At 65.2% G+C, this 57671-nt stretch carries 45 protein-coding genes, 4 tRNA genes and 1 pseudogene (1 of these 50 running past the window's edge); 33 read left to right on the forward strand and 17 right to left on the reverse strand.

The genetic code is table 11. The annotated features are described in order from the left end of the window. Positions 1 to 220 precede the first annotated feature (220 nt). Together hutH and AC1DJW_RS12290 are read left to right on the forward strand one after the other, a co-directional pair. Positions 221 to 1813 carry a histidine ammonia-lyase gene (gene hutH / locus AC1DJW_RS12285; protein ID WP_476901535.1) on the forward strand — a complete coding sequence of 531 codons (1593 nt, stop codon included), beginning with the start codon at positions 221 to 223 and terminating at the stop codon, positions 1811 to 1813. Between the two features lie 193 nt (positions 1814 to 2006). Next, positions 2007 to 2255, forward strand: coding sequence for a hypothetical protein (locus AC1DJW_RS12290; RefSeq protein ID WP_059388455.1), 249 nt, complete (start codon positions 2007 to 2009; stop codon positions 2253 to 2255). Between the two features lie 117 nt (positions 2256 to 2372). On the opposite strand, the gene AC1DJW_RS12295 is transcribed toward AC1DJW_RS12290, so the two are convergent. The 8 genes from AC1DJW_RS12295 to AC1DJW_RS12330 form a co-directional block, all read right to left on the reverse strand. Next, entirely contained in the window at positions 2373 to 2594 is a 222-nt protein-coding gene (locus AC1DJW_RS12295) for a hypothetical protein (protein WP_284754729.1), read from the reverse strand. Between the two features lie 99 nt (positions 2595 to 2693). Continuing rightward, on the reverse strand, positions 2694 to 7580 hold the full coding sequence (locus AC1DJW_RS12300) for an NAD-glutamate dehydrogenase (RefSeq protein ID WP_476901536.1): 4887 nt from the start codon (positions 7578 to 7580) through the stop codon (positions 2694 to 2696). A 176-nt stretch (positions 7581 to 7756) separates the two neighbouring features. Next, entirely contained in the window at positions 7757 to 8617 is an 861-nt protein-coding gene (locus AC1DJW_RS12305; RefSeq protein ID WP_284754727.1) for a phosphogluconate dehydrogenase C-terminal domain-containing protein, read from the reverse strand. 1 nt (position 8618) lies between these two features. Then, positions 8619 to 9419, reverse strand: coding sequence for a sugar phosphate isomerase/epimerase family protein (locus AC1DJW_RS12310; protein WP_476901537.1), 801 nt, complete (start codon positions 9417 to 9419; stop codon positions 8619 to 8621). Then, positions 9416 to 10258 carry a triose-phosphate isomerase family protein gene (locus tag AC1DJW_RS12315; protein ID WP_476901538.1) on the reverse strand — a complete coding sequence of 281 codons (843 nt, stop codon included), beginning with the start codon at positions 10256 to 10258 and terminating at the stop codon, positions 9416 to 9418. The genes AC1DJW_RS12310 and AC1DJW_RS12315 overlap by 4 nt, the downstream gene beginning before the upstream one ends. After that, the gene (locus tag AC1DJW_RS12320; protein ID WP_284754724.1) at positions 10242 to 10712 is read right to left on the reverse strand and encodes a ribose-5-phosphate isomerase; all 471 of its coding nucleotides are present in this window, start codon (positions 10710 to 10712) and stop codon (positions 10242 to 10244) included. Before AC1DJW_RS12320 ends, AC1DJW_RS12315 begins: the two co-directional genes overlap by 17 nt. Continuing rightward, positions 10709 to 12475, reverse strand: a complete 1767-nt coding sequence (locus tag AC1DJW_RS12325) for a dihydroxyacetone kinase family protein (RefSeq protein WP_390283392.1) — start codon at positions 12473 to 12475, stop codon at positions 10709 to 10711. Before AC1DJW_RS12325 ends, AC1DJW_RS12320 begins: the two co-directional genes overlap by 4 nt. Positions 12476 to 12615: 140 nt before the next feature. Continuing rightward, entirely contained in the window at positions 12616 to 13983 is a 1368-nt protein-coding gene (locus AC1DJW_RS12330; protein ID WP_476901539.1) for an MFS transporter, read from the reverse strand. Between the two features lie 247 nt (positions 13984 to 14230). Here AC1DJW_RS12330 and AC1DJW_RS12335 point away from each other — a divergent pair, with 247 nt between their 5' ends. Continuing rightward, positions 14231 to 14974, forward strand: coding sequence for a FadR/GntR family transcriptional regulator (locus AC1DJW_RS12335; protein ID WP_390283386.1), 744 nt, complete (start codon positions 14231 to 14233; stop codon positions 14972 to 14974). A 38-nt stretch (positions 14975 to 15012) separates the two neighbouring features. Here the strand turns inward: AC1DJW_RS12335 and AC1DJW_RS12340 are convergent. Further along, positions 15013 to 15083: transfer RNA gene (locus AC1DJW_RS12340), tRNA-Cys, on the reverse strand. A gap of 212 nt (positions 15084 to 15295) precedes the next feature. Here AC1DJW_RS12340 and AC1DJW_RS12345 point away from each other — a divergent pair. Both AC1DJW_RS12345 and AC1DJW_RS12350 read left to right on the forward strand, forming a co-directional pair. After that, positions 15296 to 17020 (forward strand): D-apionate lactonase family protein, encoded by a 1725-nt coding sequence (locus AC1DJW_RS12345; RefSeq protein ID WP_476901540.1) that lies wholly within the window; start codon positions 15296 to 15298, stop codon positions 17018 to 17020. 18 nt (positions 17021 to 17038) lie between these two features. Further along, the gene (locus AC1DJW_RS12350) at positions 17039 to 17794 is read left to right on the forward strand and encodes an SDR family NAD(P)-dependent oxidoreductase (RefSeq protein ID WP_390283380.1); all 756 of its coding nucleotides are present in this window, start codon (positions 17039 to 17041) and stop codon (positions 17792 to 17794) included. 113 nt (positions 17795 to 17907) lie between these two features. Here the strand turns inward: AC1DJW_RS12350 and AC1DJW_RS12355 are convergent, their stop codons facing one another. Then, positions 17908 to 18543 (reverse strand): TetR/AcrR family transcriptional regulator, encoded by a 636-nt coding sequence (locus AC1DJW_RS12355; RefSeq protein ID WP_476901541.1) that lies wholly within the window; start codon positions 18541 to 18543, stop codon positions 17908 to 17910. 185 nt (positions 18544 to 18728) lie between these two features. On the opposite strand from AC1DJW_RS12355, the gene AC1DJW_RS12360 reads away from it, so the two are divergent. The 9 genes from AC1DJW_RS12360 to AC1DJW_RS12400 all read left to right on the forward strand — a co-directional run bounded on the left by AC1DJW_RS12360 (position 18729) and on the right by AC1DJW_RS12400 (position 34303). Continuing rightward, positions 18729 to 20252, forward strand: a complete 1524-nt coding sequence (locus tag AC1DJW_RS12360; RefSeq protein WP_059388462.1) for an ABC transporter substrate-binding protein — start codon at positions 18729 to 18731, stop codon at positions 20250 to 20252. 84 nt (positions 20253 to 20336) lie between these two features. Beyond that, positions 20337 to 21278 carry an ABC transporter permease gene (locus AC1DJW_RS12365; RefSeq protein WP_459342161.1) on the forward strand — a complete coding sequence of 314 codons (942 nt, stop codon included), beginning with the start codon at positions 20337 to 20339 and terminating at the stop codon, positions 21276 to 21278. Next, a complete protein-coding gene (locus AC1DJW_RS12370; RefSeq protein WP_476901542.1) occupies positions 21275 to 23125 on the forward strand; it encodes a dipeptide/oligopeptide/nickel ABC transporter permease/ATP-binding protein in 1851 nt (616 codons plus the stop codon). The genes AC1DJW_RS12365 and AC1DJW_RS12370 overlap by 4 nt, the downstream gene beginning before the upstream one ends. Then, positions 23122 to 23982 (forward strand): ATP-binding cassette domain-containing protein, encoded by an 861-nt coding sequence (locus tag AC1DJW_RS12375; RefSeq protein ID WP_269994194.1) that lies wholly within the window; start codon positions 23122 to 23124, stop codon positions 23980 to 23982. The genes AC1DJW_RS12370 and AC1DJW_RS12375 overlap by 4 nt, the downstream gene beginning before the upstream one ends. A gap of 52 nt (positions 23983 to 24034) precedes the next feature. Then, positions 24035 to 25471: a GH1 family beta-glucosidase gene (locus AC1DJW_RS12380; RefSeq protein WP_476901543.1), complete on the forward strand. Its 1437-nt coding sequence runs from the start codon at positions 24035 to 24037 to the stop codon at positions 25469 to 25471. 41 nt (positions 25472 to 25512) lie between these two features. Next, positions 25513 to 28029, forward strand: a complete 2517-nt coding sequence (locus tag AC1DJW_RS12385; RefSeq protein WP_476901570.1) for a beta-glucosidase — start codon at positions 25513 to 25515, stop codon at positions 28027 to 28029. Then, positions 28026 to 29537 carry a glycoside hydrolase family 43 protein gene (locus AC1DJW_RS12390; protein ID WP_476901544.1) on the forward strand — a complete coding sequence of 504 codons (1512 nt, stop codon included), beginning with the start codon at positions 28026 to 28028 and terminating at the stop codon, positions 29535 to 29537. The genes AC1DJW_RS12385 and AC1DJW_RS12390 overlap by 4 nt, the downstream gene beginning before the upstream one ends. A 45-nt stretch (positions 29538 to 29582) precedes the next feature. Beyond that, on the forward strand, positions 29583 to 32501 hold the full coding sequence (locus AC1DJW_RS12395) for a family 78 glycoside hydrolase catalytic domain (RefSeq protein WP_476901545.1): 2919 nt from the start codon (positions 29583 to 29585) through the stop codon (positions 32499 to 32501). Between the two features lie 29 nt (positions 32502 to 32530). After that, entirely contained in the window at positions 32531 to 34303 is a 1773-nt protein-coding gene (locus tag AC1DJW_RS12400; RefSeq protein ID WP_476901546.1) for a DUF5605 domain-containing protein, read from the forward strand. Between the two features lie 129 nt (positions 34304 to 34432). Here AC1DJW_RS12400 and hutG read toward each other — a convergent pair whose 3' ends face one another. Together hutG and AC1DJW_RS12410 are read right to left on the reverse strand one after the other, a co-directional pair. Continuing rightward, a complete protein-coding gene (gene hutG / locus AC1DJW_RS12405) occupies positions 34433 to 35398 on the reverse strand; it encodes a formimidoylglutamase (protein WP_476901547.1) in 966 nt (321 codons plus the stop codon). Between the two features lie 74 nt (positions 35399 to 35472). Beyond that, on the reverse strand, positions 35473 to 36915 hold the full coding sequence (locus AC1DJW_RS12410; protein WP_284754700.1) for an NCS2 family permease: 1443 nt from the start codon (positions 36913 to 36915) through the stop codon (positions 35473 to 35475). 114 nt (positions 36916 to 37029) lie between these two features. On the opposite strand from AC1DJW_RS12410, the gene AC1DJW_RS12415 reads away from it, so the two are divergent. Next, positions 37030 to 37710, forward strand: a complete 681-nt coding sequence (locus AC1DJW_RS12415; protein ID WP_476901548.1) for a copper resistance CopC family protein — start codon at positions 37030 to 37032, stop codon at positions 37708 to 37710. 38 nt (positions 37711 to 37748) lie between these two features. On the opposite strand, the gene AC1DJW_RS12420 is transcribed toward AC1DJW_RS12415, so the two are convergent. Continuing rightward, positions 37749 to 38417, reverse strand: a complete 669-nt coding sequence (locus AC1DJW_RS12420) for an FAD-binding protein (protein ID WP_476901571.1) — start codon at positions 38415 to 38417, stop codon at positions 37749 to 37751. A gap of 396 nt (positions 38418 to 38813) precedes the next feature. Between AC1DJW_RS12420 and AC1DJW_RS12425 the strand changes: the two genes are divergently transcribed. Continuing rightward, positions 38814 to 39866 (forward strand): universal stress protein, encoded by a 1053-nt coding sequence (locus AC1DJW_RS12425; RefSeq protein ID WP_284754696.1) that lies wholly within the window; start codon positions 38814 to 38816, stop codon positions 39864 to 39866. Between the two features lie 39 nt (positions 39867 to 39905). Beyond that, positions 39906 to 42704 (forward strand): PEP/pyruvate-binding domain-containing protein, encoded by a 2799-nt coding sequence (locus AC1DJW_RS12430; RefSeq protein ID WP_476901549.1) that lies wholly within the window; start codon positions 39906 to 39908, stop codon positions 42702 to 42704. Between the two features lie 9 nt (positions 42705 to 42713). On the opposite strand, the gene AC1DJW_RS12435 is transcribed toward AC1DJW_RS12430, so the two are convergent. Beyond that, the gene (locus AC1DJW_RS12435; RefSeq protein WP_390281578.1) at positions 42714 to 43634 is read right to left on the reverse strand and encodes a cation diffusion facilitator family transporter; all 921 of its coding nucleotides are present in this window, start codon (positions 43632 to 43634) and stop codon (positions 42714 to 42716) included. A 10-nt stretch (positions 43635 to 43644) separates the two neighbouring features. Further along, positions 43645 to 44127, reverse strand: coding sequence for a metallopeptidase family protein (locus AC1DJW_RS12440; RefSeq protein ID WP_284754690.1), 483 nt, complete (start codon positions 44125 to 44127; stop codon positions 43645 to 43647). A gap of 193 nt (positions 44128 to 44320) precedes the next feature. Between AC1DJW_RS12440 and AC1DJW_RS12445 the strand changes: the two are divergent. Continuing rightward, positions 44321 to 45339, forward strand: a pseudogene (locus tag AC1DJW_RS12445) (LacI family DNA-binding transcriptional regulator). A gap of 28 nt (positions 45340 to 45367) precedes the next feature. Further along, on the forward strand, positions 45368 to 46288 hold the full coding sequence (locus AC1DJW_RS12450) for a carbohydrate kinase family protein (RefSeq protein ID WP_390281583.1): 921 nt from the start codon (positions 45368 to 45370) through the stop codon (positions 46286 to 46288). 85 nt (positions 46289 to 46373) lie between these two features. Here the strand turns inward: AC1DJW_RS12450 and AC1DJW_RS12455 are convergent, their stop codons facing one another. Beyond that, positions 46374 to 47300, reverse strand: a complete 927-nt coding sequence (locus AC1DJW_RS12455; protein WP_390281586.1) for a DMT family transporter — start codon at positions 47298 to 47300, stop codon at positions 46374 to 46376. A gap of 287 nt (positions 47301 to 47587) precedes the next feature. On the opposite strand from AC1DJW_RS12455, the gene AC1DJW_RS12460 reads away from it, so the two are divergent. From AC1DJW_RS12460 to AC1DJW_RS12500, 9 genes are all read left to right on the forward strand, one after another. Next, positions 47588 to 47660, forward strand: a tRNA-Glu gene (locus tag AC1DJW_RS12460). A 100-nt stretch (positions 47661 to 47760) separates the two neighbouring features. Continuing rightward, positions 47761 to 47834: transfer RNA gene (locus tag AC1DJW_RS12465), tRNA-Asp, on the forward strand. Between the two features lie 50 nt (positions 47835 to 47884). After that, positions 47885 to 47960, forward strand: a tRNA-Phe gene (locus AC1DJW_RS12470). 303 nt (positions 47961 to 48263) lie between these two features. Next, positions 48264 to 48737: an Asp23/Gls24 family envelope stress response protein gene (locus AC1DJW_RS12475; protein WP_459342171.1), complete on the forward strand. Its 474-nt coding sequence runs from the start codon at positions 48264 to 48266 to the stop codon at positions 48735 to 48737. After that, entirely contained in the window at positions 48734 to 48925 is a 192-nt protein-coding gene (locus AC1DJW_RS12480) for a DUF2273 domain-containing protein (protein ID WP_284754683.1), read from the forward strand. Before AC1DJW_RS12475 ends, AC1DJW_RS12480 begins: the two co-directional genes overlap by 4 nt. Further along, a complete protein-coding gene (locus AC1DJW_RS12485) occupies positions 48922 to 49305 on the forward strand; it encodes a hypothetical protein (protein ID WP_459342172.1) in 384 nt (127 codons plus the stop codon). The genes AC1DJW_RS12480 and AC1DJW_RS12485 overlap by 4 nt, the downstream gene beginning before the upstream one ends. Then, the gene (locus AC1DJW_RS12490; RefSeq protein ID WP_459342173.1) at positions 49302 to 49997 is read left to right on the forward strand and encodes a DUF6286 domain-containing protein; all 696 of its coding nucleotides are present in this window, start codon (positions 49302 to 49304) and stop codon (positions 49995 to 49997) included. The genes AC1DJW_RS12485 and AC1DJW_RS12490 overlap by 4 nt, the downstream gene beginning before the upstream one ends. Then, positions 49994 to 50605, forward strand: a complete 612-nt coding sequence (locus AC1DJW_RS12495; RefSeq protein WP_390281594.1) for a hypothetical protein — start codon at positions 49994 to 49996, stop codon at positions 50603 to 50605. Before AC1DJW_RS12490 ends, AC1DJW_RS12495 begins: the two co-directional genes overlap by 4 nt. 201 nt (positions 50606 to 50806) lie before the next feature. Next, complete coding sequence (locus AC1DJW_RS12500; protein ID WP_390281597.1) at positions 50807 to 51112, forward strand: hypothetical protein; 306 nt, start codon at positions 50807 to 50809, stop codon at positions 51110 to 51112. 123 nt (positions 51113 to 51235) lie between these two features. On the opposite strand, the gene AC1DJW_RS12505 is transcribed toward AC1DJW_RS12500, so the two are convergent. Further along, a complete protein-coding gene (locus AC1DJW_RS12505; protein WP_476901572.1) occupies positions 51236 to 52984 on the reverse strand; it encodes a glycoside hydrolase family 13 protein in 1749 nt (582 codons plus the stop codon). Between the two features lie 239 nt (positions 52985 to 53223). On the opposite strand from AC1DJW_RS12505, the gene AC1DJW_RS12510 reads away from it, so the two are divergent. The 5 genes from AC1DJW_RS12510 to AC1DJW_RS12530 all read left to right on the forward strand — a co-directional run. Beyond that, the gene (locus AC1DJW_RS12510) at positions 53224 to 54504 is read left to right on the forward strand and encodes an ABC transporter substrate-binding protein (protein WP_284754675.1); all 1281 of its coding nucleotides are present in this window, start codon (positions 53224 to 53226) and stop codon (positions 54502 to 54504) included. Positions 54505 to 54591: 87 nt separating this feature from the next. Then, on the forward strand, positions 54592 to 55614 hold the full coding sequence (locus AC1DJW_RS12515; RefSeq protein ID WP_284754673.1) for a carbohydrate ABC transporter permease: 1023 nt from the start codon (positions 54592 to 54594) through the stop codon (positions 55612 to 55614). After that, complete coding sequence (locus AC1DJW_RS12520) at positions 55611 to 56486, forward strand: carbohydrate ABC transporter permease (protein ID WP_284754671.1); 876 nt, start codon at positions 55611 to 55613, stop codon at positions 56484 to 56486. Before AC1DJW_RS12515 ends, AC1DJW_RS12520 begins: the two co-directional genes overlap by 4 nt. Continuing rightward, positions 56483 to 56755, forward strand: coding sequence for a hypothetical protein (locus AC1DJW_RS12525; RefSeq protein ID WP_284754669.1), 273 nt, complete (start codon positions 56483 to 56485; stop codon positions 56753 to 56755). Before AC1DJW_RS12520 ends, AC1DJW_RS12525 begins: the two co-directional genes overlap by 4 nt. Before the next feature lie 119 nt (positions 56756 to 56874). Beyond that, positions 56875 to 57671, forward strand: partial view of a LacI family DNA-binding transcriptional regulator gene (locus tag AC1DJW_RS12530; RefSeq protein WP_284754667.1) — the 5' portion only. It continues 262 nt past the right edge of the window; only the first 797 of its 1059 coding nucleotides appear in the window; its start codon is at positions 56875 to 56877; its stop codon lies off the right edge, out of view.

The raw sequence follows: 57671 nt of genomic DNA on the forward strand, positions 1-57671 counted from the left end.
GGCTACGACCGCGCCATCGAAGTCGCCCACGAACGCGGCGTCCGCATCCCCATGGACCCCCTAGCCTCGCAAGCTCGGCCAGGGAACCCTGTCCACGGGGCCCCAAGCATGACGGAAACCAACTAACCAGACCCCACACCCCCAACTAGCTCGCATTAGTTGTCGTTATGGGACCCCAAAACGACAACAACTGCGAGCTAGTTGGGAAGAACGAGGAAAAATGACCATCACAACCCACGAACCGCTGACCGTCACCCTCGGCTCCAGCGGAGTCACGCCGGAGGACGTCGTCGCCGTCGCACGCCACGACGCCAAGGTGACCATCTCCCAGGAAGCCCTGGACACGGTCGCCAAGGTCCGCGCCCACATCGACGGCCTCGCCCACAGCGAAGTTCCGGCGTACGGCGTCTCCACGGGCTTCGGTGCCCTGGCCAACCGCCACATCCCCAACGAACTCCGCACGCAGCTGCAGAAGTCGCTCATCCGCAGCCACGCCGCCGGCATGGGCCCGGCAGTGGAGCGCGAAGTGGTCCGCGGCATCATGTTCCTGCGCGCCAAGACCCTGGCCTCGGGCCGCACGGGCGTTCGTCCCGTGGTCCTGCAGACCATGGTGGACGTACTCAACGCCGGTATCACCCCCGTTGTCCGTGAATTCGGCTCCCTGGGTTGCTCCGGCGACCTCGCCCCGCTGTCCCACTGCGCACTGGTCCTGATGGGCGAAGGCGAAGCCACCGGGCCCGACGGCGAGCTCTACGGCGCCGCCGGAAGGAAGCCGGTTGCCGAGCTCCTCGCCGCACACGGCATCGAGCCGGTGGTCCTCGCGGAAAAGGAAGGCCTGGCCCTGGTCAACGGCACCGAGGGCATGCTCGGCATGCTCCTGATGGCCATCGCCGACCTGCACCTGCTGCTTACGACGGCGGACGTCACCGCCGCGCTCAGCGTCGAGGCGCTGCTCGGCACGGACCAGGTGTTCCTGCCGGAGCTGCACGCGGCCCTGCGGCCCCACCCGGGCCAGGCTGCAAGCGCGGACAACATGCTGCGCGTGCTTTCCAACTCGCCGATCGTTGCTTCGCACCGCGTCAACGACACCAAGGTCCAGGACGCGTACTCGCTGCGCTGCGCACCCCAGGTTGCCGGCGCGGTCCGCGACACCGTGACGCACGCCGAACTCGTGGCCTCCCGTGAGTTGGCTGCAGCCATCGACAACCCCGTGGTGCTCCCGGACGGCCGCGTGTCCTCCAACGGCAACTTCCACGGCGCCCCGGTGGCCTACGTGTTGGACTTCCTGGCGATCGCGGTGGCCGACTTGTCTTCCATCGCCGAGCGCCGCACGGACCGCATGCTGGACCCGGCCCGCTCACACGGTCTGCCGGCGTTCCTTGCCGACGATCCCGGCGTGGACTCGGGCCTCATGATCGCCCAGTACACCCAGGCCGGCCTCGTCTCGGATAACAAGCGCCTGGCCGTCCCGGCTTCAGTGGACTCCATCCCGAGCTCCGCTATGCAGGAAGACCACGTCTCCATGGGTTGGCACGCTGCCCGGAAGCTCCGCAAGGCCATTGAGAACCTGCGCCGCGTCCTGGCTGTGGAACTCGTGACGAGCGCGCGTGCCCTCGACATCCGCACCAAATTGTCCGGTGGCGAACTCACTCCGGGGCCTGCCGGCACCGCCGTGATCGAGGTGCTGCGCGGCGTCGTCGATGGTCCCGGAACTGATCGTTTCCTCTCACCTGAGCTGGAAGCGGCGGACCGGCTTGTAGGCGCCGGCGAGGTGCGAGCAGCGGCCGAATCCGCCGTCGGAATTCTCGCCTGACGCCGAACAAAATGCTGTTCGAGTGAACAATAGGAAGCGCCCCGGAAATGTTTGGCAATACGTGCCCCGGGGCGCTTTCTGTGTAGTAGAACTTATGAGGTACGGCATGTCCACGCCGACGATGTCGTGGGCCTGCCGGGGAATATCCGTTCACAACTGAAACAACGAACATCCACAAAGGGGTAGAAGTTCAATGAAGGCACGCGGGACAGTCCTGTCCAGGCGAATCGCACAGTCCGCCGTCGTTTCCAACTGGGGAACGTTGAAGGTGGGGGAGCGGATCGAAGTCGTAAGGCACGCACACGTGGTCGCGGCGGGGGAGGTGCAGGAAGTCTCGGGCAGCGGCAACGTTGTGTGGCTTGAACCCGCAGGACCTGGCGCCGATGAAGCCGCCAAACAGCTTTTCATGAAGTCCGACGGCGTGGAGCTGCGCCGGGTGTAGTGACCGCTTAACAACCGAGATAAAGAACCGGGGCTTGTTTCCCATTCCGCGCCGTCCTGGCGTGGTCTGGGAAACAAGCCCCGGTTCTGTTGTCCGTGCCTGTTTCGAGGACCTGTCCTAGGCGGCGAGGACCTCGCGGGTCTGGCCGAACGGGACCGACTCGTCCAAGGCAACCGTGTAGCTTCCGGGTTCCCGGCGGGTCACCAGGATCCCGCAGCGACCGTCTTCGGCAGCGGCTTCGATGAGCGTGCCGACGGCTTCGTCAAGTCCGGCGTGGACTTCGTCGACGGACGCAAAGGACAAATGGATTTCCTTGGGTTCTATTGTTGCGGTGTTCATTGGGGGGCTCCTTCTGCAGGGTGCCGCAGGGGGGAGCGGCAATTCCTGCATAAAAAGATAGCAAAGAGTCGTCGGATGTCTGTCATTCTGGGAGCTGGATCACCGGCGGACCATTGCGCGCAAGAGCTTCACTGCGACGGAGAGTGCCGCAATGTCCACCGGGCCGGGTTTGATGGCTTCCTTGATGGTGTCCTGGATGCGGGCGAGTTGTTCGATGTTTCCGCGCTCCCAATCCATGATCCGCTCCACCGGGTCGGCGGCCGCCTCCGAGGAGCGGGGCGTGTGCCGGACAACGGCCTTGGTCATGTCGGCAAGGACCAAGTACATGTCGTCGCGGAGGGCTGCCCGCGCCAAGGCCTCCCAGTGGGTTTCGCGCGGCAAAAGCGTGATGTGTTCCAACAAGGGAATGGCCGAGATCCGCTCAAACACGGCGAAGTAGACCTCTGCCACGTCCTCAACGGGTTCCTGCAATTCCTCGGCAATCGCGGAAATATCCAAAAGGCCGTAGCTGACGAGGAGCTCGGAGGCCCGGATGCCCAGATCGTGTGGCAGGCCGACAGAATCGGAGTGGGCAAGGCGCGTCAACGAGTGTTGCAGGTTGATCCCGTGCAGGAAGCGCGTGAAATTTGCCCGCATCAATGACATCGGCCGTTCGAGCCGCGCAAAGGCGTCCGCAAGGGGCTTGTCCCGGAAATCGTGCGTGACATACCAGCGGGTGGACCGGTCGAGGAGGCGGCGCATATCCAGGGCGACGGCGCACCCATGTTCGCTGGGGATGCTTGCGGGTACTTGGGCCAGGGCCTCCGTGACCGAATCGAAGTCCCAGATTCGGCGCATGACCACGAATCCACGCGCCACCGCGGCCGCCGAAACGGTGGTCTCTTCCATGGCGCGGAACGCGAAGGCTATGCCGCCGAGGTTGATCATGTCGTTGGCAACCACCGTGGCGACGATTTGGCGGCGCAAGGGATGCGTGGAGAGGTCCTCGCCGAACCGTTCCGAGAGCTGGCGGGGGAAATACTCGCGCAGCGTTTGCGAAAACCATGGATCGTCCGCGAGCCCGCCTTCAGTCAGCTCCCGGGCCAGCTCGATCTTGGCATAAGCCGCCAGCACGGCCAGTTCGGGCGATGTCAGTCCGACTCCGGTCCCGACTCGTGCCTGGATTTCCTGGGTAGTCGGCAGGCATTCGAGCTCCCGGTCCAGGTCAGTGGCCGAGTCGAGCCAGTCCATGGTCCGTTCGAAGCTCGGGCTCCACTTGAGGACCAGTTGCCTGTCATTGAGCAGGAGGACGTTTTGGTCAACGTTGGTTTTCAGGACGAGGCGCCCCACCTCGTCCTGGAGTGAGTGCAGGAACTTCGTCCTTTCGTTGGGGGACATCTTGCCCGCGGCGATCATCCGGTCCAGGAAAATCTTGATGTTCACCTCGTGGTCCGAGCAGTCCACGCCGGCGGAGTTGTCGATGGCATCGGTGTTCACGAGGACTCCGGCCAGTGCGGCCTCGATCCTGCCGCGTTGGGTGATGCCGAGATTGCCGCCCTCGGCGATGATCCGGGTACGCAGTTGGGCGGCGTCGACCCGGATGGCATCGTTTGACTTGTCTCCGACGTCGGCATGCGTCTCGGTGGAAGCCTTGACGTAGGTGCCGATTCCGCCGTTGTACAGCAGGTCGACGGGGGCCGTGAGGACGGCCCTGAGCAGATCGGGCGGGCTCATCGCCGTTGTGCCTTCATCCAATCCCAAGGCGAGGCGGACCGGTTCGGTGATGCTGATTGACTTCTCGGCCCGGGAGAACACTCCTCCGCCGGGACTGAGCTTCGCCGGGTTGTAGTCGGCCCAGGATGAGCGGGGGAGCTTGAAGAGCCGTTTCCGCTCGGTGAAGGAAGTGGCCGGGTCCGGGGCGGGGTCCAGGAAGATGTGCCGGTGATCGAAGGCCGCCACCAGCTTGATGTGGTTCGAGAGCAGCATGCCGTTGCCGAACACATCGCCGCTCATGTCGCCGATGCCCACCACGGTGAAATCCTCGGTCCGGGAGTCGATGAGCAGTTCGCTGAAATGGTGCCGCACGGACTCCCAGGCGCCGCGGGCCGTGATGCCCATCTGCTTGTGGTCATAACCCACTGAACCGCCGGACGCGAACGCGTCGCCCAGCCAGAATCCGTACCCCGCCGCGAGGTCGTTGGCGATGTCGGAGAACGTGGCCGTGCCCTTGTCCGCGGCCACCACGAGGTAGTAGTCGTCGCCGTCGTGCCTCACCACGCGGGCGGGCGGGACGACCCGCTCGGCAACCAGGTTGTCCGTGATGTCCATTAGTCCACGAACGAAGATCCGGTAGCTTTCCTGGCCCTCGGCCAGCCAAGCCGCCCGGTCTTCGGCGGGGTCCGGGAGCTGCTTGGGATAGAAGCCGCCTTTGGCTCCCGTGGGAACGATGACGGCGTTCTTCACGGTCTGGGCTTTCACGAGCCCCAGGACCTCCGTGCGGAAGTCCTCACGGCGGTCGGACCAACGCAAGCCGCCGCGGGCAATGGCGCCGAAACGCAAGTGGACGCCTTCCACCCGCGGCGAGTAGACCCAGATTTCGAACTGTGGCCGGGGCGCCGGTGCGGCGGGGATGGAAGCGGGGTTGAGTTTGAAACTCAAATACGGCTTGTTGAGGTAGAAGTTGGTGCGCAGCGTGGCCTCCACGAGGCTCGCGAGCGAACGCAACAGGCGGTCGGCGTCGAGGACCGGTACAGCGTCGATCGCTTCCGCCAGTTCCTTCCGGGCCGCGTTCGTGGCCTGTGTCCGGGAGCTGTACTTGCCGCCGTCCGTTTCGAACAGGTCGCCTCCGGCCGCCATCTGCTCAGCAGGCGTCGGCCCGGCTGGCGCCGGCGCGCGCAGTTCAGGATCGAACAGATCGGGTTCGAACCGGTCCGGATCGAACTTCGCCTCGAAGAGCGAAAGCAAGGCGCGGGTTGCACGCACATTCTCGCGAAGGGTATCCGCGATGAACCCATAGGAATTGGTGCTCCCCAGCTGCCGAAGGTACTTCGCATAGGCCCGCAGGATGGCCGTCCGCCGCCAGTCGATCCCCTCCCGGATGACCAAGGCATCGAAGGCGTCGGACTCCGCATCTCCCCGCATCGCGGCACAGAACGAAGCGGCCAGGAGCTCGCCGGTTCCCACGGGATCAACACCGCGCGGATAGACGAGGCCGAGGTCGTATAGGAAGAAGGACCGCCCATCGGCACGCTGCACATCGAACGGCCGCTGGTCCCGGACGCGCAAGCCCAGGTTGTGGAAGAACGGCAGAATCTCGCTCAGGCTCTGCGGACGGGTCAAATACAGCCGAATCCGTGCATCTTCGGTGAGGACGGTGGTTCCCGGGCGCCTGTAGACCGTGAGCAAAGGGTCGGCGGTGTCGCCGTCTGCCAGGTCCGCGTCCGGGGGCGCGAAACTCTCGAACCGGACGATGTCCTGAACCGCGTCTTCCACCTCGTAATCGGCCTTGTAGCTGGCCGGAAAGGCGGTGGCCCATTGCCGGGACAGCCGGGCGGCCTCGTTCGCGGGGAACCTTGCCCGCAAGGCTTCGTCCAGGCCTTCCGCCCATGACCTCGTTGCGGCGATAATCCGCTGCTCCAGTACCGCAGGGTCGACGACGGCGGGCGCCCCCTCGCGTGGCAACAGGACCCGGAAGAACACGCGGGCCATGGAGGATTCGCCAAGGCGGAGCTCGAACTCGATGGCCTCGGAGCCGAAGGCCTCGCGAAGTTCGCGTTCAATGTTGAGCCGGACGGCCGTACTGTAGCGTTGCCGCGGCAGGAAGACCAGCGCCGCCATGAAGCGGTTGTGCGAGTCCGGACGCAGGAACAACCGTGTGCTGTGGCGTTCTTGGAGGCGCAGGATGTCCCGCGCGTGCTCGGCCAGCTGCCGCGCGTCGATATGGAAGAGTTCATCGCGCGGATAGGCCTCCACCACCGCCAGGAGTTCCTTGCCTCGGTGTGACGCGGGCGGGTAGCCGAACGTCCGCAGCACCTCGTCGACAGTGTCCCGGATGACGGGAATCAGGAGTGCCGAGCGGGATGCCGAGCTGGGAGCGAAGAGGCCGACGAAGGTGCGCTCGCCGCTTGTGTCACCCGTGGTCAGGCTGATTTCGTCGAGGTAGGCGCGCCGGAGGACCGTCGAGCGGAGCGTCGACTTGGTGAGGGTGAGGAGGGGTGCCGCGCCAGGCCTTGCGGACGGACCGGCTTCGGACGGCACGGCATTGGACACGTCGGCCGCCACATTCCGGAGCAACCCCAAACCCCGCAGGCCACGGTAGCCGAGGAACACGAAATTCCCGTCGTCCAGCCAGCGCAGCAACTCCTGGACCTCCTGCGCTGCGGGGACCCCCTCCAGGCGGCGGACTTCATTGGCAAGTTCCTGGTGGATGGCAGCCGCGTCTTCCGCGGCGGCCCGGACATCGCCAAGGACGGTCTGCAGCCGTTCAACGAGGCGTTCGGCGCTCGTTTCGTCCGGAAGCCTGGAGATCTCGACGGCGATCCACGCCTCCGCGAGCGGGCCGCCGTCGTCGTGGTCCACAGGGGTGACCGAAGCGGAAGGCTCGACGCCGGACGGCAGTCCCGTCCGCAGGGGGCGGCGGTGGACGTCGGTCAGGCGGTGGGTGGCTGGATCCCGGGTGACGGTAAAAGTGGGGTGGACCAGAAGCCGGATGGAGGCGTTGTCCCTGGCGATTTCCGCGGTGACCGACGGAACCAGGTAGGGCATGTCATCGGTGACAATCGCTACGAGGCTCGCGTCAGCCTCGTTCAGGACGCCGATCACAGCTTGCCCGGGAGCCCGCCGTTCCGCCAATGAGCGGTGGTAGCGGGCACGCTCCAGGAGTGTGTCCGTGGTGTAGTTGCGGACATCGTCATCGGCCACGTGCTCGTAGTAGTCGCTCAGGAATCGCTCGGGGGCGCCGGGGGAAGTGCCCAAGGCGTGGTCCGCGGGCTCGATCCTGGGTGACATGTCGCTGCGCCTCCGCCGCGCAAGGAGCGGCCGTACTTTAGCGGTCGGCGAAGTCCTGCGCCTGATTTCATGATGGCTGGCGCGGGGCGGGGCGTAAACCCCTGGAATGCACCGCGAGACGGCACTTCGCGGCAGTATTGCCGTGATGTGCCATCTCGCGGGTGGTGATGCCGTGCCTAGCGCTTGACGGCGTCCAGCTTGAGCATCTTGGCGATGACGCCGTCGAGCTCGGAGTCGTCGAAGATCTTCTTCCAGTCGTCCTTGATGATGGTGTCCTTGCCGTACTGGATGGCGATTTCGCAGGCCTCGGAGAACGGGTTGGAGCCGCGCAGGGCGTTGGTCAGGGCGATCTGCACGTGGCCGAACAGCATGGCCTTGGCCGCTTCTTCGGGGACGCCGGCGGTGTGCACGGTTTCGTGGAGGGCTTCGTTGAGCAGGGTGCCGATCATGCAGGCCACGGTTTCCACGAGGGTGGGTTCCAGGATGGCGAGCTGCTTGACGGTGACCCAGTGGACGTCGATGACGGGGGCGTAGATGGTGCGGATGGTCGCCTCGGCCGCGTCGCGGGTCGCTGCCGGGGCGTCCTCGTCGATCGCGGCCACGACGTTCTGCGGGGCACCCTGGCCGCCGAAGGTGTCGGCCCATTCTTCCTTGGTGGTGCGCTCGAGGAACACGGACGGGTGGCACGGGTGGGCTACGGCTTGGACGACGTCGTCGCGCTTGGCCAGAAGTCCGGCATATGCAGCGGCCGGGTCCAGGGTAAGGAGGATCGAGCCGGGCTTCATCTGTGGGACGACGCCTTCGGACACGATGCCGAGGACGGTGTCCGGCACGGCGAGGATCACGACGTCGGCGCCCTTGACGGCGTCGTCCGTTGCGGTGATCTCGCGGCCCTCGGCGCGGACGCGGTCCTGGCCGGCGGGGGAGTTCTCGCTGTAGGTGACGGTGTGGTTGCTCTTCTGGAGGTTGGCGGAAACGCGCATCCCCATCTTGCCACCGGCTCCGACAACGGCGACGGTCAATTGTTCTGCTGACATTTCACTTGCTCCTTAGGAATTCGAGGCTTTGTTGGGTCCACTGGTTTTCGAGGCGGATGGTTTCCGTCTCGGTGTCCTGCCAGGGCAGCCAGTGTTCTACGATCTGGTTGATGCTTCTTTGCGAGGGCTGGATCTTGCCGGCCATGTAGTCGTAGTCCAGGAGGCCTTCGCCGAGCGGCGCGCCGGAGTACGTGAACCCGACCCACCCCTCCTTGCGGCTGAACGCAAAGTCTTTGATGTGCATGTTCAGGACATAGGGCGCGACGGCGTCAATCACTTCGCGGGGCATCTCCAGCGCCGCGACGGTATTGGCGGGGTCGCTGCAGATCCCGAGGTACGGGTTGTCCACCCGGCGGATCACGTCCAGGATCCGTGCGGTGGGCACCTGTTCGTAGGTTTCGACGGCGATCCGCACGCCTGCCGCTTCGAAGGCCGGCAGGACCTCGGTGAAGATTGCGGTGGCTTCGTCGGCGTCGGGCGCGTGGCCGGGGACTTTGAACATGGTCCTGAGGAGGTCCGAGCCGAGGATCCGGGCGATGTGCAGGAACTTGCCCAGGTGCTCCGGGCGGATGCCCTTCGTGCCGAGTTCCAGCGTGATGCCCAGGGAGTCCGCGGTGGCGCGGACGGCAGTTAGTTCGTCGTCGGACATGTGCTCCAGGGGAGCGTAGTCGCAGATCTGGAACAGCTCCACGCCCAGTTCCGCGGTGCGCGCCAGCGCGTCGTGGATGCTCAGCGGTGCTGAGACGGCGTCCGAGAGTTGCCAGAAGAACGCGTAGCTGCTCAGGCCGATGGTTGAGCTCATACTGCCACCCCGTTCGCGGCCCTTGCCGGTGCGGACGCAACGAGGCGTGCGGCAGCCTCGTCCAGGATGGTCTTGAGCGCTTTCGGATCGTGCGCGAAGCGGCCCAGGAACAGGCCGGCGACGGACATGTCCAACTGGGTGATCAGTCCAGGCCCGGCGCTGCCGCCATAAATGACCCTGCTCTCGGACTGGCCCGGCAACGAGCGGAGGTGCTCGTCGAGGCCCCGGACCACGGCGCTGATGTAGTCCGGGGTGGCGGGTTCCGGTGCGCCGATGGCCCATTGGGGTTCGTAGGCCACGATGGTCCGGCCTGCGGGACCGAGCGATTGCGCCCGTTTGAGTCCGGCGTCGATCTCGGCGGTGCAATGGGCGATGGCTTCTTCGGCTGAACCGGAGTTCAGTTCGCCGACGCACAGAACCGGGGTGAGGCCGTTGCGGTAGGCCGCCGCGGTCTTGAGTCCGATGACCCGGTGGTCCTCGCCGAAGATCCTGCGGCGTTCGGCGTGCCCGATTTCGACGTAGGAGCCGCCGATCTCGGCCACCATCTTCCCGCTGACTTCACCGGTGTACGCGCCTTCGTCTTCCCAGAAGATGTCCTGGGTCCCCGTGCCGACGCCGGCAGTGCCGAGGATCCGCGCCGCTTCGGCCAGCACCGGGAAGGCCGGCAGGATGAACAACTCGATCTCGCCGCGCCGGACTGCGGGATGCGCGGCCGCGATGGACGCTACTTCTCGGCAGTATTCGAGCGTGCGTTCGTAGCCGAAGTACATCTTCAGGCTGACGCCGATGATCGCCTTCTCATTCGTCCCGCCGACGGCGGGTTTAGCAGGAAGTGACACCCTCGTAGTCCTTAATGAGTGTGACCTTCTCGGCGGAGGCTGAGGACTCGTCGAAGGTGTAGGTGAGCCACTCCCCGGCGAGGCGGCGGGCCAGTTCCAGGCCGACGACGCGCTGGCCGAAGGTGAGGACCTGGGCGTTGTTGCTCAGGACGGCCCGTTCCACGGAGAAGGAATCGTGGGCGGTGACGGCGCGGATGCCGGGGACCTTGTTGGCCGCGATGGCCACCCCCAGTCCCGTGCCGCACACCAGGAGGGCGCGGTCGGCCTTGCCCGCGGCGATGAGCTCGGCGGCGGCGATGGCCACGGAGGGGTAAGGGGTGTGGCTGATGGCGTCCACTCCGACGTCGGTCACGGATTCGACCAGTTCACTGGCCTCGAGGTCGGCCTTCAGGGCTTCCTTGTACTCGAATCCGGCGTCGTCCGATCCGATGACCAGGCGCAGTTTGGTGCTCATGCTGTCTCCTTGATGGTGTTTTCGACGGTGTTGTCCAGAAGGGACTCGTGGATTGCCTTGACGATCAGGGCCATCGAGACGGCTCCGGCGTCCGGGGTTCCCAGGCTCTTCTCGGCGTGCGGGCGGGCGCGGCCCATGAGCGGCAGCAGGTTCGCGGTGTCCTCGGCAGCCTGTTGGGCTGCCACGACGGCGGTGCCCCACGCGTCCGTCAGGGACCGGCCGTCCTGCACGCCGGCTTCGAGGGCGTCGCGGAAAGGGACCAGAACATCCACCAAGGTCTTGTCGCCCACCGTGGCCTTGCCGAAGTTCATGATGGCCGCGGCGGCGTCCGCTACACCGGTCGCGACAGCACCGCCGTCGGGCGCGTTGACGTCGCCCAGGGCGTCACCGACGGCCCGCAGCGCCATGCCCCACAAGGCGCCGGAGGTTCCGCCGGCCTTATCAGCCCAGGCGTCCCCGGCGAAGTGCAAGGTGGTGGCCGCGCCGGCACCGCGTTCGACGGCGTATGCCGCGGCTTCCACGGCGGCGCGGACTCCGCGTTCCATGCCGATGCCGTGGTCGCCGTCGCCGGCGATCGCATCGATCCGGCCGAGTTCGTCGGCGTTGGCCTCTACGACGTCTTTGGCGGCGCCAAGTGCGGCGAGGACGCGGACGGCGGCCGCGCGGGACTCAGCCGTGGCGGCAGGGATGGAAAGTTCGACGTCGGCCAGCTCGCTGCTGTCGGTGCCTGCGGCGTCGGCTGCCAGGGCTTGCGAAGTGATCGCGCCGCGGCGGAAGGCAGGGGCATCGGCTGGCGCCAGCCACAGTTCCTCAAGCTCGGAATCCAGCCAGAAAAGGGTCAAGGATGTGCCTGCCATGTCGAAGCTGGTCACGAGCTCGCCCACCTGGGGATCCACGACGTCGAGCCCTGCTTCTGCAAGGAGCTTCGCTACGCGGCGGTAGACCACGAACAGTTCCTCGTACTTCACGCTGCCCAGGCCGTTGAGGATGGGGACGACGCGGGCGCCGCTGATCTCGACGCCTTGGGGGATTTCGGCGAGGAGCTTGGTAACCATCAGCTCGGCGAGCTCGTCCGCCGTCGGAATGTCGGTTTCGCCGATGCCCGGTTCGCCGTGGATTCCCATGCCGACGGCCATCCGGCCCTCGGGGACGGTGAAGAGCGGCCGTTCCGCGCCGGGCAGCGTGCACCCGGTGAACGCGACGCCGAAGGAACGGGTGCGGTGGTTGGCACGTTCGGCGATCTGCACGACGTCGTCCATAGAGTGGCCGGCTTCGGAGGCTGCGGCGGCGACCTTGAAGACGGTCAGGTCACCGGCGATACCACGGCGCTTGTGCATCTCACTTGCGGGGGCGGAGGAGATGTCGTCCGTCACGGCGATGCTGCGGCAGTCGATTCCCTCCTTCCGGAGCTTCTCCTGCGCCTGGGTGAAATGCAGGACATCGCCGGCGTAGTTGCCGTAGCCCAGGAGCACGCCGCCGCCGTTGTCCGACGCCTTGGCCACGTTGTAGACCTGCTGCGCGGACGGTGAGGCGAAGAGGTTGCCCATCGCTGCGCCGTGCGCCAGGCCCTGGCCGACGAGACCCCCGAAAGCCGGGTAGTGGCCCGAACCGCCACCGATCACCAGTGCTACCGTGCCGGGAGTGCTCCGGGTGCTGCGGGCAACGCCGCCGGACACGCGCCGTACCCAGCGGCCGTGCGATGCGACGAAACCTTCGATCATTTCGTCAGCGAAGGCTGCGGGTTCATTGAACAAGCGGGTCATGCGGAACTCCTGGACCTAATAGCGAGGATTGGTGTGGTGCCGGATGGCGGGGCGGTGGGGCCCAACTGACTGGCAGTTGTTGTCGTTATGGGGGCTCAAAACGACAACAACTGCGAGTTAGTTGGGCGGGCCGGGCCGGGTCAGGGCTCTGCGTGGTGGCCGGCGCCTGCGGGATCCAGTGCCTCGGCGGGGACGCCTTGGCTGGCTTTTCCCCGGCGGCTGAGGACAACCATGAGGATCGAGGACAGGAGCATGAACCCGCCCACCACGAACAGCGGCACCGTATAGCTGCCGGTCCAGTCCTTGAGCCAGCCGGTGATGTAACCGGCGCTGAAGCCCGCGAGATTACCGACCGTGTTGATCAGCGCGATGCCGGCTGCGGCTGCCGCGCCGGTGAGGAACTGCGTGGGCACCGTCCAGAAGTTCGGCAACGCCGCGAAAATGGACATGGCGGTGATGGTGATGACGGCGATCGTAGCGGCCGGGGATCCTGCGAACAGTGCCAACGGGATGCTGACGGCGCCGGTCAGTGCGGGAAGCGCAATGTGCCACGTCTTGACGCCGCGCTTGGTGGCGTCCCTGGACCAGAAGTACAGGGCGACGGCGGCAGGCAAGTACGGGATAGCCGTGATGAGGCCTTGCTGGAAGACGTCGAACTTCGTGCCGAACTGGGACTCGAAACCCTTGATGATGGTCGGCAGGAAGAAGCCGAGGGCGTAGAGGCCGTAAATGAATCCGAAGTAGATCAGGGAGAGCATCCAAACGCGGCCGTTGCCGAACACTGTGCGGACGCTGACGTGCTTGTTGCTGGCAGCGGTTGCTTCCTTTTCCTTTGCAAGGGCACCGGTCAGCCAGGTCTTTTCCTCCGACGTCAGCCACTTGGCCTTGGCGGGGGAGTCGGCCAGGTAGAACCAGGAGATGACGCCGATGACGATCGCCGGAATGGCGACGCCGAAGAACATGAACCGCCAGCCTTCAAGGCCGAAGAACACGCCGTGCTGCTGGATCAACGCGCCGGCCAGCGGAGCGCCGATCACCGTGGTCAGGGGCTGTGCCAAGTAGAAGAGCGCCAGGATCTTGCTTCGGTGCTTTGCGGGGACCCAGAGGCTCAGGAAGAGGATTGCGCCAGGGAAGAATCCGGCCTCGGCCACACCAAGGATGAACCGGAGGACGTAGAGCTGATCCACGTTGCCCACCCAGGTGAACACGAGGGACACAATCCCCCAGCTGACCATGATTCGGGCCAGCCAGCGGCGTGCGCCGAACTTGTGCAAGGCCAGGTTGCTAGGCACCTCGAGCAGGATGTAGCCGATGAAGAAGACCCCGGACGCGAAGCCGAACTGCGCTGCGGAGAGCGCAAGGTCCTTGTTCATGCCGTTGGGGCCGGCGAACGAGATGGCTGTCCGGTCCAGGTAATTGATGAAGAACATCAAGGCGACAAACGGCACCAGCCGGATCGCGACCTTTTTGATGGCCGATCTTTCGACCACCGATTGTGTGGTGTCCACATTGACTCCTAGAGGTTGCCGGAGCGCGTTGTCCTTCTGAGGACCAGGCGGCTCGGGTTTTCTTAGTGCCGATCCGTGGACTTCGATGCCGCAGGACCGAGCTAAGCGTGTGATAAAAACCATAAGCCCTCGAGAGCAAATTGGTCAACCGGTTGACTGATCCTAGTTTTCGCGCACCGCACTCGCGCTCGATCGCGGGGTGCTTGGGTGCGGGAGAAATTGGTCATCCGGTTGCTACGCTGTGAAGATGTCAGCGAATTCCGCCGCCGCAGCGGCCCATATGACGGCAGCCCTTGCCCCGATGGAGCACGGCTCCGTCGTCTCCGAAGTTGCTGAGAGGCTGCTCGCGTACTTCACGAGCGGCGACATCGCGGCGGGGACCCGCCTCCCGGCTGAGCGGCAACTGGCGGCTTCGCTCGGCGTTGGGCGTTCGGCGGTTCGCGAGGCGTTGGCCGCGTTGGAAATCCTCGGCATCGTCATCGTCCGGCCGGGTTCCGGGACCTACTTGCGCGACGGCGTCTCCGAATTGCTGCCCCGCACCCTCAGTTGGGGACTCATGCTGGGCGAGCCACGCACACGCGAACTCGTCGAGCTCCGCAGTGGACTGGAGGTCCAGGCGGTTCAGTTGGCTGCAGCCCGCATTACTGACGAGGCATTGGGGCGCATGCGAACCAACCTTGACGCGATGGAGGCCGGGTTGGACAACCTCGCTGTTTTCGTCGAGGCCGACGCCGCATTCCATAAGGAGATCGCGACCGCTTCCGGGAACCAGGTCCTGCAGGAACTCCTGCAGAGCATCAGGTCGCTCTTGCGAATCTGGGTGGACCGGGCACTGACCGATGAAGGCCATGCCGCCGCCGCGCTCGCCGAGCATCGCGCGATCTTCAAGGCGCTCGAGTCCCGGGACGCCGCCTTGGTGACGGAGGCCATGGTCTCGCACATGGGCACAGCGTCTCGCCGCCTGCTGGCGGGCTACGACGCCGCCCAATAGCTCGGCCCCTGGGCGTTTCGCCCAGGACAACACATGAGACGTGGTGGCGGGATTCGAACCCGCGTGCGCTGCTTTGCAGGCAGCTCCCTGGCCTCTTGGGTACACCACGTGCATCGAGGTTAGGCAGGCTGCAGTGCGCGAACCAATAATGGTTTCGAAGCCTTTCGCCAGGTTTCGCGGCGTTGCTTCGGGTGACCTTCCGCGACGCGGGTTGCATCGCATGAGCTCCCAAATATTGGTCAACCGGTTGACTCGTCGCATGGTGCGCATCACAATTGAATCCGATTGCGCTTACTTCCCTCCTCGCTGCAAAGGCCTGCTGTGATCAATGACGAAAACCACTCCAGGCTGTTCGCCCCGTCGGAAACGGTGGAAGCGGCAGCTTGGCGGGCCGAGCTACGCAACGATGAACTCTCGGACATCACGTTCAACGGCATACCGGTACTCCGGGCCATTCGCGCAGTGGTCCGCGACCACGACTGGCGCACCCTCGGGCCTACTGTCAGCCGGGTCGCGCAACACGCCGACGGTGCCACCACGCTCCTACTCGACATCGACTTCGCCGGTTTCGGTTCCAGCTACACCGGCGAGCTCGCCATTCACCTCATGAAGGACAGCGTCAAGGTGACGTTCGACGGCGTCGCTCCCGCTGCCTTCCGCAGCAACCGGATCGGACTCGTGGTGCTGCACCGCCCAGACGACGCCGGCCGTGCGGTGACCATCGGCAGTCCCGGCGGCGCCGGCTCGCCGTCGTTCTTCCCCAAGGACATCAGTCCGCACCAACCCTTCCTGGACGTTTCTTTGATGGAATGGGAGCGCGACGGAACGCGGTTCAGGCTCGACTTCCATGGCGACGTCTTCGAAACCGAAGACCAGCGGAACTGGACGGACGCCTCGTTCAAGACGTACAGCACGCCGCTTTCGAAGCCGTTTCCGGTGGATGTTTCCGCCGGCGACCGCGTCCACCAGTCGGTGCTCCTGACGGCGACGCCCGGGCCTGTGGTGCCTGTTCTTCGACCGGGTCCGGAACGTGTGCTCACGGTACTCGACGGCGGCACGGCCCGGGTGCCGGCGCTTTCGCTTTCGGCTACTTCGGCCACAGCACCCAGAACCCGTTCCGAGCCCATTCCCGGCCTGGACGCGCTGCTTCTGGAGCTCGCGCCCGGGCCCGACGCTGAGGGCTCGATCCGGCGGGCCACGGATGAGGCCATGGATCTGGACGTTCCGTTGGATGTGCGCCTGTCCGTCGATTCGCCGGATCGCATCGGTGAACTCCTCGATCTCCTCCCCTTGGACAAAGTGCTGCGGCTCGCGGTGTTCGACGCTTTCAGCCACGTCACGGAGCCAGGGCTCTGGGATGAACTCAAGGACCAGGCTCGGCAGCGCGGATTTAGCGGCGCACTGCTTGCCGGTGCGCGATCGCACTTCACCGAGCTGAACCGCAACGCGGGCCGCCTCCCCCCGGACGCCGACGCCGTGTCCTTCAGCATCACCCCGCAGATGCACGCCACCGAGGTGCCGCACGTCGTCGAAACCCTGCCAATGCAGCGGCTCGTCGCGCTCAACGCACTCCGGATCGGCTCGGGACGGCCGCTGCACCTCGGGCCGGTGACCCTGAAGGCGCGGTTCAACGCCGTCGCCACCGAAGGCGACGAAGCGGCAGCCGAAGCCACCGACCCGCTGCAGCCTGAGACATTTACAGCCGCCTGGCTGATGGGAAGCATCGCGGCGCTCAGCGTTCCCGGCGTCGAATCCGTCAGCTATTTCGAGGCAACAGGACCGCGCGGTATCCGTGAAACCGGCGGCCTCACGCCCGCGGGCGAGCTGCTGGCCGCCGTCGCGGCCGTGCGCGGGTGCGAGGTCCTTGACGTGGCCGGCGAGGTGCCCGGCCTCGTGTTCTATCCCGTGCGCGACGGCGGCCGGACGGTTTTGTTTGCCGCTAACCTCACTGCCAAATCGCTGAGCGTCGTCGTGCGGCTTCCGGGCGGCGACAGTACCAATCTTGAACTTGAGCCGTGGACTGCTGTTGTCCGCCGCGTCGACTGAACTGAAAGAGGAACCACAATGAGTAAACGGCTGGACGGCAAGACCGCCCTTGTCACGGGAGCAGGCTCCGGCATCGGACTGGCGGTGGCCCAGCGCTTCGTTGCCGAGGGCGCCCGGGTGTATTTCGCCGACATCAACCTGGAAGCCGCCGAGAAGGCTGCCGCTGTCACGGGATCAGCCCTCGCACAGGCTTTGCGCATGGATATCTCGGACGAAGCAAGCGTGTCTGCGGCCTACGCTGCTGTGGCGGAAGGAGGAGCGCTCGACGTCGTCGTGGCCAATGCCGGGGTGCAGTTGTTCGGGCAAGACGCCCGCGTGGGGGACCTGGACCTGGCGGTCTGGGAGAAGACCGTCGCGATCAACCAGCGCGGGGCCTTCCTGACCCTCAAGCACGCAGTCCGGGCCATGGAAGGCCGTGGCGGATCGATCATTTGTACCGGCAGTCCCACCGCGGTGGTGGCCTGCGGGCAGACCTTCACCGCGTATACGAGTTCCAAGGCCGGGGTGCATGGCTTGGCGCGGGTCGTGGCGGCGGACTATGCCGCAGCCGGCATCCGGGTCAACACCGTGGTGCCGGGCTACACCGAGACCCCGCTTGTTCGGACCATCGCGGACGATCCCGTGAGCCGTGCCGGGCTGGTGGACTCCACGATGCTGGGCCGGCCCGGAACCGCGGCCGACGTCGAAGGCATCATGGTGTTCCTCGCCAGCGACGACTCCGCGTACGCCACTGGCGGGCTGTTCACCGTGGACGGCGGCCTGACGGCGCTGTGACGCGAGGCACCCGCCTTAGCCGGAGCCCCGCCGCCCCGCCTTACCCAACTAACTCGCAGTTGTTGTCGTTTAGAGGGCTCAAAACGACAACAAATGCGAGCTAGTTGGGTGGGTTAGAAGCTTTCTGTCGTGACGGCGTTCAAGTAGGCCGCGACTTCGGAGGGCATGTCCACGGAATCGTTGTCGAGAAGCCATTGGACCTGCAATCCGTCCATGAGCGCGATCAATTGGCGTGCGGCTGCGGTGGGCACGATGCCCGGCCGTAGCTTGCCCTCGTTTGCCATATGCGAGAAGGCATCGCTCAGCAAGTGGCGTACCCGCTCGTACCGGTCAAGGAAGTACTGGTGGGCCGGGTGCTCGGGGTCGGTGGCTTCCGCGGACAGTACGCAGTACAGGGCCACGAGGCCTGGGATGGTGGTGTTGTGCCGGGAAAGATCCACCATGGCATGCATCAGGTCCGCACCCTTGGCATCCAAGGCTCCGGTGTAGACTGCGGACTCGTCGTCGCGGAAGGTCAAGAGCGCCTCAAGCAAGGCTTCCTTGCTCGGAAAGTGGTGCAGGAGCCCGGCTTGGGTCAGGCCCACTTTGTCCGCCACGTCCTTCAGCGAGCCTGAGCGGTAGCCCGAGGATGAAAAGACGTCGAAAGCGGCCTTCAGGATTTCCTGCCTCCGCGCCTCCGTCTTGGCATAAGTGCCGCGGCGCCCTCGACGCACCGTTTCGGGCGGGGTGCCGCCCACAGTCTCTTTCATGAATCCACCCTAACAACGTCGATTTTTAATAAGTCCATCAATTGGTCAACCGCTGTGCGCATCGTCACATTTCATAACGATTCAAAAAGTTCGTCAAAAACCTAGTGGTCGCTAGGTTTTTGATGTTACGGTCTTTCCCAATGGCCGTCCATGGTGGACGCCACTGATCGTGAAAGGGACCAAAGATGTTCCGATCCAAGCGAATGGCCGCAGTCATTGCGGCTGTTGCCCTGGGGCTCACTGCTTGTGGTGGTGGCGGAGCCGCCGCCCCCCAGGACCAGTCCTCCCAAACCCTGACCCTGGGCGCGCTGTTGGCGCCCAAGACCTTCGCTGCAAACCAGTCCGAGTTCGCCAACCTCTCGCCGTTCTACCAGGCCGTGTACGACACTTTGATCCGGATGAAGCCGGATGGCTCGCTCGTGCCGATGCTGGCCAAAGACTGGAAGTACAACGCGGACAAGACCGTCCTGACACTCACCCTGCGTGATGACGTCAAGTTCACCGACGGCACCCCCTTCAACGCCGACGCCGCGAAGCAAAACCTTGAACGCTTCAAGGCAGGAACGTCTCCGGATGCACAGTTCATGGCGGCACTGAAGACTGCCAAAGCCGTGGACGCAACCACGCTGGAACTGACCCTGTCCGCCCCGGACCCGGCGTTCCTGAACTACCTGTCCAAGGACGCGTCCTTCATGCAGAGCCCGGCGTCCTTCGGCAACGCCGACATCGCCACCAAGCCCGTAGGCTCCGGTCCGTATGTGCTGGATACCGCAGCCACCGTGACCGGCACGTCCTACAGCTACCACCGCAACCCGAATTACTGGGACAAGAGCCTGGTGCACTACGACAACCTGGTCCTCAACGTCTACGGCGACCAGACCTCCCTGCTGAACGCCATCAAGTCCGGGCAGCTCAACGCCGCCAACACCGCTGACAACAACACCCTCACGGAGATCCAGGCTGCCGGTTACAAGGTCAACCCACTCCAGCTCAACTGGGCAGGGCTCATCCTGTTTGACCGGGCCGGTACCACCAACCCCGCGCTCAAGGACGTCCGCGTCCGCCAGGCACTCAACTACGCCTTCGACACCAAGGCGATGCTGCAGTCAATCGGCCAGGGCTATGGCGAGCTGACCACCCAGGTGTTCCCGCCGTCGTCGGCTGCCTATGACAAGTCCCTGGACTCCCGCTACGCCTACAACCCCGCCAAGGCCAAGGAACTGCTTGCCCAGGCCGGATACGCCAGCGGGCTGACCTTGAAGCTGCCGTCCTCGGCGCTCATGGGCAACACCCTCCCGGCTCTGATCACCCAGCAGCTCAAGGATGTCGGCATCACGGCTGAGTTCACGGACACCGGCAACAACTTCATCGCCGACCTCCTGGCGCCGAAGTATGGCGTGAGCTACATGATCCTGGAGCAGCAGTCCGACTGGCAGCTGATCAACATGAAGATCGCTCCCGGTGCCCCGTGGAACCCGTACAAGTACGAGGACCCGAAAGTGGACGAGCTGATCAACAAGATCCACGTCGGTTCTACGGATGAGCAGACGGCCGCCGCTAAGGAACTGAACAAGTACATCGTGGAGCAAGCATGGTTCGCTCCGTGGTACCGCCCGCAGTCCAGCTTCGTCACCGATGCCAAGACCAAGGTCGAGGTCCAGACGGGTAACGCCTACCCGTTCATCTGGTCCTTCTCTCCCGCCTCCTAGCGGACAGCTGCCGGGACCGGACCACTTGCTGACACAAGCGGCCCGGTCCCGGCGGCCCCAGGAACCTTCCCTTAAGGAACTTTGATGTACCGTTTCGTGCTGCGCCGCCTGCTTTCGGGCGTCCTCCTGCTGTTCGTCATTACAACGGTCGCCTACTTGCTGCTGTACGCGGGTGGCGGCGATATCGCCCGCCGCATCGTGGGCCCCACAGCCAGCCAGGCCCAGGTGACACTGAAGGCCTCCCAGCTAGGACTGAACCGCCCGCTCGTGGTCCAGTACTGGGATTGGCTCACCCACGCCCTCACTGGCGACCTTGGACGCTCGTGGTTCAACGGCCAGCTGGTCAGCACCGGCGTCACCAGCCGGGTGTCCGTGACCCTCTCGCTGGTGTTGGGCGCCACCATCATCGCGGCGGTGATCTCCGTGGTCATCGCTGTCCTGGCCGCAGTGCGCCGGGGCTGGGTGGACCGTGTGGTCCAGTTCGTGGGCGTTCTGGGCTTCGCGATTCCCGGCTTCCTGATCGCTTTGGGACTCGTGTCCCTGTTCGCCTTGAACCTCAAGTGGTTCAAGGCCACCGGTTATGTACCGATTACGACGTCGTTCGGCGGTTGGGCGGCCACGGTCACCTTGCCGATCATCGCCCTTTCGATCGGCTGCGTCGCCTCGGTGGTCCAGCAGGTCCGGGGATCCCTGATCGATGCCCTCCGCCAAGACTATGTCCGCACGCTCCGGGCCCGCGGCCTCTCCTTCAACCGGGTGGTGTACAGGCATGTACTGCGCAACGCCGGCGGTCCTGCCCTGGCAGTCCTCGCGGTCCAGTTCATCGGCCTGCTCGGCGGTGCCGTGATCGTTGAACAGATCTTCGCCCTGCCCGGCCTCGGGCAGATCGCCGTTGCCGCCACCAGCCAGGGGGACATCCCGGTGGTGATGGGCGTCGTCGTCGCCACCGCCGCCATCGTGGTGATCGTCAACCTCATCATCGACCTCGCCCAAGGCTGGCTCAACCCGAAAGTTCGGCTGTCATGATCGACACTTCCATCGCGTTGCCCACCCAGGCAGCCAAAGTCTCCTTGTTCCGCAAGCTCCTCACGAACCCCACCGGCGCCGTATCCATGCTGGTCCTCGCGATCGTGGCCTTGGCCGCGGTGCTTGCACCTGTGCTCGCAACGCATGACCCCGGCCTGGCCAGCCTGCAGTCGGTCCTGGCCAAGTCCAGCCCGGACCACGTGCTGGGAGCGGACAGTGCCGGGCGCGACGTCTTCAGCCGACTGCTCTTCGCGGGGCAGTTCAGCCTGGCCGGGGCGCTGTTGGCGCTCGTGGTCGCCGTCGCGATCGGCGTCACGGGCGGCCTGGTCGCCGGATACTACGGCGGCTGGTTCGATTCGGCGTCCTCCTGGCTCACCGGCCTGCTCATGGCAATGCCCGGCATTGTCATCCTGTTGGCCGCACGGGCCGTCGTCGGACCCTCGATGTGGCTGTCCATGATGATCTTCGGCGTCCTGCTTTCCCCGGCCTACTTCCGCCTGGTGTACGCCTGCGTGACGGCGGTGCGCAACGAACTGTACGTCGACGCGGCGCGGGTCTCCGGGCTCAGCGACTTCCGGATCATCGGCCGCCACATCCTCACCGTGGTGCGCGCGCCCGTCATCATCCAGTCCGCCATGGTCCTTGGCATCGCCATCGCCATCCAGGCCGGCTTGGAATTCCTTGGCCTGGGCGATCTGAACATCCCCACGTGGGGGAGCATGCTCAACGACGGCTTCATCAACCTCTACAAGGCACCCACCCTGGTGTTGTGGCCAAGCCTCGTCCTCGGCGTCGTCTGCATCGCACTGACCCTGCTGGCCAATGCGATGCGCGACGAACTCGAGCGCAGCCGCGGGCCGGTAAAGCGCCGCCGCAAGGGGGCCGCCGTCGCCGATTCCGCAGAAGCTGCCGCCAAGCGCGGCGAGCCTGCCGTGGTGCATCCCGAAACACCCGCCGGTGCACGCACTGCTAGCGCCGGTGAGGTCCTTCTGGAGGTCACCGACCTGGGCGTCGGCTACGATCAGCCCGACGGTTCCACCACCGATGTGGTGAACCATGTGGGCCTCACGGTCCGCCGCGGAGAGGTTCATGGCCTGGTGGGCGAGTCCGGCTCGGGCAAGACCCAGACTGCTTTCTCTATCCTCCGGCTCCTGCCGCAGGGCGGACGCGTCACCGGCGGCTCCATCGTCTTCGACGGCACGGACCTGGCCCGCCTCTCCGAGAAGGAAATGACGAAGGTCCGCGGCAAGCGCATCGCCTACATCCCGCAGGAACCCATGAGTAATCTGGACGCCGCGTTCACGATCGGCAGCCAGCTCATGGAGCCCATGCGGGTATGCCTGGGCATATCCAAAGCGGAGGCACGGAAGCGCGCACTGGCCCTGCTGGCCAAAGTGGGGATTCCCCACCCCGAACGGACCTTCAACGCCTACCCGCACGAGATCTCCGGAGGCATGGCCCAACGGGTGCTGATCGCCGGCGCGGTTTCCTGCGAGCCGGACCTGCTTATCGCGGACGAGCCCACTACGGCATTGGACGTCACCGTGCAGGCCGAAGTGCTTGACCTGCTGCGCGAACTCCAGGACGAGCTGAAAATGGGCGTCATCCTGGTGACCCACAACTTCGGTGTCGTCGCCGATCTGTGCGATCGCGTGACCGTGATGCAGACAGGCCGCGTCGTGGAAACCGGGCCCGTCCGGACCATCTTCAAGGACGCCCGCCACCCTTATACCAAGCAGTTGCTGGAAGCGATCCTTGAGGACGCAGCGCCGCGTGGCCCCCTCACAAGCAATGCACGGCCGAGCAAAGACGGATCCCCCGCCAGCCTGACAGGAGTGAAGCCATGACCGAAACACTGCTCGACGTCCGGGACGTCGTCGTCGAATATCCCCTCAAGGGCTTCCGGAAGGAACCGTTCAAGGCCCTCAAGGGCGTCTCCCTCGACATCCGGCCTGGCGAGACGGTGGGCCTGGTGGGGGAGTCGGGCTCCGGCAAGACCACGCTGGGCCGCGCCGTGCTGGGGCTCGCCCCGGTCACCGGTGGAAGCATCAAATACCGCGGCCAGGAAATCTCCAAAGCCACCCGCGCCCAGCGCAAGGAGCTCAGCCACGAGATCCAGGTGGTGTTCCAGGACCCGTACACCTCACTCAACCCGTCCATGACCATCGAGCAGATCCTCACCGAGCCGCTCACGGTCCGGAAAGTGGAACGCCAGGCCGCCAACAAGCGGGTCGCCGAGCTCCTGGACCAGGTCCGGTTGCCGCACGGCGCCGCCCACCGGCTGCCACGCGAGTTCTCCGGCGGGCAGCGCCAACGCATCGCCATCGCCCGGGCATTGGCACTGGATCCGAAGTTGATCGTGTGCGACGAACCCGTCTCGGCCCTGGACCTCTCCACCCAAGCCACGGTGCTGGACCTTTTCATCGAGATCCAGGAACGCACCGGCGTCGCCTACCTCTTTGTCTCCCACGACCTCGCGGTGGTCCGCCACCTCAGCCACCGCGTAGCCGTGATGTATCACGGCGAAATCGTGGAATGGGGCGACGGCGAGCAAGTCACCGGAGAACCAGAGCATCCCTACACCCAGCGACTCTTCATGGCCGCCCCGGTCCCGGATCCGGACCGGCAAGCCCAACGCCGCGCCGACCGCCTCCGCTTGCTGGACATCCAGCACCAGCAGAACGTCCAAGCCGGCGTGGCCTGACCCGCCGCAAGTCCCACCTTCAGAGCAACACAGACACACGAAAGGCGAGCCCATGACGCAGCCGCCACTGTCCGCGAGCCCGGAACTCTCCCCGGCCGCCGCTTTTCCCGCCGACTTCGCCTGGGGCGTGGCCACCGCGGCCTACCAAATCGAGGGTGCAGTCAACGAGGGCGGACGCGGCCAGAGCATTTGGGACACCTTCTCCCACCAGCCGGGCACCACCATCCACGGTGACAACGGAGACATCGCCTGCGACCACTTCCACCGCTGGGAAGCTGATCTCGACCTCATGGCCGAACTGGGCATCCCGTCCTATCGGCTGTCCTTGTCGTGGTCCCGCCTGCAGCCCACCGGCGTCGGTCCGCTCAACCCCGAGGGCGTGCGCTTCTACCGTGATCTGCTGGCAGGCTGCGTCGCCCGCGGTATCACCCCGTACGTGACGCTCTACCACTGGGACCTGCCGCAAACACTGCAGGACGACGGCGGTTGGCCGGCCCGGCACACGGCCTACCGTTTCGCGGAGTACTCCGGACTCGTGGCCGAGGCCCTCGGCGACCTCGCCGAGCATTGGATCACCATCAACGAGCCGATGTGCGCGGCCTTCCTTGGCCACTCCTGGGGAATGCAGGCCCCGGGCTTCAAGGATGACCGCCTTGCGGTGCGTGCAGCCCATCACTTGCTCCTGGCCCATGGCCTGGCGCTGGCCGAATTCCGTGCCCGCCGCCCCGAGGCCAAAGTGGGCATCACCAATATCATCGGCAACCTCAACCCGGCCAGCGATTCCGAAGCCGACCGCAAGGCTACGGAATACTGGGACGCCGTCAGCAACCGGATCTTCCTGGACCCTGTCTACCGGGGTCGCTACGCGGACGCCACCATCGCAGCCTACGGCCAGTACGGCCTGACCGCCACGGGCCAAGGGGCCTCGGCCGACGACCTCGTCCAGCCCGGCGACCTGGCCATCATCTCTGCACCCGGCGACTTTGCCGGCATCAACCACTACACCAACATGCTGGTTTCCGCGGACGAAGCAGCCCCGGGAGGGGCAAGCTGGACGCATGTGCAGCCTGCGCCGTCGTCGTTCGGTTGGTCCAATACGCCCGCGGCACTCGAGGCGGTACTCAAGCGGGTCGCCGCCGAGTACACCTCCCTTCCGCTGTACGTCACGGAAAACGGCGTCACGTTCCACGACTACGTGGATCCGAACGGCGAGGTCCGCGACCCCGAACGCATCGACTACCTGCGCGGCTACATTTCCGCGGTGGGCGAGGCGATCGCCGACGGCGTGGACGTCCGCGGCTACTTCGCGTGGTCCTTCATGGACAACTTCGAATGGGCCGAAGGCTACGACAAGCGCTTCGGGCTGGTCTACGTGGACTACGGCACCCAGGCCCGCATCCCCAAGTGGAGTGCGTACTGGTACCGGGACATCATTGCCGCCCGGCGCGAAGCCGCCGGGGCCGCAGTCACCACAGGTGCCACCGCATGAGCATCGACACTTCATCCCTCAAGACAGACAAGAAAGCCACCATGGAACTCCTCACCGACCAGACCATCGACCAACGCCTTGAGTCCCTCCTGGCCCAGCTGAGCCTGGAGGAGAAGGTGCGGTTGCTGACGGGCCGGGACTTCTGGACCACCTGGCCGGTGGAGAAGATCGGTCTGCGGCGGATGTTGTTCTCGGACGGGCCGACGGGGGTGCGTGGTGAGGTGTGGGATGAGCGGCAGCCGTCGATGAACTTCCCGTCCGCGACGGCGATCAGCTCGTCCTGGGATCCCGCGATGGCGGACCGTCTGGGGGCTGCGTCGGCGGTCGAGGCCCGCCGCAAGGGCGTCGACGTCGTGCTGGGCCCGACGATCAACCTGCACCGTTCCCCGCTGGGCGGCCGGCATTTCGAGGCGTTCAGCGAGGACCCGGTCCTGACTGCCGAGCTCGCGGCGGCGTATGTGGCCGGGGTGCAGCGCAACGGCGTCGGTGCGACCCCGAAGCATTACGTGGCCAATGATTCGGAGACGGACCGGTTCACGGTGGATGTGAAGGTGGGGGAACGGGCCCTGCGGGAGCTGTATCTGCTGGCGTTCGAGAAGGCCATCGTGGACTCGAAGGCGTGGCTTGTGATGAGCGCGTACAACTCGGTCAACGGCGCCACGGCCACGGAGAACGTGCTGCTTGAGTCGCCGCTGAACACTGAGTGGGGTTTCGACGGCGTGGTGATCAGCGACTGGACCGCGGTGCGCAGCGTGGAAAGCGCGAAGCACTCCCAGGACCTGGTGATGCCGGGTCCGGACGGGCCCTGGGGTTCGGCGCTCGTGCTGGCGGTGAAGTGCGGAACTGTTTCGGAGGCCGCGGTTGACCGGAAGGTGTTGCGGATCCTGCAGCTCGCCGCCCGGGTGGGCGCCTTGGAAGGTTTCGAACCCGTGGCAGCGGAGCCGGTGGACCGGGAGGATCCGGTCGCGTTCGCCCGGGAAGCATCCGTGGCCGGGACCGTGATGGTAAAGAACGACGGCGTGCTGCCGCTGGCTCCCGGCTCTGTCACCAGCGTCGCGGTGATCGGGCACAATGCCCGCCATGCCAGGACCCAGGGCGGCGGGTCCGCGACCGTGGTCCCGGAAAGGATCGTCACCCCGCTGGACGGGATCCGTGAAGCGTTCGGCCCGGAGAACGTCAGCTACAACGTGGGCGCGGTGGTGCAGGAAGGCATCGCCGAACTGCCCCTCGAGCAGCTCGCCAACCCGGTGACCGGCGGCCCTGGGCTGCGGGTACGCTTCTTTGCGTCCACCGGAAAGGAACTCTTCGCGGAGGACCGCCGCTCCACCGCGCTGGTCTGGTTCGGCGGGGACGCCCCCATCGCGGAGTCCTCCATGGTCCAGTTCCACACCCACTACACGCCGGAGGAGACCGGCACCATCCGTCTGGGCTTCTCCACCGTGGGGCATGGGCGGATCTTCGTGGACGGGGTCCTTGCGCATGAGGCATCCATCGAGGCGACGGGCACGGACCTGGGCGCTGCGTTCCTGGCCCCGCCCTCGGCCTCCGTCCCGGTCGCGGCCACGGCGGGCGTTCCGCTGGAAGTGACGGTGGAACTGGACCTCGCCGGGCGCACCGGCGCCCTGGGCAATGCCCTGGCTGTGACCATCGGGCTCGAAGCGGACAACACGGACCCCGAGGCCCTCATCAACGACGCCGTCGAAGCGGCGAAAGCGGCGCATGTCGCCGTCGTCGTGGTCGGTACGAACTCGCGCGTCGAATCCGAAGGCTACGACCGCACCACCCTGGAGCTTCCGGGCCTGCAGGACCGCCTGGTCCATGCCGTCGCGGCGGCCAACCCGCGCACCGTCGTGGTGGTGAACTCCGGGTCCCCGGTGCTGCTGCCCTGGCGTGACGAGGTCGCCGCGACCCTCATCGGGTACTTCGGCGGGCAGGAATTCGGCACCGCCCTCGCCGACATCCTCACCGGCGCGGCCGAACCCGGCGGACGGCTACCGACCACCTGGCCCGCCACCCAGGAGGACGTCCCGGTCATCAACACCACCCCGGACGCGAACGGGGAACTCGCCTATACCGAAGGCATCCACATCGGCTACCGGGCCTGGCTCAAAGCAGGGACGGAACCGGCCTACGAATTCGGGCACGGACTCGGCTACACCGACTGGACCCTCGACGCCGCCGAAGCGCCCGGCACCGACACCTCCGCGATCACGGTGCCCGGCGCCGTCGTGCCCCTGACCGTAACGCTGTCCAACACCGGCAACCGCGCCGGCAAGCAAGTGGTGCAGGTCTATGCCGAACGGCCCGGCTCCGTCGTGGACCGTCCCGTGCGCTGGCTCGTCGCCTCCGCCCCCGTGTGGGCCGAACCCGGCGAAACGCTCACCGCGGCAATCGACGTGCCCACCAGGCTGCTGGCCTACTGGGACAACGGCTGGACGTACGAACCCGGTGGCTACCGCCTCCGCATCGGCACCTCAGTCAGCGATCTGCCGCTCGAAACCGTTCTCACCCTGACCGACGCAACCCAGACCGACTCAAACCAGGACGGTGCTGCATGAACTTCCCTAACCCACTGATTCCGGGCTTCAACCCCGATCCCAGCATCGTCAAGGTCGGCGAGGACTACTACCTCGCGACCTCCACCTTCGAATACCTCCCCGGCATCCCGATCTACCACAGCACCGACCTGGTCAACTGGGACCGGATCGGCCACGTGGTGGACCGGGAAGGGCTGCTCGACTCAACGGACGTGCCGACCCTTGGAGGCGCGTGGGCACCCACAATCCGTTTCCACGACGGCCTCTTCTACGTCGCTGTCACCGACGCGATGGCACGCGGGACCCTGGTGTTCACGGCCGAGAACCCCTCCGGCCCGTGGAGCGACGGACTCGTCATTGAGGGAGCCATCGGCATCGACCAGGACCTTGCCTGGGACGAGGACGGCACCGCCTACATGACGTACTCGGGACTCGACACGGTCACCGGGAACATCGGCGAGCACGGCGGCATCCTCCAGGTCCGCGTGGATTTGGAAGCGGGCAAGGCCGTTGAGGAGCCCCGGAGCGTGTGGTCCGGTACCGGGCTGATGTTCCCCGAAGCACCTCATCTGTACCGGCACGGCGACTACTGGTACCTCATGATCGCCGAGGGTGGCACCGAGCGCGGACACAGCGTCAGCATTGCCCGCGGGACGTCGCCGGCCGGTCCTTTCGAGGGCAACCCGGCCAACCCCATCTTGAGCGCCCGCAGCACCGAGCGTCCCATCCAGAACACCGGCCACGGCGACCTCGTGCAGACGTCCGACGGCGGCTGGGCCATGGTGCTGTTGGGCATGCGGCCCAAGGGCATGACCCGGGCCTTCTCCGCCTTGGGCCGGGAAACCTTCATCACTCCGGTCACGTGGGAGGACGGCTGGCCGGTGGTCGAACCGGTCATCCTCAACCCCCGCCCCGGCAGCGGCAAATTCGAGGACCACTTTGCGGACTCGGAGCTCGACGGCGGCTGGATCGCCGTCCGGCGATTCCCCGGCACGTTCGCCTCCACCGAGAAGAACCCCGGGCGCCTCACCCTGGTCAGCGACGGCACCGGCCTGGATGATCCCCGGCCTTCCTTCCTGGGCCGCCGCCAGCGGTACCAGGTGGAGACCATCTCTGCCCTGGTGGACACCGGATCGTCCGAGGAACCAGGGAACGCCGGCGGCCTCGCCGTCCGTTATGACGAGGCCCACCACTACTCCATCGAACTGAACGGGACCACCCTCACAGCAAGGGCCCGGATCTCTTCGATCGAACAGAGCTGGACGCGACAGGTTCCCGCCGGGCCGCTGGAACTTCGCATCGAAACCCGCCAGCCGGAATCCGGCGCGGGATTCGGGCACCTGAGCTCGGACACCATCGCCCTCCAGGCAGTTGTCGAAGGCGAACTGCTCACTTTGGCCGAACTGGACGGCCGCTACCTCTCGGCGGAAACCGCAGCCTCCTTCACGGGACGCGTTTCCGGCGTCTTCGCGAGCCGCGGCACGGTCACGTTCGACTGGTTCCGTAGCGAAGGCCGCGAACCACACTAGGAACTCCAGCGCCCACCCACCCACCGTTTTCCGAAAGGCCCATCCGTGACATCAACCTCCCTGGCACCGCAGCCAGCAGGTCTCCGCCAGACTTCTGTCAGCCGGTTCAGCGCTGAGTACCGGACTGATACCTCCTTCGTGGCCAATCCGCGGCCGCGGCTCAGCTGGGTCGTCGCCACGGACGGCACAGATTGGCAGCAGGCCCGTGCCGAACTGCGCTTGACCCGCGCGGGCGCTGTCGAGTCGGCAGTGCACGAAGGCCCTGAATCGGTGCTGGTGGAGTGGCCTTTTGCGGCCATCGCCGCCGGGGAGCAGGTGGCAGTCGAGGTGCGGGTCTCGGGGAACGACGGCGGCACAACCGCTTGGAGCGAACCCCTGACTTTGGTGGGGGGTTACCTTGACGGGCCGTGGCAGGCCAAGGCAATCGGGCTGCCCTTCCTTGCCGGAGTGGAGATTCCGCTCGGACAGCCCGGCCAATTGCGGCACGAATTCACGGTGGGCCCGGACTTGGCCAAAGCCACCCTGTTCGCGACTGCGCATGGTGTGTACCAGGCCGAAATCAACGGCTCGGAAGTGGATGACCAGGTTCTGAAACCGGGCTGGACTGCCTACGCCGACCGTCTCAACCACGAAACCACCGACGTCACCGCGCTCCTCCAAGCGGGGGCCAACGCCATTGGTGTGTGGCTCGCGGGAGGCTGGTACACGGAAAAGTACGGTTTCCACGGCTTCGCCAAGCCGATCTACGGCGAGCAACCGGCCGTCAAAGTGGAACTGCATCTCGAATACGCCGACGGCACACGTCAAACCGTGGCCAGCGGACCGGACTGGCGGGGAACCACAGCGGGCCCACTCGTTTCCAGCGGCATCTACGCGGGAGAAGCCTTCGATGCGCGGCGCATCGAGGCCTCCTGGTCATCGCCGGGCTTCGACGATTCGCACTGGCTTCCCGCTTCCTTGGACTCCGGAGCAGTGAATTCCAGGGCTGCGGACTCCAAGTCATGGGTGGAAGCAACTCCCGCCGTGGCGCCTCCGGTCCGTCGGATCGAAGAACTGCCTGTCAGGGAAGTCCTGACCACGCCTTCCGGCGCCACCGTCCTGGACTTCGGCCAGAACCTGGTCGGACGCCTGCGGATCCGGGTCAGCGGCGATGCAGGACATCGGATCACGCTCCGCCACGCTGAGGTCCTGGAGGAAGGTGAACTGTCCCTTCGTCCGCTTCGCCTCGCTGCCGCTACGGACAGCTTCACGCTCGCCGGCGGCGGGGAGGAGGAATGGGAGCCTCGCTTCACGTTCCACGGGTTCCGCTATGCACAAGTAGACAACTGGCCAGGCGAGCTGGACCCGGCGGCGATCACCGCCGTCGTCATCCACAACGACATGCGCCGCACCGGCTGGTTCGAGTGTTCGGACCCGATGCTGAACCGACTGCACGAGAATGCCTTGTGGGGAATGCGCGGCAACTTCCTGGCGCTGCCCACGGACTGCCCGCAACGGGATGAGCGCCTGGGGTGGGCCGGAGACATCCAGGTCTTCAGCCCGACGGCCAGCTACCTCTACGACTCCTTGGGGTTCCTCAGCTCCTGGCTGCAGGATCTCGCCATCGAGCAAAGCCACCGTAATGGCGTGGTGCCCATTGTCGTTCCGGCGGTGCTCGGCATGCTGGAATCGCCGGTGGCCGCCTGGGGTGACGCTGCCACCGTGGTTCCGTGGGTGCTCTATGAACGCTTCGGCGACCGCGGATTGCTGGGCCGGCAGTACCAAAGCATGCGCGATTGGGCCGATGCGTTGCTCCGCGTCCGCGACAGCTCCGGGTTGTGGCAGGGCCAAATGCAGCTGGGCGACTGGCTGGACCCGGCAGCACCGCCGGACAAGCCCGGCGCCGCCCGCACCCATGGAGACATCGTGGCCAGCGCCTACCTTTTCCGTTCCCTCGAGCTCACGGCCAAGGCCGCGGCCGTGCTGGGCGCCGACGACGACCACGGCAAATACTCAACTCTCGCCGAAGACGTGCGCAGCGCGTTCCTCGCCGAATACGTCACGCCCTCCGGCCGCATTGTTTCCGATGCGCAAACGGCCTACTCGCTGGCACTCATGTTCGGGATCAGCACGGATCCCGTTCAGCGCCAGGCACTTGGTGACCGGCTCGCCGAACTCGTTCGGCTGGGCGGCTACAGGATCGCCACCGGCTTCGTCGGCACGCCCCTCATCGCGGACGCCCTCACCGTCACCGGGCACATGGAGGCCGCCGAGCGTTTGCTCACCCAGACCGAATGCCCCTCCTGGCTTTACCCGGTCACCCAGGGCGCCACCACCATCTGGGAACGCTGGGACTCCATCCTGGAGGACGGCACGGTCAACCCCGGCGAAATGACCTCCTTCAACCACTACGCGCTCGGTGCCATTGCCGATTGGATGCACCGGACCGTTGCCGGCCTGGCTCCTGCTGCGCCGGGCTACCGGAAACAGCACATCGCTCCGCGTCCGCTCCGCAGCCTGCAGAATGCCGGCACCTCACACGAGACGCCGTACGGCCTGGCCAGCGTGGCCTGGAAACGTTCCGGCGAGCGGATCCTCGTGGAAGCCGTCGTGCCTCCGGGGACTACCGCCGTCGTTTCCTTGCCGGACGGATCCGAAGAGTTCGAGGTGGGATCCGGCCGGTACTCCTGGGACGTGCCCGACGCCGCTCCTGCCGCGGCGCACGGTGCGGTGTCCCTGGACTCGCCGCTGTCCGCCATCATGGACGATCCCGAGGCATATGCGGCAGTCTGGCAGGCCATCGACGCGCACGATCCCGGCGCGGCCGCCCAATTCCGCAAGGACACCGTGTGGTACCGCCAGACGTCCCTGAACCAGGGGCTGATCTTCACTCCAGCGCCCATCAAGGAAGACATCGGCTCCGCATTGTCTGCACTGAGCGGCACACGCGCTGCCGTCCCGTCCCTTGCTCCACGAGAACACTGACCTGAGAACACTGAACCGAGAAGGCAAAGATGACCACTTTCACCGCTGAAAGCCCCCTGTACTTCGTGATGCGGCACGCCGAAGGCAACCGCATCCTGAGTGAACGCGTCCCCACGCTTGTGAACAGCCCGGCGCTGCACACGCTCTACTTCCACGAGGTGGGCACCATCCTGGGAACCGAGGGCGCCCTGCAGGGGAAGCCCGGGGAAACCGCGGAAATCCTGCGCCTCCTCGGCGAGTTGGAACCCGAGGATCTTGTTGCCCAGCGGGCCGCTGAGGCGGCGGCCGATCTTCCCGCGCCGGCGGGGGAGTATGAGCCGGGCTCGGTGGTGCGCGGCAGCGCAGCGGCGGAGTACCCGACGACGGCGGCCGCTCGGGAGCGCTTCGAGCTCACCCTCGCCGGTCCCTCGCACGGCAACCCGTTCACCGACGTCGAACTCCAGGCCGTGTTCACTTCTCCGTCGGGTGACACGCTCAGTGTGCCCGGTTTCTATGACGGCGACGGGAGCTACAAGGTCCGGCTCCTGATTCCGGGCCCGGGGGAGTGGACGTTCACCACCACCAGCAACGCGCGCTCGCTGGACGGCGTCGCCGGCGCGTTCACGGCCGGCGAGGCGGTTGCCGGGGCGAAGGGCGTGGTCCGGGTGGCCGAAACCTTCCACTTCGCCTACGAAGACGGCACCCCGTACCTGCCCACCGGCACTACGTCCTACGCGTGGACGCACCAGGGCGACGCGCTGGAGAAGCAGACCCTGGATACTTTGGCGGCTAGTCCGTTCAACAAGATGCGCATGTGCGTTTTTCCGAAGTCCTACCTGTTCAACGAGAACGAACCGGAGTTCTACCCCTTCGAAGGATCGCTCGCTGCCGGCTTCGACTATGACCGGCCCAACCCGGAGTTCTACCGGCACCTGGAACACAGGATCGGGCAGTTGGAGGAGCTGGGGATCGAGGCGGACCTGATCCTGTTCCACGCCTACGACCGCTGGGGCTTCTCCACGATGAGCCCGGGCCAGGATGACCGCTACCTGAAATATGTCGTGGCCCGGCTGGCTTCGCACCGGAACATCTGGTGGTCCCTGGCCAACGAGTACGATCTCCTGTTCCGCAAGACCACCGAGGACTGGGAACGCTTCGCGGGCATCGTCCAGGCCAACGATCCCAGCGGGCACCTGCTGTCCATCCACAATTGCCATGCGTTCTATGACTACTCCCGGCCGTGGATCACGCACAGCAGCATTCAGCGCCAGGACGTCCACAAGACGGCCGAATTCACCGGGGAATGGCGGGAGCGCTGGCAGAAACCGGTGGTCATCGACGAATGCGCCTACGAGGGCAACATCGACCAGGGCTGGGGAAACATCACCGGCGAGGAAATGACCCGGCGGTTCTGGGAAGGGGCCGTCCGGGGCGGTTACGTGGGCCACGGCGAAACCTACATGCATTCCCAGGACATCCTCTGGTGGGCCAAGGGTGGCGAATTCCATGGCAGCAGCCCGGAGCGGATCGCCTTCCTGCGCCGCATCCTCGAGGAAACCCCGGGCGGATTCCTCGAGCCGCTGCCCAGCGCCTGGGACGTCCCCACCGCCGGCATCCGGCACGAGTACGAAATCAGCTATTTCGGTTTCAACCAGCCCACGTACCGGAACTTCGTCATGCCCGCCGGCCGCCGCTACGAGGTGGACATCATCGACACCTGGAACATGACCATTGAAACCCTGCCGGACGCAGCAGAAGGACGCTTCCGCTTGGAGCTGCCCGGCCGTCAGTTCATCGCCGTCAGGCTCCGCGCCGTCGGCTGAGCCGGCTTCACGCGCGGCGGCCCGACTGCCGCGCCTCTGCCCAACTAACTAGCACTTAATGTCGTTTTGAGGGCTCATAACGACAACAAATGCGAGCCAGTTGGGTGGCCCGGGCGTTACGGGGAACGCCTACGCCAGCAGCGTGTTCACCAAGCGCGCCGCCACCTTGGCGGTCCGCGAGTCGATATCGAACTCGGGGTTGAGCTCGGCGACGTCCAAGTGCAGCAGCTTGCCGCTCGCGCCAAGCTGCTTGCACACGGCGCTGATGATGGGTAGCGGCACGCCATAGGCCGCCGGCGCGCTCACCCCGGGAGCCACCGACGCCGGCAGCACGTCCAGGTCGATCGTCAGGTACAACACGTCAACGGTGTCCAGGAACTGCGCCACGAAATTGTGCACGGCCTCGGCGGAGCAGTCCTCGTCCAGCAGGTATTTCACGCCCAACCGGTCCGCCGTCTTGAAGAGGGTGCGCGTGTTGTTGGGCTCAGAGATTCCGACGACGGCGTAGTTCAGTTCGCGGCCCTCGGCGGCTTCCGCTCGAGCCATCTGCAGGAACGGCGTGCCCGAGCTCGGCACAGGCTCATCCCGCAGGTCGAAATGCGCGTCCAGGTTCAGGACTCCGAGGCGCTTGCCGCCCCTCACGGCCTCCGAGCCAGCCACGCCCAGGTAGCTGGCGAAAGCAGTTTCGTGCCCGCCGCCAAGCAGCACCGTGAGCTTGCCGGCGTCGAGCAATTCCGAAATCACGCGGCCCGCGCGCTCCTGGCCCGCCTCCAGCGAGCCGTCCTCCACAACGACGTCTCCGGCGTCGAACACGTCCCGGTCCAGGTGGAAAGCCAGCGGACCCAAAGCATGCCGGATCGCCTCCGGGGCGGCCGCCGCGCCAACACGGCCTTTGTTGCGCCGCACGCCCTCGTCACTGCGGAAGCCCACGACGACGGCGGGCCGGGAGCCCGCTCCCGCCGCGCCAGGGGCGGCTGCATCGGGAGTGTGGGGCGCCACGGCCTGCCACCAGCGGCGGTGCTCATCGCCGTCGCCGTCGAATCGGCCGGTCCACGGCATCGGGCGGACATCGGCGATAGCGGGGGAAATCTCCATGATTCAAGCTCAGCGCATGACGGTACCGAAAAACACGGCTTGCACGCCGCGGGTGTCCGGTATTCCGGAAAGGCCTACTTGACGCCCAGGAGTTCCTCGACCGGGCCGATCCCGAAGAACAGCAGGAACGCCGCGGCCACGGCCCACATGAGCGGATGGACTTCGCGGGCCCGGCCCTGGAAGGTGCGGATGAGTGCGAAGGAGATGAACCCTGCGCCCAGGCCGTTGGCGATCGAGTAGGTGAAAGGCATGAGGGACATGGTCAGGAACGCGGGAATGCCAAGGCCCCAGTCCTGCCAGTGGATCTTGCCTACCTGGGACACCATCATGAAACCAACCACCACCAAGGCGGGAGCGACGGCCTCGAACGGGACCAGGTTGATGAGCGGGGTGAAGAACATGGCCACCAGGAACAGCAGGCCGGTCACCACCGAAGCCAGGCCGGTGCGGGCACCTTCGCCGATGCCGGCACCGGATTCCACGAAGATCTGGTTGGAGGACACGGACGAGCCGCCACCGATGATTGCGCCGAGCGCGTCCACCTGCAGGACACGGTCCACGTTGGGGATGTTTCCGTGCTTGTCGATGTTCCCTGCTTCCCTGGCCAAGCCCACCATGGTGCCCATAGCGTCGAAGAAGATGCTGAGCAGGATCACGAATGCCAGAAGCGTGGCGGCGATGATGCCAAGATGCTGGAACGCGCCGAGGGGGTTCGCCTTGCCGATCAGGGACAAGTCCGGAGCGGCCCACTCGGTGAACTTGGGCGCAACCAGGGACCAGCCGCGGGGATTGTAGGTCTTGCCATCGAAACTCGGACCGATGTGCAGGGTGAATTCCAGGATGGCCGCGAGGGCCGTGGAGACGATGATGCCGATCAGGATCGCGCCACGCACCTTGCGGACCACCAATGCGATGGTCAGCACAAGGCCGACGACGAATACCAGGGTGGGCCAGCCAAGCAGCTTCCCGTCGACGCCCAGGCCCAGCGGGACCGTGGTGCCGGCGGCGTCCGGGATTCGGCGCACGAAGCCTGCATTGACCAGGCCGATCAGCGCGATGAAGAGGCCGATGCCCACCACGATCGCGGTTTTCAGTGCCTCAGGTACCGCTTTGAAGACCGCGGTCCGGAAACCCGTGAGCACCAGGATCAGCATGGTCAGGCCCGAAAGCATCACCAGGCCCATCATGTCCGGCCACGTCAGGCCCGGATGTGAGGCGATCGTGACTGCCACGAAGGCGTTGACGCCAAGCCCGGTAGCTATGGCGAAGGGGTGCTTGGCCCAGGCTCCCATGAGGATCGTCAGGATGCCGGCTACGAAGGCCGTGGTGGCGGCGACGGCGGCGAAGCCAAGGGAAGCGCCACTCGAGTCCGCCCCGGAGAGGATCAAAGGATTGAGCACCACGATGTAGCTCATGGCAAAGAACGTCGCGAAGCCGCCTCGGATTTCTCGCGAGTAGTTGGATCCGCGTTCCGAAATCTTGAAGTAGCGGTCGATGGCTGAGCCCTGCTTGAGCATGGAAGTCTCCGGGGATCGGGGAAGTGTGCTCTCAAATCCTATGCCCGCGGCTTCGGCCCTCCCACGAATTCGCCTAGTCTGTAAGGAATCCAACACCAAGGGAGTCATTCGCTCATGCGCCCTATCCGCCAGCTGCTGGCCGTCGTCGTCGCTGCCACAGCGGTTCTTTTCTCTGCCGCCCTGTTCTCGGCGGCACCGGCCTTCGCGCACGACGTCGCCGAGTCAACGTCACCGGCCAACGGCTCAACGGTTGCCAGCGTCCCGGACTCCGTGTCCATCACCTTCAACAACCGGCCGCTCCTGCTCGGCTCACAGATCCGGGTGAACGACGCCTCAGGCCAGAACTGGGCAGATGGTTCCGTCGAGATTGTGGACGCCGTGGTGTCGCAGAAGCTGCGTCCTGGCGCTCCTGCCGGGGTATTTACCGTCATCTGGCGAGTTGTCAGTTCGGATTCACACCCGATCGAAGGCACCTTCACCTTCACCGCCAAAGCAGGAAGTACGACGGCGGGCGGCGGCTCTGCGAGCACGGCACCTTCGGTGGAGGTGCCCACGGCCGGGACTGCGGCGCCGGGTTCGACGACGACGCCCGAGAAGGTGCCCGATGCCTCCCAGCCGTTCCCCTGGAGCATTGTGGTCTTCGCGGTGGTGGCCGCGGGCCTGCTGGTCTTCCTGGGCATCACTGCACGGCGCCGGCTGGCCGGTGCGGATTCCGGGGATGCCGATGATTCCGGTGACTCTGATGCTGCCGGGGACGACGATGCTGCCGGGGACGAGGACTCCAAGGACTCATAGGAGTCCGCCCAAACCTCGGTTTTCTGTGCGGACTCTTTCTAGGCCAGGGCAGGAATAGCTGCAAAGGTACCCGTCAGGGCCCCGTGGACGCTGTCCGGGTGGACCTTGGCGGAAATCGCCTGGCCCACCACCTTGGCTTGGCGCAAGACTTCCTTTGGTGTGGGTGTGGCAAGTTCGCCGACCCCAACCAAGTACATTCCGATTGCGCGCATGGCCGCGACAAGGTTCTGGCCGATGGCGATGCCAAGCTCGGCAAGCATCCGCCGCAACTGGCTCTGCCCGCAGCGGGTGACAACGACGTGGTCGGCCAGCAGCACTCCGTTGGCGGTGTGGACGGCCCACTGGTACGAGGAGACACCCGAGGAGCCTGAAACTACCGATCCGGAAATCACGGTCCCCACGGCAGCTTCGTCCAGGCGATCGAGGCGGACAGCCCGGGTGGTGCTCCGAACGTCGAGGCCGTGACTGGTTGCGTAATTGCGCAGGTGCCTCAGGATTTCGCTGCGCTCCTGGAGGCACGCGGCGTCGGCGGCGTCGCAGCGCTGCAGGATGCCGGTGTTGAGTGCCTGCAAAGGTCCGGGGACATACATCCCGTCCACCACGATGGCGTCTACGCCGTAGCGGCTGAGCTCGCTTGCCACGGCCAGGCCGGGCATGCCGGCACCGATGACCACGGTGGTGGTGCGTTCCGTACTCGCAGCAGGCATGGTTGACACAGCTTGGCTCCTCTTTGAAGGTGCGTTGCCGAAGCAACACCGGGGTGGCGTCCGGGTCCCCAAGCGGTCGCGAATGATGGCCGTTGATGTGTTGAAAAACACGATCCCCGGTCACCAGTGCCTCGAACATTACAGAAGAAATCGCGTGGTGGATAGCCCCCGCATCGGCATGTCTGCCGCCGCGTTTTTCGCGCCACGGTTCGGCAGATTTCCACGCCCCTGGCGGGTTTCCACATGGGCTTCTTCCGGCTTGATTCGGCCCTTGCAAACGAGAATAGTGAGCATTGGAGACCGCAACTCACTGCATTCAAGCGAGAAACACGTTGTGGGCGCGGCCTCTGGCAGAATAGCCGCAACATCAGCCAGCAGTGCGAGGAGGCAGGCCCCATGGACCAGCACGGCAAACACTCTGAGAGCCATGAACCAGAGACCGAAGGCAACGGCGAGGAATCATCCATTGCCCCCGGCGGAATTGTGGTGGGCGTTGACGGCAGCGAACACGGCCAATGCGCCCTTATTTGGGCCGCCCGCGAGGCCGAACGCAGGCAGCTTCCCCTGCATGTAGTCACGGCCTACTCCGTGCCCATCTTCGCGGCTTCCGGCCTGGACGGCGGCTATGCCACAGTGGATGACTCCGTTATCCGGGACGGTGCGGAAGCAATAGTCAAGCAAGCCCTTGAGAAGGTCTCCGGCTACGCCATCGACGTCGATGGCTCGGTGGAGAACGGAGACGCCTCCGGCGTGCTGCTCGATCTGTCCGAAACGGCCGAGCTCCTGGTCTTCGGTACCCGGGGACGCGGAGGGTTCGTGGGCAGGCTCCTGGGCTCCGTGAGCAGTGCCTTGCCGGCGCACTCCAAGTGCCCCACCGTGACGGTCCCGCTCTTCTGCGCGGACCGATTGGGTGAAACCACAGAAGACAAGCACATCAAGGCCGAGCGTGCGAAGGCAGGCTCCCGCGTTGTCGAGAATGTGGTCGCGGTGGGCGTGGACGGCTCGGAACAGGCCCGCGTCGCCGTCTTGGAGGCAGCAGAGCAGGCCCAACGCATGGGCGCGAAGCTACGCGTTATTTGCGCCGTCCCCGAGTACAGCGGCTCCTTGGCGTGGGTTCCGGCACCCCTGGACCGGGAGGCACTCTTCAAGGACATCAGGGTTCAGCTGGACGCAGGCTTGGCGTGGCTCAAGAGCCACTTCCCCAAGCTCCCGGCGGAAACGCAACTCCTTGATGGTTCGCCCGTGGAAGTCCTCGTGGAAGTGAGCCGCGGGGTCGAACTCGTGGTGCTGGGTACGCGTGGGCGGGGCGGCTTCGCAGGAATGCTCCTCGGATCGACGTCGGACGGAGTCCTGCACCATGCCAAAGGGCCCGTGCTCGTTGTTCCCGACCGCGAGGATCCCAGGCTGGCGGACCGCGTCAAATTCGGTCCCATGCTCGGCGCCGCATAGCAGGCAAGCCCAAGGACCGGTGGACGCAGGCGGACGGCAATGGCGGAGCACGCACAGCCCGGGGAAGCATCGCCCTTAATCGTCGAGCTGCGCCGGATCCGGGCAACCATGCTTCCAGAAGTCGGCGGCAAAGCTGCCAATCTCGGCGAAATGATCTGGGCGGGACTACCGGTCCCGCCCGGATTCTGCCTGACCACCGAGGCTTACCGGCGCGCGCTTCAGCCCGATGGAAGCCCCGAGTCAGCGCTCCCAAACCTTCTCCGCGGCCTTGAGGCCGTGGCACCTGGCGACCTTGAGGGGCTCGCTTCCCTCGCGGCCCGCGCGAGGGAAGCAGTGCTCGACGCCGGCATGCCCGCCGACGTCGAACGTGCCGTTCGCTTGGCCTACTCCGCACTGGGCCCGGAAGCCCCGGTGGCCGTTAGGTCCTCCGCCACCGCCGAGGACCTGCCCTTTGCGAGTTTCGCGGGACAGCAGGACACCTACCTGAACATCGTGGGGGCCGACGCCGTGCTGCAGGCCGTCCGGAAGTGCTGGGCCTCCCTGTGGACGGACCGGGCAGTCAGCTACCGGTCAAGCAACGGGATCGACCACGCCACGGTGACGCTCGCCGTCGTCGTCCAACGGATGGTGGACGCTGAGGCTGCAGGGGTGTTGTTCACGGCCAATCCGGTGACCGGGCGGCGCCGCGAGGCGGTCATCGACGCCAATCCCGGGCTTGGTGAGGCCGTCGTCTCGGGCGCCGTGAATCCGGACCACTTTGTGGTGGATTCGCTCACCGGCAGGATCACGGAACGACGGATCGGCGACCGGAAACTGGTGATTCGCTCCATTCCTGGCGGCGGGACCGAAAGGCTCGATTCGCCCGGAACCTTCGGCGCGCCTCCGCGAACCGAAGGCGGAACCGCCGGGGACGCTTGCCTTGCCGACTCCCAGATCAGGGCGCTCGCTGTCCTCGGCCAGCGCGTCGAGGAGCATTACGGAGCACCGCAGGACACTGAATGGGCCATCGATGGCGACGGCAAACTGTGGCTCACCCAAGCGCGCCCCATCACCACGCTCTACCCGCAAATGACCCGGCAACCCGCAGTCCCCGGCCCGCACGCATACCTTTGCTTCAGCCTCGCCCAGGGCCTCACCCGTCCCCTGACTCCCATGGGCCTCGCGGGCATCAGGCTCATGGGGTCCTCGGTGGCCGGCGCGGCGGGATTCCGGGTCACCGAGCCGCGGGACGGGCCTTCGCCCTATTACGAGGCGGGACAACGGATCTATTTTGACCTCACTTCGGTGCTCCGGAGCAAGGCCGGGCGCGCCATTGTGCCCAGGATTTTCGACGTCATGGAAGCACGTTCGGCGGCCATCGTACGCGCCCTGTTCGACGACCCGCGGTTCGCCGTCACCAGCAAGACGCCTTTCAAACTGCTCAGGCACGTTGGGCCGATCGTGCTCCGCTTCCGCCTCCCCGAGACGCTGCTGCGGGCGCTCTTTCGACCCGACGTTGCCCTCGACAAGGTGGAACGGCTGGGCGGGAAGCTGAAGGCCACGCATGAAGTCCCCGCCGATGCGACCCCTCGTGAAAAGCTGGACCACGCCGAGCGGATACTGCGCGAGGAATTGTTCCCCATACTGCCCAATATCCTGCCCCCGGTAGCGCTCGGCTTCGCGATGATGGGGCTAGTCCGGAAGATACTTGGCGAACAGGCCTCCTGGGGTGAGTTACAAACCATCATCCGCGGACTGCCCAACAACGTCACCACCGAAATGGACCTTGCCCTGTGGCGGCTCTCGACCAGCATCCGCGACGACCCCGCTTCAGCGGAGACCTTTACCGGCGGCGATCCCGCTGTGCTCGCGCGGAGCTACCGCGACGGCGGGCTGCCCGCAGTCGCGCAATCGGAATTGGCCTCGTTCCTGCGCGACTATGGGCACCGGGCCGTCGCGGAAATCGACCTGGGCATGCCCCGCTGGTCCGACGACCCCACCCACATCATCGGAGTCCTGGTCAATTACCTTCGCCTCGACGATCCCCGCCTTGCGCCGGACAAACAGTTCGAAAAAGCAGCCCACGACGCCGAGGAGCAGCTCGCCGTTCTGGTGGCCCGTGCGCGGTCCAAGAGTCCGCTCCACGCCAGGATCGTGAAAATGGCACTCGAACGGACACGCATGTTTGCGGGACTCCGCGAGCTTCCCAAGTACCACCTTGTGCTTGGCTTCGCGGCGGTCCGCGCCCAGGTTTCGGAAGTAGGGGAGACCTTGGCGGAAGCGGGAGTCATCGGAGACGCGGGCGACGTCTTCTTCCTGGATTTCAACGACGCCCGCCGCGGCTTGGATGGCACGGATCTCCACGAGTTGGTGGCACGGCGGCGCGAGTCTTATGACCTTGAACTCAGGCGCCGGCATGTGCCACGTGTGTTGCTCTCCGACGGCACCGAGCCGGAAGCCCTGCCCGCCGGTTTCCTGCGCAGCGGGACTGGGGCTCCGGCGTCGGGGGCCGCAGCGTCGGATGGCGCGCTGCCGGACGGCACGCTGCTGGGAACCCCGGCTTCGGCGGGAACGGTGACGGCAGTTGCCCGGGTGATCATGGACCCGGTGGGCGCGCATCTCGAACCGGGAGAAATCCTGGTGGCCCCCTCTACGGATCCCGGCTGGACGCCCCTCTTCCTGACCGCCGGAGGGCTCGTGATGGAGATGGGAGGGCCCAACTCCCATGGAGCCGTCGTGGCCCGTGAGTACGGGATTCCCGCAGTCGTGGGCGTCCCGGATGCCACTTCCCGGATCAGTTCAGGCGATACGGTCACGGTGGATGGCGCCACGGGGACGGTGGCCATCCAGCCCCGCTAGGCTGGGCCCCTACGCGTGCTGGTGGGTTTCGTGCGCCGAGTGGCCGGCCGGTTCCAGTTGGAAGGTGCAGTGCTCGGTGTCGAAATGCGAGCCGAGGCAGGAACCGAGTTGGTCCAGGAGCCGGTCGGCACCGGTGGCGTCCAGGATCCGGTCCTCAACCACCACGTGGGCCGAGAAGACCGGAACGCCCGAGGTGATCGTCCAGATGTGGATGTCGTGAACGGCCACCACGCCCTCAACGGAGAGGATGTGTTCGCGGATCATTTTGACTTCGACACCCTTGGGCGTGGCCTCCAGCAGGACATCAACCACGTCGCGCAGCAGGTGCCAGGCCCGGGGCAGGATCATGAGCGAGATCAGGATGGAGGCGATGGGGTCTGCCGCCCGGAAATCGGTGACCATGATGACAATCGCAGCCACGATGACAGCGAACGAACCCAAAAGGTCACCGAGGACTTCGAGGTAGGCTCCGCGGACGTTCAGGCTCTCCTTCTGGGCTCCGCGCAGGATGAGGAGCGAGACCAGGTTGGCGACAGCACCCAGAATGGCGGCAAAGAGCATGACGTCGGTGCGGATTTCCGGTGCCTCCCCGAAACGGCGGAGTGCCTCGATGAAGATCACCACTGAGATCACGATCAGGATGAGGGCGTTGGCCAGCGCGGCCAGGACCTCGGCGCGCTGGTACCCGTAGGTGCGTTGATCACTCGCCGGCCGGGTGGCTATCCAGGCGGCAAGCAACGCGATGAAGACGCCGGCGGCGTCGGAGAGCATGTGGCCCGCGTCAGCCAGCAGCGCGAGCGAACCGGAGACGACGGCGCCCGCCACCTGGACGAGGACCACTCCGAGGGTGATGGCCAGGACAGCGATCAGCCGCTTCCGATGCTTTCCGGTTGCGGTGACGCCGTGCGAGTGGTCGTGATCGTGCCCCATGCCTACAAGGCTATCCCCAGCCTAGTTCGTGCAAACGGTCGTCGCCGATGCCGAAGTGGTGGGCGATCTCATGGATCACCGTGATGGCCACCTCGTCGATCACTTCCTGGCGGGATTCGCAGATATCCAGGATCGGTTGCCGGAAAATGGTGATCCGGTCCGGGAGGGAACCGGCATCCCACCAAGAGTCCCGTTCTGTCAACGGCACGCCCTCATACAGGCCCAGGAGTACGGTGTCCGGTGCGTCCCCGGGCTGCGGGATGTAGTCGTCCTCGATGAAGATGGCCACGTTGTCCATGGCCCGGGCCGCCTTGTCCGGGATGAGGAGCAGGGCATCGCTGACGGCCGCCTCGAAGTCTTCCGGCGACATCTCGAACGGAACGGTATTGAACGAGACCGCACCCGCCCCAGGGAGCGGGGAGGAAATGCGCTGGCCGCCAGGGGCATCGCCGTCGGGAACGATCGGCAGGCCGGGAGGTAAGTTCGCGGGCATGTTCTGACTCTAGTCCGCAGCCCGGCCATTGACGCCGGATGTGATGACAGCTACAGTTTTCCGGGCTGGTAATTCGTATAACCAGGCCCCAGGTTAAGCCCAGCCAGTCGTGCGGATCCTGTGACAAGCACACCCGAGTTCCCAGCAGACAGGCCAGCCCATGACCCGACCCGGCAGCCGCTCCGGCACGACAATGAATGACGTCGCTGCCGCGGCCGGTGTTTCCCAGGCCACGGTTTCGCTGGTGCTCAACGACGCCGCGGGAACCAGGTTCTCGGAGGAAACCCGGCAAAGGGTCCATGCTGCCGCCCTCGAACTGGGGTACCGGACCAACGCCCACGCCAAAGTGCTCCGCGACGGCGTTGCCGGGATGATCGGCTTCGTCGGCGACTTCGTGGCCACGGCGCCATTCGCGGGCAAGATCATCGAGGGTGCCCAAGCCCGGGCTTGGGAGGCCGGGCTGCTCCTCCTGACCGTCAACACGGGCGGGGACAAAGCCCTCGAGGCCGCTTCGCTGGAGACCATGCTGTCCTACAAGGTGGCCGGAGTGGTCTACGCCGCCATGTACCACCGGGTCCTTGACGTGCCGGACGTCCTGGCGGAGGTGCCCGCCGTCGTGCTCAATTCGCGCGACCGATCCGGACGCTTTCCAAGCATCGCCCCGCAAGAGGAGCTGGGCGGGTACGCCGCCACCAAACGGCTGGTGGACGCCGGTCACCGGCGTATCGCGATGATCAACATTGGCGCGGTGGACGGTGAGCTTCCCGCCGCCGTCGGACGCTATGCGGGCTATCTGCGCGCGCTCGAGGAGGCTGGCTTCCATCCCGACCCCTGGCTCCACCGTATCGGCGACGGGCATGAATCCGGCGGTTTCGACAATGCCTTGGCACTCATGACGGGTCCGCAGCCGCCCACTGCCATCTTCTGCGCCAACGACCGCACCGCGTGGGCGCCTACCAAGCGCTGGCCCAGCTCGGACTATCCATACCGCACGATGTGTCGCTGGTGGGGTTCGACAACCAGGAAACGCTCGCCCCGCACTTGCGGCCCGGGCTGACCACGCTGGAACTGCCTTTCCTTGAGATGGGCCGGCGCGCCATCGAACTGCTGCTGGCCGGTGCCGAACGCGACGGCAGTACCGAATACTTTGAATGTCCCCTCGTCGAACGCCATTCCGTGGCGGCGCCCCTGAAAACCACTATTAGCAACTGAAACTCCCCAACCAAGGAACAGGAAACGCATGAACCACTCGCACCTTGCGTCCGAGCCGCTCGACGTCGTCGTGGTCGGCGAAGCGCTCATCGACATCGTGAACTCGCCCGGAGGGCAGACGGAATACCCCGGCGGCTCGCCGGCGAACGTCGCCTACGGCCTCGGACGGCTCGACGTGAAAGCCGGGCTGCTGACCGCCGTCGGGCGCGATTCCCGGGGCGAGTCGATTGCGGCGCATTTGGCAAGCGCCGGCGTGGTTGTCCTGCCGGGCTCGCAATCGCTCGCGAAGACCGCGACGGCGACGGCGGAGATCGCCGCGGACGGTTCGGCCGAGTACACCTTCGACATTGAGTGGAAGCTGGCTCCTGCCGCACTCCCTTACGCCCCGAAGGTGCTCCACACAGGCTCGATCGCTACCTTCCTCGAGCCCGGGGCCGGCGTCGTCAGGAACCTTTTGGAGCAGGCGCAAGGTGGGTGCATCGTCACGTACGACCCCAATATCCGCGCGGACCTCCTCGGCAGCCACAGTGAGGCTCTCCGCGTTTTCGAGGAGCTCATACCGCTGACCAGCGTGGTGAAGCTCAGCGACGACGACGCGTTCTGGCTCTACCCCGGCAAGTCCTTGGAAGAGACTGCCAAGCACATCCTGGGCCTCGGTGCCGGCCTGGCGGTGGTAACGCGAGGCGCCGAAGGCTCCTTGATGGCGACGCCGCACACCCAGTTGACGGTTCCCGCGGTGACCTCGGTGGTGGCGGACACGATCGGCGCCGGCGATTCCTACATGTCGGCGCTGATTCTCGGGCTGCTGCTGCGCGGCAGCCAAGGGCTTGCGCCCACGGTCCTCGAACGCATCGGGCAGACCGCCTCCATGGCCGCAGCCATTACCGTGGGGCGGCCTGGAGCCAACCCGCCCACGCACCGCGAGCTTCTTGCCGGGATGGCAAGGTAGCAGCGGCAGGGGTTCGACAGCGGCAGGGGTTCGACGGCGGCGGGGCTCCTTGGCCCCGGGTCGCCCGGCTTCTTGACGCCGAACCTTAGCGGGAGCGGCTTCCTTTGGGGGAGCGGCGCCGCGTCAGCCCGACACCCACGAGGCAGATAACGCCGCCCACGAGGCCCCAGATGGTGGGGATCTCATTGAGGACCGCCCAGGAAATCAGGATCGTGGTGCCCGGAACCAGGTACGTCGTGGCAGCGAGTTTCCCGGCCTCGATGAGGGACAGCGCATAGGCCCACGTCGTGAAAGCGATGGCCGTGGGGAAGATCCCCAGATACACCAAGCCGAGAGTGGCTGGAAGGGGCGCTGCCTGCACTTCGGCCACCAGTTGGCCGGCCCACGGCAGGCAGCACACGGCCCCCACCATGATGCCAAACCAAGTGGCCTGTGCCGCGGAGAACGTGCGCAGCACGGGCTTCTGGACAATCACGCTCACCGCGGCAAGCACAGCGGCAAGGAGGCACAACAACACTCCGGCGACATCCGCCGTCGAGCGCTGTCCCGAACCGAGAGCGATCAGCGCAACCCCGCCGAATGCCACGAGGCTGCCGATGATCAGCCAGCGCGGAAAGCCTTCTTTCAGGACGACCCCGGCGAGGACGGCGATCAGGATCGGCGAGACGTTGATGAGCATGGCGCTGGTTCCGGCATCGAGCATGTGCTCGGCGGCGTTCAGGGCGAGGTTGTAGCCCGCGAACCACATGACGCCATAGGCGAGGATAGGCAGCCATTCGCGGCCTTTGGGCCAGCGCTTGAGCCGGGGCAGGGCGACAAAGCCGAGCGCGACGGCGGCAACCACCAGCCGTCCGAGCGTCAGGGAGCCGGGGGAGAAGCTGGGTCCCACGGCGCGGATGCCTACGAAGGCGGATGCCCAGAGGACAACGGTGACGATGACGGCGGCGATGCCGAGCTTACTGATGGTCCGGGAGGGAGTGGTCGCCGGAGAGATTGGGGTGCTTGTGGCCATGATGCCAATCTAGCCCGCGAGGGGCACCACGGACTGGCGGAATTCGGACGTCTTTCAACAAGAAACCGCCAACTCTGGTGCAGTGGATTTGAACCGGGTGTTGAGGCCGGTTTGCGTCCTGGTTTGCGTCCTGGTTTGCGTCCTGGTTTGCGTCCTGGTTTGCGTTCCGCGACGTGCGATTTGGGAATATCCCCGACTATGCTCTAAAGTTTTAGAGTCCAGTTCGGACGAGCGAGAAGCGGTAAACGCATAGCGTTGTTGACCGTCGCGAATTCGGATTGTTCCAGGCCCCCATCGTCTAGCGGCCTAGGACACCGCCCTTTCACGGCGGCGGCACGGGTTCGAATCCCGTTGGGGGTACGCAAGGAACTGGTCAAGTCAGGCTGAAAAGTCTGGTAAGCTGGAAGCCTTGAAAAAAGCGGTAGAGATACTGCAAGCGTAGTAGAGATACTACAAGCAAGGCCCTGTAGCGCAGTTGGTTAGCGCGCCGCCCTGTCACGGCGGAGGTCGCGGGTTCAAGTCCCGTCAGGGTCGCTTTGATTGCCGGAAGGAATTCCGGCAATCATGGTGACATTGTCACCTAAGGCTCTGTAGCTCAGTTGGTAGAGCGTTCGACTGAAAATCGAAAGGTCACCGGATCGACGCCGGTCGGAGCCACCACTGGGAAGCGTCAGTTCTTCGGAACTGGCGCTTTTCTTCATTTAACCTGCAGTGGAAAAGCCTGGGGTTATTCAGTTTGTGCCTAAAAGGGCGAATATATCCATGCGCACGCGCCATTTTCACGCCTACGCGACGGATTCTGCTCAATCACTCGAATGGACAAACCGCGGAGCCTTGGAATCACGCGGCCGGCCACCTACACGACTCGGAGTGATCCAGCAGAATCTCACGGCGACGGCCGGCTTGTCTCCGCCTTGTCTTGGCCAAGCGCTAGGGTGGTACTCAAGAGAAGGGGAGGGCTAAATGGACCAGCAGGAAAGCTACACCGCGCCTGAACCGGAAGCCGTTGGGGCTCCGGTATCCGAGGACCGGCAAACGGTGGCAGGAAGTGGCCGCACAGTGATCTCGGATTCCGCTGTCGCCAAGGTTGCCGGTATTGCCGCCAGGGCTGTTCCAGGTGTCTATTCCCTCGGGTCGGCTCCTTCGCGCGCCCTCGGAGCCATCCGCGATGCCGTCGGCAGCCAGGACCATGCTGCGGGTGTCCGCGCCGAGGTCGGAGAAACCCAGGTGGCCGTGGACATCAATCTTGTGGCCGTCTATGGATACCCTTTGCATGATGTCGCCAACCAGGTCCGCGCGGCCGTCTATCGGGCGGTCGAATCGTTGGTGGGCCTGGAAGTCATTGAGGTCAACGTTGAGATCAACGACGTCTACGTTGCTCCGCCCACCAAAGCCGGAACAAAAGGCCCATTATCGGAAAGGGAGCCACTCCAGTGAGCATGACTGTTGTCGGGATCGGGATCGGCGCCTTCGTGGCGTTCATGGCTTTCCAATTCGGGCTGTGGGGTTTTATCATCGCCCTTCTCTTCATGGGCATCGGTGCGCTTCTCGGCCGCGCCGCGGACGGAAAGCTTGACCTGCGCACCGTGCTGGATGCCCTCACCGGCCGCCGTTCATCGTCATGAGTTCCACGGCTGAGGCTGTGCAGCCAGCCGTCTCCCTGGCTGGCCACAACCGAATCAGCACCCAGGCCCTCACCACTTTGGCCCAGGCGGCCGCCGCGGAAGCGCTCGGTGTCTCGGCGCAGGATGTCCGGGCCGAATGGTCGGACGACGACGGCCTCCTGGCACTCTCGGTTGTCGCCCCGATCCGTGTGCCCTCGCTGACGGAAGTCCTCAGGGACCCCCTGCGGGTAGCGGGATACGGGGGCACGGTCTGGGAGCGGGCCGTAGCTGCCAAAACGGCCATTCTTGAGCGCGTCACCCAACTCAGTGGTTCCACCTTGAGCCGCGTGGATATCCGGATCAGCGGCGCACGCATCAGCGAAGGAGCTCGCGTCCGATGAGCCACGCCCAGACCCCGCACGCCCGGCGCAGCCACGCGGACGCTACGCACGCGCAGACGGCCGACGGCGAGACCCCCGGCATCCAGACACCAAGGACCACCGATTTCGGCGACCGCATCGACGTCGGACTCCGGCGCATCCTCAAGCGCGAGACCCGTTCATCCCGCGCGGGAATGGCGGGGCTGGCCGCGGCCCTTGTGATCGCGGCCTGTGTCTATGCGCTTCTCGAATCCGCTTTGCGCGCCATTGGCCAACCACCGTGGCTCATCGATCCGCAAACGGCTGCTGAACGGCTCACCGCCCTGCCGGGAGGGATTTCCCCCTTGCTGCTCGGTTCCCTCGGCGGCGTCGTGGCCATGGTGGGCCTGATTTTCTTCTTGAACGCGGTCCTGCCCGGCCGAAAGTCCCGCCACTTGCTTGAGGATCCCCGGGCCGGAGTTGTGGTGGACGACGAGGTCATCGCTTCTGCACTGGCCCGCGCTGCCCGGACGGCGGCGAATGTCACCCAGGAGCAAGTCATGGTGGTGGTTTCCCAACGGCTGGTTGTGGTCAACGTCCGTCCCACCTCGGGCGTGCCCTTGCACGAGGAACGGGTCTTTGCCGCCGTCGAGGATGAACTTCAAAAGATGGCCCCTTCGCCCATGCCTTCGGTCCGTGTCAATGTCGCTACGTCGGGGGTGATCGGGGCATGAACGGCACTCCGCACGTCCTCAACCGCATCCTGATCGGCATCCTTGGCCTGAAGCTGCTGGCCATCGGCATTCTCCTGATGCTGCTCGCCACTGTTCCCGCCGTGGGAAGTTGGTGGCAAGGCTGGTCCACCGGGCTCTGGGAACACGCCAAGTACCTCTCTGAGCAGACCCGCATTCCAGGACGGGAGGAAAGCTGGCTCTGGGTTGCCGCAGCAGCGGTGCTGGTTGTCCTGATCGTGCTCATGGTGGCCTGGGTGTCGCAGCAAGGCAAAGGCCGGGCAAACCTCATCGTGTCCGAGTACGATGACGCCCGGACCGCCGGCGATGTCAGCATCGGCGGGAACCTTGCTGAACAGGCGCTCAAGGCGGCCCTCGCGGAACGTACGGATCTCGCGGGCGTCACGGTGGCAACCTACGAGGTCAACGGTAGTCCCGGGCTCCGGATCAGGGTCCAGCCCCGTCAAGGCGTTTCCCCGCACACGCTGGCCGCTGACGTCTCCAGGCTCGTGGAGGCGTTGGACATAGTGGTGGGACGCAAGACTCCCGTGTTGATTCATATCGGGGCCGGCGCGAGGACCAGGTTCAGCAAGGCCGAGCGCGTTCGTTGAACTGACACGCAACCGTTGTTAATCGGATAGCCATGTTCCTTTCCCGGGCGTTTTGCGTTGCAGAGGTGTCCGTGGGGCCATAGTTTGAAGGGTAGGGGGAACTCTTCCCTTTGGTTGGGCTTGCCCCGGCCGGCACCGGACCTTGGGTCCGAGTCAAGCCGATGGACCAGAACACTTTGGACCAGGAACAAGGAGAAAACCATGAGCGAAGAAGTCAACAACATCAAGCAAAGCGCCGAAGCCGCAGCTGAACAGGCCAAGCACGTCGCAGGCGATGCCGCTGAGCACGTCAAGGAATTTGCCGGCGAGGCGGTCGGGAACGCGAAGGAATTTGCCGGCGATGCCGCGGAGCACGTCAAGGAGTTCCTCTCGGGTGACGTGGCTGAGAAAGCCAAGGAAATCGCGGGTGACGTTGCCGGCAACGCCAAGGACCTCGCTGGTGACGTGGCCGAGAACGCCAAGGGCCTCGGCTCCAAGATCGCCGGTTTCTTCAAGGGCGGCAAGTAGGCTCCACGCCGGATCATTACGGCGCCTTCCTGACCCTCTTTGGCTAGAGAACGGGGCCGACACGCACAACTTGCTGCGTGTCGGCCCCGTTTCCGTGCGAAAGAAGGTCAGGAACGACGTCCCCTAAAGCGCCACGAGGTACGCCCCGCTATTCGGGACAATCGAAGCCTCGCCCGAGCTGCCATCGCTGGAGAGTTCCACCCGGAGCCCGGCCGGTACGGGGAGAGCTGCAGTCCCCATGTTGATTACTACCAGCACGTCCCGGTTGTGGAAGGCCAGGACTCCGTTGGCGGGATCGTGCTCCTCGGCCCACTGGAACGTGCCCGAACCCAGGCCGTGGGCCCTGCGGAATGCGAGGACGGAGCGGTACAGCTCCAGGGTGGAGCCCCCGACGCCGGCCTGGACGTCCGCCGCCAGCTCGCCGAACGCTTCGGGCTGGGGCAGCCAGGGCGCCGCGGGCACTTTGCCGGCAGCACCGACGCCGCCCGTACCTGCCGACGCCGCTTCCGAGAATCCGAAGCCGGGTTCCGCGGATTTCCAGGGCAGCGGCACGCGGCACCCATCGCGGCCGCGCTCCACGCCCTTGGTACGGAAGAATGATGGGTCCTGGCGAGCCTCGGCCGGCAGGGACGTGTGCTCCGGAAGGCCGAGTTCCTCACCCTGGTACAAATAGGCCGAGCCGGGTAGGGCGAACGACACCATGGATGCCGCGCGCGCCCGCGCGAGGCCCAGGGCGGCGTCGGGCTGTTCGTCTTCCGCCGCTATTCCCTTGGGGAAAGTGGTGGGATCTTCCAGCCCGAAGCGGCTGGGGTGTCGGACCGTGTCGTGGTTGCTCAAGACCCAAGTGGAAGGAGCCTCGACGGATCCCGCCGCGTCTAACGAAGATTCGATTGCCTCCGCCATGCGCTCCGCGTCCCAGCCTGCCAAGAGGAAATCGAAGTTGAAGGCCTGCTGCATTTCATCCTTGCGCACGTACCGGGCCAAGCGCTCAGCAGGCTCCACCCAGGCCTCGGCAACCAGCATGCGGTCGCCGTCGTACTCGGCGAGGACTCTGTGCCATTCGCGGTAGATCTCGTGGACGCCGTCCTGGTCGAAGAAGGGCGACGGCGGGTCCAGCGGCGGCTTGACCTTGTGCTCGACGGCGGTCGCGACGGGCCCGGCGGAGTTATCGGCTGCGGGGACAATGTGCAGCCTGGCCGTGTGCGGTTCGACGGCTTCGCTGTGGGCGCCTGGTGCGGATAAACCACCTTCAACCATGGCGGCAGCGCCGTCCCAGTCCGGCAATCCGGCTTCTTTGACCAGGCCGTGGGCAACATCCACCCGGAACCCGTCAACTCCGCGGTCCAGCCAAAAGCGAAGTACCGAACGCATCTCATCATGGACGTCGGGGTTCTCCCAGTTGAGATCGGGCTGCTTCGTATCGAAAAGGTGCAGGTACCACTCGCCGGGAGTGCCGTCGTCGTTCGTTAGGCGCGTCCACGCAGGGCCGCCGAAGATGGATTTCCAATTGTTGGGGGCCAAAGCCCCGTCCCCGGAACCCGGCTTGGAGTCTTTGCCCGGGTGGAACATGTAGCGCTCGCGTTCGGGGGAGCCGGGGGCGGCTGCAAGGGCTTCGCGGAACCATGCGTGCTCTTCCGAGGTGTGGTTGGGAACGAGGTCGACAATCACCTTGATGCCCAGGCTATGTGCCTTCTCCAGCATGGCGTCGAAGTCATCCAGGGTGCCGAAGAGGGGATCCACGGCCCGGTAGTCCGCCACGTCGTATCCGGCGTCAGCTTGCGGCGACTTGTAGAACGGGGAGAGCCACACGGCATCCACGCCCAAACTTTGCAGATAGGGCAGTTTCGCCGTGACCCCGGCAAGGTCGCCCATGCCGTCGCCGTTGGCATCGGCGAAAGAGCGGGGATAGATCTGGTAGACGACGGCGCTGGCCCACCACGCGGAATTGTTGGAACCGGGGGTTGGGATCGGGGAGTGCGGCACTGGATTCCTCTCGATGACACATTTTTGTGTAAACGCTTGCATTACTACCCGGAAGCTTACTAATGTGAGGCTCACCACATCAACCGCACTGCGGAAATACCTGGTCCACTCACTGAGGAGTTCCCAGCATGAACACACGCAAGTACCTTTTGCCGGCAGCTGTCGCCGGCGTGCTAGCCATGTCCCTGTCCGCCTGTGGTGGCGGCGGTGGCGGCAGCACCGCCTCAAGCGGCGGAGATGCCGCAGCAAACCTCGACGGACGTGGTCCAATCACCTACGTCCAGGGCAAAGACAACAGCAACGTTGTCCGCCCGCTCGTCGATAAGTGGAATGCGGCGCACCCGGACCAGAAGGTCACCTTCAAGGAGCAGTCCGACCAGGCGGACCAGCAGCACGACGATTTGGTCCAGAACTTCCAGGCCAAGAACGTCAATTACGACGTCGTTGACGTGGACGTCATCTGGACCGCCGAGTTTGCGGCGAAGGGCTGGCTGCAGCCGCTCACCGACAAGATGAGCATCGACACGTCCAAGATGCTGCCTGCCACCGTCAAGACGGCAACGTACAACAACACGCTGTTCGCGGCACCCCAGACCTCGGACGGCGGCATCCTCTACTACCGCAAGGACCTGGTGCCCACCCCGCCCAAGACCTGGGACGAGATGATGAGCATGTGCTCCATCGCGAAGCAGCACGGCATCGACTGCTACGCAGGACAGTTCGCCAAGTATGAAGGCCTCACCGTGAACGCGGCTGAAGCCATCAACTCGGCCGGCGGCACGATCGTTGGAGACGACGGCAAATCGACGGTGACTTCTGCGGCCGCCAAGGCTGGCCTCAACAACCTGGTCACCGCCTACAAGAACGGAAACATCCCCACGCAGGGCGTCACATACCAGGAGGAACAGGGCAGGCAGTCCTTCGAAGACGGCAAGCTCCTCTTCCTGCGCAACTGGCCCTACGTCTACAACCTCGCCAAGACGGACGGTTCGTCCAAGGTGAAGGACACCTTCGGCATGGCTCCGCTCCCCGGTAAGAGCGGCCCTGGCGCCTCATCCCTAGGTGGACACAACCTCGCCGTCAGCGTCTACTCGGCACACAAGGCAACGGCCAAGGACTTCCTGACCTTCATGACCAGCGAAGAGACTGAAAAGTTCTACGCCACGCAGGGCTCGCTGGCCCCGGTCCTGAGTTCCTTGTACGACGACCCCACCCTGGTCCAGCAGCTGCCGTACCTTCCGGTGCTGAAGACCTCAATTCAGAATGCCGTGCCGCGCCCGGTCACGCCGTTCTACCCAGCAGTCACCAAGGCCATTCAGGACAATGCCTACGCTGCCATCAAGGGTGACAAGTCCGTCGATCAGGCAATGACGGATATGGACACGGCCATCAACTCGGCCAGCCAATAGCGACACCTACAGTGAACCTCGGGCGGCTGGCGCTTCACGCGACCAGCCGCCCGAGGGGCACGCTATCAATTTCCGGAAGGAGGGGAAATGTCCACCCTTGCGCAGCCTAAGCGGGCGCCAGAGACACCAAGCCCCAAAACCAAAAAAGTTCAAAAAGAAGTAGGACAGGACCGGGCGGCCACGTCTCAAGGCCGGTGGGCGTTCTGGTTGATTTCCCCTGCTTTGGTATTGCTCGCCGTTGTCATCGTGTACCCGGTGGTCAACGCGATTATCATGGCGTTCCAGAAGGACCAGGGCCTGGATCCGGTGACCAAGGTCTTCGTCCAGGGCGGACCCGCCGGCTTCGATAACTTCGTCCACTGGTTGGCACAGCAGTGTGGCTCCGCAGCCTGTGCACCTGGCACTCTTGGCGCCCAATTCTGGAGCGCCGTGGGAACGACGTTCTTCTTTACGGCGGTCACCGTTGTCTTGGAGACGGTCCTCGGGTTCTGGATGGCCATCATCATGGCGCGGACGTTCCGCGGCCGCAGTGCCCTTCGTGCCGCTGTCCTGGTTCCGTGGGCCATTCCAACGGCCGTAACCGCGAAGCTGTGGTTCTTCATCTTCGCTTTCGACGGAATCGCCAACAAGCTCTTTGGCACGGCAATCCTGTGGACAGGCAGCGAATGGCCAGCCCGTTGGGCGATCATCATTTCAGACGTTTGGAAGACGACGCCGTTCATGGCCCTGCTGATTTTGGCTGGCCTGCAGATCATCCCGGCGGAAGTATACGAAGCCGCGAAGGTCGACGGTGCCTCGGCATGGCAGCGTTTCACCCAGATCACCTTGCCGCTGGTGAAGCCGGCGCTCATGGTGGCTGTCCTGTTCCGTGTCCTTGACGCACTGCGTATGTATGACCTCCCGGCCATCATGACCCAGGGCTCGAACGGCACAACAACGCTGTCCATCCTGGTGGTTGACCAGATCCGTCAGGGATTCAACTCAGCAGCGGCCCTGTCCACCATCACCTTCTTGATCATCTTCCTCGTTGCGTTCATTTTCGTTCGTTTCCTGGGAGCCAACGCAGTCGCCTCAGCCACACCCAAGACCACCAAGGGGCAGGACAAATGACCGCCGTGAGCATTGACTCCGCGCCTAAGACAGCTGCCCGACGGCGGGAACGCTGGGCGAGCGGGCGCACGTACATCAGCGCAGCGCTCATCTTCATCTGGTGCTTGATTCCCTTCTACTGGATGATCGTGACCGCGTTCCGCGACGTTGGATATACCTTTGATTCGACGCCTTTCTTCACCCACGTCACGTGGGACAACTTCAACACGGTGTTCTCTGAAAGCCTGGGCAACCACTTCGGCCGGAACCTCTTGAACTCGCTCTTCGTGGCAGGGGTAACCACCTTGGTTGCCCTGCTCTTCGGGGTGTTCGCGGCGTATGCCTTGTCCAGGCTCGAATTCCGCTTCAAGTTCCTGGTCCTCGGCTTTGTCCTCGGGGCATCGATGTTCCCGGGCGTGGCCTTGGTGACGCCGTTGTTCCAGCTGTTCACCAACATCGGCTGGTACGGCACCTATCAGGCGCTGATTATTCCAAACATCTCGTTTGTGCTCCCCCTGACGGTCTACACCTTGACGTCCTTCTTCCGGGAAATGCCGTGGGAGCTGGAGGAATCAGCCCGGATTGATGGCTGCACCCAGGGTCAGGCATTCCGCAAGGTGATCATGCCGCTCGCGGCGCCAGCCGTGTTCACCACAGCCATCCTGGCGTTCATCGCATCGTGGAATGAGTTCCTCATCGCGAGCCAGCTGTCCAATGACCAGACCAAGACCGTTACGGTGGCTATCGCCTACTTCGCCGGTGCCCAGGCCCACCAGGAGCCGTACACCGCCGTCATGGCAGCCGGAACAGTTGTGACGATTCCGCTGGTGATCCTCGTGCTGATCTTCCAGCGCAAGATCGTGGCGGGCCTGACAGCCGGCGCCGTCAAATGACGCAAACTCCGGATTCGGCCGGGCCGTCCCTCGGCGGCCCGGCCAAGGAGCAGCACACGCGAGTGAAATCGGCGGAAGATTTCGACCTCGTGATAGGTTTTCTCGGCTTTTGGGCCTTGGTCCTGCTGGTGATCACGGTGGCTGCCGAGCTCACGGCCCAGCCCGCATTGGGCTGGGCCCTGGGCCTGCTCGCAGTGTTGCTGGCCCTGTGGGGGATGCTTCGGCTTCGCCGGCGGCTCCCCGCGCGGACATCCAGGCGCATCACGTGAGTAGCGAGCGGAAATAAGTAGCGCGGAATCGGCGGAAGGCAACCAAGCGGAATACGCTGGTTATCTGCCGTCTGGGAAGGAACCCCCGGCTTCCGCACGGATTCTTTGAGGGGGCTTGAGTGGCAAAAACGAGTGAACGGTCCCAGCGTGGCGGCCACGCCGGAGCCAGCATTGAGGACGTCGCACAGGCCGCAGGCGTTTCCACCGCCACCGTTTCCCGCGCAGTGCGCGGCCTTCCCCGGGTGTCTCCGGCTACCCGGGAGAAGATCCTGCGGGTCGCGGGAGAACTCGGGTATGTGGCGTCGTCGTCCGCTTCGGGACTGGCCACGGGCCGCACCAAGACGATCGGTGTCCTGGCCCCTTACGTGGACCGCTGGTTCTTCTTCAAGGCGATCGAGGGTGTAGACCGCGAGCTCCACGCTCGCGGCTACAACCTCTCCTTGTTCAACCTTGGCGGGCAGCGCGGAGCACGGGAACGGCTCTTCAGCAAGACGATGGTCTATAAGCAGATCGATGCTCTCCTGGTCCTCTGTATGTCCCTGACGTCCGAGGAAATCGCCGATCTCCAAAGGATCGAAATCCCCTTGGTGATTGTCGGCGGTCCAGTGGAGGACTGCCCGAGCATCGGCATCGACGATTACGCTGCCTCGGTGGAAGCCACCATGCATCTGTTGAATCTCGGCCACCGGGAGATCGCGCTGCTCCATGGCCAGGACGATTCCGACCTGAACTTCACCGTGCCGCGACTGCGCGTTGACGGTTTCACGGATGCCATGACGAGCGCGGGCTTCTCCATGCCTCCGGAATGGGACATTTTCGGAAACTTCACTGTGGGCAGCGGCCAGGAAGCCTTCGACGAGCTCTGGAGCAAGCCCGGGCCGAAACCGACGGCGATCTTCTGTGCTTCCGATGAAAT

It is taken from the genome of Arthrobacter sp. 05L417 (assembly GCF_056397865.1).

Excerpts from the sequence above, each read along its gene's own strand:
- hutH (WP_476901535.1), top strand. The coding sequence starts at position 221 with ATGACCATCACAACCCACGAACCGCTGACCGTCACCCTCGGCTCCAGC.
- AC1DJW_RS12290 (WP_059388455.1), top strand. The coding sequence starts at position 2,007 with ATGAAGGCACGCGGGACAGTCCTGTCCAGGCGAATCGCACAGTCCGCC.
- AC1DJW_RS12295 (WP_284754729.1), bottom strand. The coding sequence starts at position 2,594 with ATGAACACCGCAACAATAGAACCCAAGGAAATCCATTTGTCCTTTGCG.
- AC1DJW_RS12300 (WP_476901536.1), bottom strand. The coding sequence starts at position 7,580 with ATGTCACCCAGGATCGAGCCCGCGGACCACGCCTTGGGCACTTCCCCC.
- AC1DJW_RS12305 (WP_284754727.1), bottom strand. The coding sequence starts at position 8,617 with ATGTCAGCAGAACAATTGACCGTCGCCGTTGTCGGAGCCGGTGGCAAG.
- AC1DJW_RS12310 (WP_476901537.1), bottom strand. The coding sequence starts at position 9,419 with ATGAGCTCAACCATCGGCCTGAGCAGCTACGCGTTCTTCTGGCAACTC.
- AC1DJW_RS12320 (WP_284754724.1), bottom strand. The coding sequence starts at position 10,712 with ATGAGCACCAAACTGCGCCTGGTCATCGGATCGGACGACGCCGGATTC.
- AC1DJW_RS12325 (WP_390283392.1), bottom strand. The coding sequence starts at position 12,475 with ATGACCCGCTTGTTCAATGAACCCGCAGCCTTCGCTGACGAAATGATC.
- AC1DJW_RS12335 (WP_390283386.1), top strand. The coding sequence starts at position 14,231 with ATGTCAGCGAATTCCGCCGCCGCAGCGGCCCATATGACGGCAGCCCTT.
- AC1DJW_RS12350 (WP_390283380.1), top strand. The coding sequence starts at position 17,039 with ATGAGTAAACGGCTGGACGGCAAGACCGCCCTTGTCACGGGAGCAGGC.
- AC1DJW_RS12355 (WP_476901541.1), bottom strand. The coding sequence starts at position 18,543 with ATGAAAGAGACTGTGGGCGGCACCCCGCCCGAAACGGTGCGTCGAGGG.
- AC1DJW_RS12360 (WP_059388462.1), top strand. The coding sequence starts at position 18,729 with ATGTTCCGATCCAAGCGAATGGCCGCAGTCATTGCGGCTGTTGCCCTG.
- AC1DJW_RS12365 (WP_459342161.1), top strand. The coding sequence starts at position 20,337 with ATGTACCGTTTCGTGCTGCGCCGCCTGCTTTCGGGCGTCCTCCTGCTG.
- AC1DJW_RS12370 (WP_476901542.1), top strand. The coding sequence starts at position 21,275 with ATGATCGACACTTCCATCGCGTTGCCCACCCAGGCAGCCAAAGTCTCC.
- AC1DJW_RS12375 (WP_269994194.1), top strand. The coding sequence starts at position 23,122 with ATGACCGAAACACTGCTCGACGTCCGGGACGTCGTCGTCGAATATCCC.
- AC1DJW_RS12380 (WP_476901543.1), top strand. The coding sequence starts at position 24,035 with ATGACGCAGCCGCCACTGTCCGCGAGCCCGGAACTCTCCCCGGCCGCC.
- AC1DJW_RS12385 (WP_476901570.1), top strand. The coding sequence starts at position 25,513 with ATGGAACTCCTCACCGACCAGACCATCGACCAACGCCTTGAGTCCCTC.
- AC1DJW_RS12390 (WP_476901544.1), top strand. The coding sequence starts at position 28,026 with ATGAACTTCCCTAACCCACTGATTCCGGGCTTCAACCCCGATCCCAGC.
- AC1DJW_RS12400 (WP_476901546.1), top strand. The coding sequence starts at position 32,531 with ATGACCACTTTCACCGCTGAAAGCCCCCTGTACTTCGTGATGCGGCAC.
- hutG (WP_476901547.1), bottom strand. The coding sequence starts at position 35,398 with ATGGAGATTTCCCCCGCTATCGCCGATGTCCGCCCGATGCCGTGGACC.
- AC1DJW_RS12410 (WP_284754700.1), bottom strand. The coding sequence starts at position 36,915 with ATGCTCAAGCAGGGCTCAGCCATCGACCGCTACTTCAAGATTTCGGAA.
- AC1DJW_RS12415 (WP_476901548.1), top strand. The coding sequence starts at position 37,030 with ATGCGCCCTATCCGCCAGCTGCTGGCCGTCGTCGTCGCTGCCACAGCG.
- AC1DJW_RS12420 (WP_476901571.1), bottom strand. The coding sequence starts at position 38,417 with ATGCCTGCTGCGAGTACGGAACGCACCACCACCGTGGTCATCGGTGCC.
- AC1DJW_RS12425 (WP_284754696.1), top strand. The coding sequence starts at position 38,814 with ATGGACCAGCACGGCAAACACTCTGAGAGCCATGAACCAGAGACCGAA.
- AC1DJW_RS12430 (WP_476901549.1), top strand. The coding sequence starts at position 39,906 with ATGGCGGAGCACGCACAGCCCGGGGAAGCATCGCCCTTAATCGTCGAG.
- AC1DJW_RS12435 (WP_390281578.1), bottom strand. The coding sequence starts at position 43,634 with ATGGGGCACGATCACGACCACTCGCACGGCGTCACCGCAACCGGAAAG.
- AC1DJW_RS12440 (WP_284754690.1), bottom strand. The coding sequence starts at position 44,127 with ATGCCCGCGAACTTACCTCCCGGCCTGCCGATCGTTCCCGACGGCGAT.
- AC1DJW_RS12450 (WP_390281583.1), top strand. The coding sequence starts at position 45,368 with ATGAACCACTCGCACCTTGCGTCCGAGCCGCTCGACGTCGTCGTGGTC.
- AC1DJW_RS12455 (WP_390281586.1), bottom strand. The coding sequence starts at position 47,300 with ATGGCCACAAGCACCCCAATCTCTCCGGCGACCACTCCCTCCCGGACC.
- AC1DJW_RS12475 (WP_459342171.1), top strand. The coding sequence starts at position 48,264 with ATGGACCAGCAGGAAAGCTACACCGCGCCTGAACCGGAAGCCGTTGGG.
- AC1DJW_RS12485 (WP_459342172.1), top strand. The coding sequence starts at position 48,922 with ATGAGTTCCACGGCTGAGGCTGTGCAGCCAGCCGTCTCCCTGGCTGGC.
- AC1DJW_RS12490 (WP_459342173.1), top strand. The coding sequence starts at position 49,302 with ATGAGCCACGCCCAGACCCCGCACGCCCGGCGCAGCCACGCGGACGCT.
- AC1DJW_RS12495 (WP_390281594.1), top strand. The coding sequence starts at position 49,994 with ATGAACGGCACTCCGCACGTCCTCAACCGCATCCTGATCGGCATCCTT.
- AC1DJW_RS12500 (WP_390281597.1), top strand. The coding sequence starts at position 50,807 with ATGAGCGAAGAAGTCAACAACATCAAGCAAAGCGCCGAAGCCGCAGCT.
- AC1DJW_RS12505 (WP_476901572.1), bottom strand. The coding sequence starts at position 52,984 with ATGGGCGACCTTGCCGGGGTCACGGCGAAACTGCCCTATCTGCAAAGT.
- AC1DJW_RS12510 (WP_284754675.1), top strand. The coding sequence starts at position 53,224 with ATGAACACACGCAAGTACCTTTTGCCGGCAGCTGTCGCCGGCGTGCTA.
- AC1DJW_RS12515 (WP_284754673.1), top strand. The coding sequence starts at position 54,592 with ATGTCCACCCTTGCGCAGCCTAAGCGGGCGCCAGAGACACCAAGCCCC.
- AC1DJW_RS12520 (WP_284754671.1), top strand. The coding sequence starts at position 55,611 with ATGACCGCCGTGAGCATTGACTCCGCGCCTAAGACAGCTGCCCGACGG.
- AC1DJW_RS12525 (WP_284754669.1), top strand. The coding sequence starts at position 56,483 with ATGACGCAAACTCCGGATTCGGCCGGGCCGTCCCTCGGCGGCCCGGCC.